We start from the raw sequence: 56,846 nt of genomic DNA, 5'->3' as shown, positions 1-56,846 counted from the left end.
CCGTCGAAGTTGACCGTGCAGATATGCGCGCCCTGCTGGCCCATCTTGCGCTCGGGCGGCCCGACGCCCAACCCCGGCAATTCACTGGGTACAAGGAAAGCGGTGACGCCTGCCCCGCGCTTTTCATCCGGGTTGGTCCGCGCCATCACCGTGAACAGACCGGCCTTGTCGGCATTGGTGATATAGATCTTGGATCCGTCGAGAACATATTCGTTACCCTCGCGCCGCGCGCGTGTCCTGACCGAGCCAGAATCGCTGCCGGCCTCAGGCTCGGTCAGCGCGAAGCTGGTGATGATCTCTCCGCTCGCGATTCCCGGAAGCCAGCGGTGCTTCTGCTCATCATTGCCGAACATCACGAGGCCCTGGCTGCCGATGCCAACATTGGTGCCGAAGGCCGAGCGGAATGCCGGGCTGGTACGACCGATCTCAAGCGCGACGAGACTTTCATCTTCCATGGACAGCCCCAGCCCGCCGAATTCCTCCGGGATCGACAGGCCGAACAAGCCGAGCTGGCGCATTTCATCAATCACCTCGTTCGGGATCTCATCCGCCTCGGCGACCTTTGCCTCGATCGGCCGCAGCCGTTCGCTAACAAAACGGCGAATGGTGCCGATCAACTGATCTCGTGTCTCCAGATCGAGTGCCATGGCGGCATTTCCTTTCATCTTTTGATATTCACGACCGTATCGTTGCAGAGGCAGAAATAATGGTACGGCCGTCGTGTCCGATTGCGGCAAGACTGATTTCACCGCCGTCCCGCCGCCCCACAAGATGCATTTCAGGCCCCGCGAAAGCGGGCGTGCGGGCACGAAAGGCGAAGCTGGTGAGTACGTCCGAGCCGAGTTCACGCACGCACAAATCGAGCAGCAGGCTTGCCGTCAGCGGCCCTTGTACCACTAGGCCGGGATAGCCCTCAACCGCCGTCGCATAGGGAAGGTCATAGTGGATGCGGTGGCTATTAAAGGTTAACGCCGAATAGCGGAACAACAGCACCTCGTTCGGGACCATGTGCCGGTGCCAGGTCCAGTTTGATAGATCGGGCCGTGCTCCCCCCGTATAGGCCGTCGCCTGGACGGATCCCACCGCTTCACGATAGACGATCGTCTGTCGCTCGCGGATCGCGACGGTTCCACCCGCGCTGGTGACGTGATCGACCTCAACGAACGCAAGGCTGCCCGCGCTCCCGTCCTTTTCAGCGACCGACATTACCGTCGAAACACGTTCGATCTGCGCGCCGATCTGAAGCGGGGTATGGAAACTGACATCACTCGCCACCCACATCCGTCGCGGGAGCGCGATCGGCGGGAGGAACGCGCCCCGCACGGGATGCCCGTCACTGTCGATATCGGCCATGTTCGCATCCGGCAAGCACAGGCACCAATGGAAGCCGTGGGGCGCATCCGCGCCAATGGGTTGCGGCACGTCGAGCAGCGCGGCGAAGCGGTTCACCGCCGGTTGCGAAACCATGTCGTGCGTACGCAAAGGCTTCCCGAGCCAATCGTTCCAGCGTTGGCTCATCGTGCGACCCTCGCCATCAATAGGCCCTTGGCAGGCCAAGGACATGCTCGGCGAGATAGGATAGGATGAGATTCGTCGAGATCGGCGCGACCTGATAAAGGCGGTTCTCGCGGAACTTGCGCTCGATATCATATTCGGCGGCGAAGCCGAAGCCACCATGCGTTTGGACACAGGCCTCGGCCGCGGCCCAGCTTGCCTCGGCCGCGAGCATTTTCGCCATATTGGCTTCAGCTGCGGGGTTCTCGCCCGCCTCGTAGCGGCGCAGCGCGTCGTGAACCATCAACTCCGCGGCGCGCATCTGCGCATAGGCGCGGGCGATCGGGAACTGAATGCCTTGATTCTGTCCGATCGGCCGCCCGAAAACGCACCTTTCCCTGGCATAGGCGGCGGACTTGTCTATGAACCATTTGGCATCGCCAACGCATTCGGCAGCGATCAGTATCCGCTCGGCATTCATCCCGGACAAGATGTATCGGAAGCCCTTGCCCTCCTCGCCGATCAGATTGGCGCCAGGGATGGCCACATCGTCGAAGAAGATTTCGGTCGTCGAATGGTTCATCATGGTGTCGATAGGACGAATCGACATGCCCTTCCCGTGTGCTTCACGCATATCGACGAGGAAGGCCGAAAGGCCATCGGTGCGTTTTTCGACCTGGTCGCGGGGGGTCGTACGAGCGAGCAGCAGCATCAAGTCCGAATGCTCGGCGCGGGACGTCCATATTTTCTGCCCGTTCACAATGTAGCGATTGCCGTCGCGCTGCGCGAAAGTCGTGATAGACAAGGTGTCGGTGCCGCTTGACGGTTCGGTCACGGCGAATGCCTGGAGCCGCAGCGCGCCGCTGGCAATTCCGGGCAGATACTCGGCCTTCTGCGCCTGCGATCCATGGCGGAGCACCGTGCCCATGATGTACATTTGCGCATGGCAGGCGCCCCCATTACTACCCGAGCGGTGGATTTCCTCCAAGATCGCTGCGGCCGCCGAAAGCGGCAGCCCGGCACCGCCATATTCCTCCGGGATCAGCGCGGCGAGATAACCCGCGCTGTTCAACGCCTCGACAAACTCGCCCGGATAAGCGCGGTCCTTGTCCTTCGCGCGCCAATATTCGCCCGGGAAGTCGGCGCACAACTTGGCAACCTCTTCCCGGATCGCCTCATACGCCTCGGTCATCGTTCTGCGGTCCCGCGCTCGAGGAGACCACGTGCGATAATGTGCGCCTGTATCTCGGCCGCGCCTTCGAACACAGAGAGGATGCGCGCGTCGCACAGGATGCGGCTGATCTCGGTTTCCAGCGCATATCCGTTGCCCCCGTGGATCTGCAGGCTCGCGTCGGCGTTGGTCCAGGCAACCCGCGCGGCAAGCAGCTTCGCCATCCCTGCCTCTACGTCGCTGCGTCCGCCGGCGTCTTTGGTGCGCGCCGCAGCATAGGCCAGTTCGCGGGCAGCCACCGTCTCGAAAAGCATCGCAACGAGCTTGTCGGCAACCCGCGGGAAGTCGACCAGCGGGCGTCCGAACTGGTTGCGCGCAAGGGCGTAATCGATCCCGAGCTCGTACGCACGCCAGGCAACGCCGACCGCGCGCGCAGCAGTTTGGATGCGTGCGCCTTCAAAGGTGCGCATGAGTTGGCGAAAGCCTTCGCCCTCAACGTTCCCGAGCAGGCTCTCAGCGGATGCCTCGAAGCCATCGAAACTCAGCTCATATTCGCGCATACCACGATAGCCCAGGACCGCGATCTCGCTTCCGGCGAGACCAGGACCAGGGAACGGGTCGGTCTCGCTACCGCGCGGCTTGGCGAGCAGGAACATGCTGAGCCCACGATGGCCCTCGCCGCCGGTGCGTGCGAGCATGGTCATCAGATCGGTACGTGCGGCATGGGTGATCCAGGTCTTGGCGCCTGAGATGCGCCAGCTCCCGTCGGGCGCCGCCACCGCGCGCGTGGTCAGGCTGGCAAGGTCGGACCCGGCACCGGGCTCTGTGAACACCGCGGTTGGCAGAATCTCGCCGCTTGCCAGGCCCGACAGCCAGCGGGCCTTCTGAGCCTTGCTGCCGCCGAGCCCGATCAACTCGGCGGCGATTTCGCTACGCGTGCCAAGCGAACCAGCCCCGATCCAGCCGCGGCTCAGTTCCTCAGTCACGACGCACATTTCCAGCTTGCCAAGCCCAAGCCCGCCATATTCGGGATCGACGCATATGCCGAACGTCCCGAGTGCGCCGAGCTCTGCGATCAGCGCGTCCGGTATCAGCGCGTTGTCGAGATGCCAGCGATGTGCAAACGGCGTGATCCGCTCGGCGGTGAACCGTCGAAACTGAGCGCGGATTTCGTCGAGCGCTGCGTCGCCGGACGCCTCGTTCACGCTGGCCCCGGCACGCACCAGCGCGATCAGGCTGGCGCGGCTTCGCGCGTCCGCGCACGCGATCAGCGCGCAGACTGCAGGATCATCCACCATCCGGCGTGCCGACGCCTCGAGCCCCATTCGCCCGGGCCGAAAATATTCGTTGGGGCCGATGGCGAGTCCCCCTGCAAGCTGGCTGAGATAGTCGGCGAAGGCGAGGCGCAGGATCAGCGCATCGATTTCGCCGAAATCGCCACGCTCCTGCGCCGCCACCGCCCAGCCCATCAGCGCTTTGAGCGCGGCGATCGTCGTTTCAATCCAGGCATAGCCATGGGCATCATGCTGATGGTGGTCGAGCAGCGCGGGATTGACTGCGGCGCCCTCACCGACATTGCCCAGGAGCCGGCTACGAACGTCGGCGGCGAAGCTGCGCGCTGCGTCAAGCGCCGCTGCCGTCTGGTCGACCAGAGCCTCGAGCGACGGATAAGCCGAACAGCCCATCTCAACCCGCGGCCACGATGCCGCTGTCGTGCAGCTTGCCGACCTCGCCGGAGCTTAGGCCAAGCACGTTGGCGAGAATCTCATCGGTATGCTCGCCGAGCCGCGGCGCCCGGGCCGGTGGCAGCCGTTCGGCTTTTGGGATTGTGGCCGGCGCGCCGGGTATCGGGTAACGTGCACCGCTTGGCTGCTCGACCTCGGTAAAGATCGGATTGGCACGGACCAGATCGGGATCATCGGCAGCTTCCCGCATACTCTGGTAGGGACTCCAGCAAACCCCGAGCGGTTCGAACGCGCAGGCAAGATCGGCGAGTGTGCGCTTGGCGACCGCCTCCTCGACCAACGGCACCAGCTTATCGCGATGCTCGAAGCGGATACCTTCATCGCGTGCGAACGAAACGCCCTGCCCGGCCTCGATCTGTGCAACCCCTTGGGCAATGCCGAGCGCCTCAACGAGACCTTGCCACTGGCGCACAGTAAGCGCCATCAGCATCAGCCGGTGGCCGTCGGTGGTTGTAAAATCGCGCCCGAACGCACCAAATATCTGGTTGCCGAGCCGTGGCCGGTTCGCATCGCTGTCGAGCACTTCGGCAAGCATACCAAGGTTGGCGACACTGGCGATCGCCATATCCGCCAAGGGGACGCGCACTTCCTGGCCAGCGCCGGTATCGCGTCGATGGCGTTCGGCAGCAAGGAAAGCAAAAGCGGAATAGGCACCGGTCAGCAAATCCCAGGCGGGCAGCACATGATTGACCACCGCATCGCCAAGGCCGGACGGTCCGGTGATCTGGGGAAAGCCAACCGCGCAATTGACGGTGTGGTCTAGCGCGGGACCGCCATCGGCGCGGCCCATGATCCGCAGCGTGACGAGGTCCGGCCGCAATGCAGAAAGGCGTTCATGCGACAGGAACCCTTCGACAGGATAGTTCGTGACGAACAGTCCGCCCGTTGGCCCTGGCGCGGTAATCAAGGTGGTCGCAAGTGCGCGGCCTTCAGCACTTGCGAGATTGATCGCAATCGACTTCTTGCCCTTGTTGAGCGATTCCCAATAGAGACTGGCTCCGTTCTTCGCGCGCGGCCAGCGCCTGAAATCGGGCCCACCGCCAATCTGATCAAAGCGGATCACCTCGGCCCCCATTTGCGCCAGATACATGCCGCAAGTGGGAGAGGCGACGAACGATGACGCCTCGACCACGCGCATCCTGTCAAGCAGCCGGTACATCGCCGATCAGCCCGGCGTAGCGCGCGGGCGTGCCGCAGTTCCGGCCTGGTAACTACGCATCCGGAAGGCCCACGATGGCGACCGCACTGACATTCTGGTTGGGCATACCGCCAAGGTTGTGCGACAGGGCGAGCCTTGGCGGTGTGCTGCGCTGGCGTTCGCCCGCGCGCCCGAGCAATTGCAGATAATTCTCGTAGATCATCCGCAGTCCCGACGCGCCGATCGGATGGCCAAAGCATTTGAGCCCGCCGTCAATTTGGCAAGGCACCTTGCCGTCGGCATCGAAGAAGCCGTTGAGCACGTCCTTCCAACCCTCGCCTTCGGGACTAATGTAAAGGTCTTCCATCGTTACTAATTCGGTGATCGAGAAGCAGTCGTGAACCTCGATTAGGCTGATTTCGTCTCTTGGGTTGGTGACACCGGCCTCGTCATAAGCCTTGACGGCGGCGGTACGCGTGGTGTGGAAATAGCTTCCGTTCCAGCCCGTGCCCTGGCTCTCCCACCCGTTGGAGGTGACGATTTGTAGCGCCTTGACTGTTACCAGGTCCCGCTTGCCCAGCGTATGGGCGATCTCGGGTGTCGTGACGATCGCGCAGGCCGCGCCGTCGGAAACACCGCAACAATCGAAAAGCCCCAGCGGATCGGCAATCATCGGCGCGTTCATGACTGTGTCAATGTCGATCAACTTGCGCAAGTGTGCTTTAGGGTTTTTCGCACCATTGGCGTGGCTCTTTACCGAAACATGTGCCATCGCCAGCTTGAGGTCGTCCTTCGACACCCCATGCGCGTTGCGATAGGCCGCAGCGAGCTGGGCGAAATTGCCGGGTGCAGAGCCAGTGACGCCGATCATGTCGAAGGTCGACCCGCGCGTGCGCACCGGCAGCCCGCCATAGCCGGTATCCTTGAGCTTCTCGACCCCGACCGCGAGCGCAATGTCGGCGGCACCCGATGCGACGGCATAGACGGCGCCGCGAAACGCCTCGGTGCCGCTGGCGCAATAATTCTCCACCTTGGTGACGCCGATATTGGGCAGGCGCAGCGCGGTGGCGAGCGGGATGCCGGACGGGCCGATATTGACCGCGTCGAACGCCACGCTCAGCCATGCAGCGTCGATCTGCGAGGTGTCGATGCCCGCGTCGGCGATGGCTTCCTGAAAGGCCTCGACGGCGAGCTGCTCGGCGTCCTTGTCCCAGCGTTCGCCAAACTTCGCGCACCCCATGCCGAGGATTGCGACCTTGTCCTTGATGCCTTTAGCCATCGGATTACTCCCCCGCTGCCGGTTGCTGCACCGGCACGGCTTTCCAGAAATACTTGATGAAATCGCGTTTCTCGTCGACCGCCTTGATGCGGAACATCATCTTCATCGCCAAGCCGACCTCGATGCTCTCGGCATCGACATCGGCGAATTCGGTAAACATCCGCCCGCCGCCCTCGAAATCGATCATGCCATAATATTGCGGCGGGGCAGGCGAATAGGTCAAGCTGTCAGCGGTGTAGGTGACGATCCGCGCCTGCTTTTCGGCGAGCGGATAATCTTCCTGCGTGCCAATGGCACGGTCGGTCGGATTGACGCTGATTTCCGAGCGCGGGAACTGGACGGTCCCGGTCTTGGTGCAGCGCCCGCCGACCAGACCAAGCACTGTCTTGCGGTTGCGGAACAAGGTTGTGCCGGGCTGCTTTTGGTCGGCCTCGGCACGCATGCCACGGTCGAGATCGAGCAGGCCGCGGTGGAACAGGAAGCGCAGGTAATTCTCATCCGCCTTGCCGCGCGCAAGCGCGCCGGAAAAGCCGTCACGCCTCGGCAGGTTAGCGATGGCTTCGGTCGTCTCGAACAGCAGCACGTCGCAACCCTGTCCGAAGCCGACCAGCATGATCGTCTCGCCGGGCCTTGCCTGTTCCAGCGCCGCCGCCAGCATCAGCAGCGGATGGGCAACTCCACTGTCGCCGACGTTCGGCGCAAGGGTATCGGCAACGGCGGCGGCGGGCACGCCAAGCTTTTTTGCAAGGCCTTCGGGCACGCCACGCACGGTGATGGGGATCAGGAGGCGGTCGATCTTCGCCGGATCAACGACAAGAGTTTCGATCGCAGCGGCGAGCGCATCGCCGAGGAGCATGGAGTAGCCCTCGTCCCGGATCCAGCGGCTTTCCCACGTATAATCGAAGTCGGCACCCGATGCTCGGAAATGGTCGACGAAGTCGAGCGTCACACTGTGTGACCCGATAAAGCGCGCAATCGGATCGCCAGCGCCAACGAGTATCGCGGCGGCAGCGTCGCCCTGGACCAGTTCCCCTTCTGATGCGGGACGCGCCTTGCGCAACTCGGACGCGACGCAAAGCTGCGTTCCCCCGTTTACTCCGGCGTTCAGCGCCTGAATAAGCGACGATGTGCCAGCACGCTGGCTTCCCGCGACGTCCAGCGCTGAGATGCTGTCCGACAAAGTCAGCGCTTCTTTGACTATGCCGCTGTTTAGCCGATCGGCAAAGGGGTGGGTGGTCGAGGCGAGCGACAGCGCTGTGACTGTGCCGCGGTCAAACCCGGTGAGGCAATCGCGCGCCGCCTCGACTGCCATCGTGACGCTGTCCTCATCCCAGTTGGCAATCGCACGCTCGCCCATCGCGAGGCCTTTGAGGCCGGCCGCAAACCAAGCGTTGGCCGCGAATATCGCCGAACGTTGCAGCCGCAAGCGAGGTATGTAGGCGCCATAGGAAAGGATTCCGGAATTGGCGTTCATGATGGTGCCATCTCCGCATAACCGTTGTTGAGAACGACGACACTGCGCTCCTCAGCAGTCGCTCGGAAGGCGGCGCGGTCGCCATCCTCACGCCAAATTTCTACCCTGATCGTCTCCCCCGGAAAGACTGGGCTCGAGAAGCGTACATCCATCCGCTTAAGCAGCGTTGGATCGTTACCGCATAGAGCCGACAGAACAGCGCGGCCCGCAATGCCGTATGTACACAGGCCATGTAGGATTGGACGCGGGAACCCTGCTGCGCGCGCCACGTCCAAATCGGCGTGCAGCGGATTATAATCGCCTGACAGCCTGTAGATCAGCGCCTGTTTCTCATCGGTGGGCAGCTTCACGACATGGTCAGGTGCGCGATCGTCCGGGAGCGGACGGGGGCGAGGAGCGCCATCGGCCTGGCCGCCAAAACCGCCGTCGCCGCGCAGGAGCAGAGTATTGCGCACCGTCGCGAGGTGTATACCGGTAGAATTCTCGATACGACGCGAGGTAAGTATGATCGCGCCCTTGTCCACGCCCTTATCGAAAATGGCATCAATGCATGTACGGCCCAAAAGATCGCCTTCTGTGGGAAGTGTCGCAAACAGTTCAACCGAGGTCTCACCATGAAGGATCTTCTGCCATGAAATGCCGTAAGCAGGATCCTGCCAGAAGAAGCCGGGATAGGCGAGTACCACTGCCATTGACGGCAGGGCCTGCAACCCCTTCTCGTACACGAAGCGCAAATCATCAGCACCCACACCCAAAGCGTATAAGATCGTGTCACGTTTGGTGAAGCTGTGCCGGGTTTCCTGAGGCGGTAGCTGTAGCAGTCGATCCGGGTCGAGCGCCACCTCAGATAGGATCCCAGCTGAAAATATCTGTCGATCTCTGCAGCGGGTGGAAGCTGGGCTTAAGCGCAGGCAGCAATTCGCTCGCGATCGTCTCGACGGTCCAGCCGTCGGAGCGGTGTACAGAGCGGAGCGGACGCGGCACGCTGAAAAGGAAAATCTCGTTCTTTCTAACCGCAAATATCTGGCCGCTCACATCTTTCGATGCGTCGCTGGCGAGGAATGCGGCAAACGGCGCGATCTTTGCCGCCGACATCGACTTCATTCGCTCGACGCGACGCTTGTCGTCCTCGGTCTCGGCCTGGATCGTGCCGATCATTCGGCTCCAGGCAAAGGGCGCGATGCAGTTTGAGCGTATGCCAAAGCGCTGCATGTCGAGCGCAATCGAGTTTGACAAGCCCACAATGCCCAGCTTCGCGGCGGAGTAATTCGCTTGACCAAAATTGCCGATCAATCCTGACGTTGACGTGAAATGGATGAATGCCCCGGAGCCCTGCTCCTTGAAGTGCGGCGCGGCAGCTTGCGACACGAGGAAGCTACCATGCAGATGAACGTCTATCACGGCGCGCCATTCGGCCTCATTCATTCGGTGAAAAATGCGGTCGCGAAGGATACCGGCGTTGTTCACCACGGCGTCGATGCGTCCAAAGGTGTTGACCGCATCCTCGATAATCGAAGCCGCGCCAGACGAATCAGTGACACTGGCGAGATTAGCGCACGCCTTGCCGCCCGCCGCCTCGATCTCGGCAACCACTTGTGATGCGGGACCCGCATCCTTGCCTTCGCCCGAAGAGGAAGTGCCAAAATCATTGACTACAACGCAGGCGCCTTCGCGAGCGCAAAGCAACGCGATCTCACGACCAATCCCTCCTCCCGCACCAGTCACAGCAACGACCTTATTCTCAAGCATTCCCACCCTTCGCATCTCCCTGTATTGCCGTGGCTCTCCCTCAAGCTCGGTAGCCAAACGCGGTTCAAAGCCAGCGCCATGACCACTCCGTCACCGAGCCACGGATGCCGACCGCCATCATTCCGCCGGTTGGATTGTCGAGTCTCTAGATTGACGATAGGCTAGATGAGATGCGATGTTTTCTGGCTTGAGCCCGAATGCTGTCTGCCTGCTGATGTCCTGACGGTTGATCTCGTCATATTTAACGAAATAGGCCCTGTGCATCCGGTAAAAAGGAATTTCCGGATAGAGATGATGGATCAAGTGGTAATTCTGATAGACCAGCAATGGCGTCAGCAGCCATTCCCATCCATAGCGCATCGTTGTCGCCATGTAGGGCTGCTCGTCCTGCGCGACCATAGCCGGATAGTGCGGCAGAATCACGAAAACCACAGCAATCAGGAATAACGTTATGCGCGAGGGCAGGAACCATAGCATGAACAGTTCAAAACCAAATCCAAAATAGAGCGCACCTACGAACAAGGAGAGCAAACCGCTATAGAACAGGACGAGTTCTTTCCCGTGTCTCTTGCGAACGCTCTGGCCTCGTTTCAGGAAGTAGTGGATGTACGCACCATCAAAAAACGTCCAACGGAAGGGCACCTGCCACCAAGGCGATTCATGCTCGAAGCGATCGGGGTCGAGTGGACCATTGGCGTAACTGTGATGCTTGTTGTGTACCCAGCGTAATAGCACCATCGGCGCATAGGGGAACAAGAAGAAGAGCCCGATCGCCCCAATCGACTCATTCAGCCATTTTACTCTCGAGAGAGAATAATGCGCTGCGTCGTGTATTACGCTGAAAAGTAGGTAAGTGATCAAGCCGTTGGCAATGGTGCCAAGCCAAATGGGCATCTTCCCCGTCAAGGAGAGATACCAGACGCAGCCGATACCGCCCATCGAGGCGACAAACAACAAGGCGGTTGGCAGCGCCAGCACTGGAGGTTGGCGAAGTTGCTCAAAATATTCTTGCTGGCTTTTTGGAAAAGCACTCGCAACCATGCCACGTCTCCCGAATTCTTACTTGTTGATGAGGGCGGCCAATCAAGTTTAGCGCCCAGTCTGCCAATTGGCCAATTACGGTCCGCGCGTCCCAATTTTGGCTGTCGTTCAACAGCTTTAGCTATAGCAGGTGTTGCATAATATGCAACACCTATCACCGGATCGTCATATCGGATAGACCAAATATCGTGGAAGCACAGAGGTATCGAGCTCAGCCCGCCGCGACAATAGCTTCAGCCCGCCATTCTTTTGTTGCCGCACGCTGTCAAGATATTGGCCTGCGGCAAGCACCTGGGTGATGCCACTGTCTTTAGGCGTCATGAACACGGAAAAGTTGGACCGCATTTCCAAAGTGGCTGTATCGGCTCGATGATAGCTGGTCAATTGCACGAAATGACGTGTACGATAGTCCTGAAATGTGCCGACCCAAATGTCATTTACGAAAGTGACGCGATCCTCGAGCCTCGCCCGGCAGTCGTCGTACATAAAGCCAAGGGCAAGTCCGTGCTCTGAATTTTCCGCCGAACGGCAGAAATACGACGCATTCTCCTCGTCCGCGTAATTATCAAGCCATCTCTGCATATCTTTGCTATCAAGCGCGTCAGCATCCGCTAGCAGAACGGCATTGAGCGCCGCTTCAAGCGACATATCTGTCTCTATCATGCCGTCGCCCTCTCGAAACCCATGACCGACCGATAATATTCCCAGCGCGGCAGATTGCCGCTCTCGTCGTTTTGAAGGAACTCCGATTCCAGCTTCAAAGGGTCATGCACTCCCTTTTGGAAGATGGCAGAGCCGGGCGTATGATTTCCGATATGGATGCGATGGAAAATCGAGGCATCTTCCATGCTGATCAGGCCGCATGGCCCCAGCAGGTTTGAACTTTGCCGCAGTCTGTGCCGAACCATGTCCTCGTCGTCATCCTGATGTGCGAAATAGGCGTAGTGGACCTCGACCGTCTCAGCATCGATTGGTGTCGCAAAACGCAAATTGATGACATCAAGATGCTTCGTCGAAACAAAAGTGGGAAAGAGAGAAACGATCCGTGAGCCGACCGCCGGATCCTGCCCTTTGAATTCGATCAGCGATTTGTCTTTCAGCACGGTGGGCCCGGTTGCCACAGAAAGCGCAGATTCGAAACAAATGTGGCCGCGTTTTGTTGCTGTAAACTGGCGACCGTTGCCGCCTTGCCAGTTAAGCATCTTGAACGCCTGATGAAGCAATGGGGCATGATAGCCATCATTGTCGGTGTACGACTTCCAGTTCGTATCATAGCGCACTTTCTGGTAGCCGAGCAGTTTGAGACGCCCATCGCCTGCTAGCAGTTCGCGCAACGTATTCTGCGAATCTCCAAGATATGCCAATAGCGGCTCGGTTTCTGATGAGAGCGTGACGAAAACAAGGCCGAAAAAAATGTCAAACCGCGGCTGGGCAAGCGGATAGTCTGCTTTGTTGAAGCCGGGAAGAAATTCCCGAGGGTTCGGACAGCCGACCAGATCGCCTTTCGAATCGAACAGCCAACGGTGATAGGGGCATTCAAATTCGGTCTTGTTGCCCATGACCGCCGTTTCGAGTTGATTGCCGCGGTGCGAGCACGCGTTATAAAACACCCGCACCACGCCCTCGACGTCGCGCCCGATAAGCAGTGGCACACCCGACAATCGGTATGTCTTGAAATCACCTGCGTTAGGCAATTCACTTTCATGAGCGACCGGATGCCATTCAGTACCGTGGAAGATACGCTTGACCTCTTCCGCGTATATGTCCTCTCGGACAAAAGCCTCTTTTGGAACTTCATTGTAGTTTTTTGGCCAGGACAACTTCATTTCGGTCATCGCTCTCTCCCAGTTATCACGCTTATCTTATTTCTCGGCTTCGAGCGCTCTGCCGAGATCCGCCCACATAATGCCCGATTTACGGGCACCTTCCAGGAACGGTTCGGGACATAGATGATAGGGCGGGCGCACCGGACCAGCTTTCATCCACCCACCTGCATTCATCCGAGCCTTTTCAAGCGCGATGTTGTACGTTGAGAAGTCTTTGAAACTCCCATTAGGAAACAGCGGCGCTGCGGTAGGACCGAGCAGCGCCTGAAAGGCACGTGCCTCCTTCCAGTTACCGGTCGAGCGCGCGTTCAACACTACATCGCGCAAGGTAGTGGTTACCAACGGGCAACATACAGCACCACTCGACCAGAATGCGTCGATCGAATCGTCCATGCGGGCCGCAGCATAGTAGTCGAAGTCGATCGGCAATAGCTTTATGCGGCCCCGGATCGTTGCAAGGTCTGCCAGTAGATTGCCGACACCGATATATTTCGCTGTTACGACCTGAGGAATATCAGCCACCTGACCCCAGAAGGAGCGCGAAAATTCGAATTTGAAGGCTTCGGGATTGGCATAGATCGCTATGTTCATCTCTGGTACGGCTTCAGCGACATCCTTGTAGAACTGGACTGCAACCTCAAGACTTGGCGCGCACCACATAGGAACTCCAAGCATTGTACCATCCGCACCGAGCTCTAGTGCTTGCCGGGTCAATGTTACGGTATCGCGGGTATTGAGACAGGTTGTGCCGACAAATATTGGCACTCGACCGGCTGCGGCATCAACCAGCGCCTTTATGAAATCGAGCTTTTCCCCGTGAGTCATAGTCGCCGCTTCGCCAAGCGTCCCCATGCTGAGTATCCCGTTTATACCCGCCTCTACCAGGCCATTTACAACGCGAGCAGTTTCATCGAGATCTACGGTATTCGTCGCTCTCCAATCCGACGCATTATCCTTCGCCGGAGTGGGAATAATCGCCCACGCACCTGTCACCTCACTAGGGGTCATAAGTCTATGGGTCATCTTCGTGGCTCTCCTAACATTTGGTCCGATGATGCAGCCGAGCTGCTGGACGTTATTCATTGTGTAATGCTTTGCCTTGCATGACACAAGGCGAGAGGATAAACAAGGGCAGCGCGATACGGCTTTTCGGTTCGTTGCGTGAGCTCGCTAAGGATGGACGCCCTAATTATGACTTCGACAAGACGGTTCGATAAACAAGTCGCAGTCGTGACGGGTGGAGCGCAGGGGATCGGGCTAGCCACCGCCACACGCATGGCGGAAGAGGGTGCGATCGTAATCATCGCCGACCGCGCCGTTGAGGCTACGCGGGCTGCGGTCGAACGGCTGCAGACCAGTGGCGCGAATGTCCACGCCGCCAACTTCGACCTAGAGACTTGCGAGGGGGCCGTCGAACTGTACCGGCTGGTTGCCGATCGCTTCGGAAGAATCGATGTGGCGGTTCACAACGTTGGCGGTACTATTTGGGCCAAACCCTACTGGGACTATACATCAGACGAGATCATAGCTGAAATAAACCGGTCATTGTGGCCGACTCTTTGGTCCTGCCACGCCGTTTTACCCTTTATGTTGGCAGCCGGGCGCGGTTCCATTGTCAACATCGGTTCTGTCGCCACGCGCGGCGTAAACCGGGTGCCTTATGCTGCGGCCAAGGGTGGGGTCGCTGCATTGACTGCCGCTTTATCGCTTGAACTGGAAACGAGCGGAGTTCGCATCAACTGCGTTGCGCCGGGCGGTGTCAATGTGACGCGTGTAACGCCACGCGATCCTGTTCCGATGACCGATGCTGTGAAATCAGGCTTTGTAAAGGTCATGGAGCAGACCGTGCGCGACACCCCAATGGCCCGGTTCGGCGAACCCGAGGAACTCGCCGCAGCAATTTGCTTTTTCGCCTCTGAGGAAGCGTCCTATATCACCGGGCAGACTCTATTCGTTGCAGGCGGAGGGATCGGATAAGAACCCTCAGCTTAGCCAAAAAATGGCTAAGCTGCCTGCTGGAGCAATTCGCGTAAAGACACGCCTGTATCGCCTAGCCGATCCGCGCCGGCGCTCAACCGACGTTCGACAAGTCGCTTGCCTATCCCCATATCAGCGGCCCTGTTGACGGTGAGGACGCCGTCAATGATTTTGTCTGACAGGAAGAAAGCAACGAAAGCGTTGCTTTCGATATCCCCGCGAACGACGATTTCTGCCTGCACCGGAATTTGTCCCGAAAACTGAATGTTCAAATCGAACTGATCGCTCCAATACCACATCGGCTTACAGTAAGCGACCTCATGGCCCAGCATAGCCAAGGCCGCAGCCTGAGCTTGGTCGACCGCGTTCTGATATGTTTCCTGCCGGAAGCGTCCGCCAAAAAAACCATCCTGCTCGGCCACATCACCTGCGGCAAATACCGCCGGATTACTGGTCTGGCATCGACGATCGACAACGATCCCGTTGTTCACTGTCAAACCTGCGTCAATCGCAAGAGACGTTGCGGGAATGATCCCCACTCCGACAACGACAGCATCGCAGGGGATGAGAGTGCCGTCGTCTATCTCGACAGCGGAGACACGCTCGTTCGCGAATTTGAATCCCGTTACGCCTCGGTTGAAATGAGTTTTGACGCCTCGCTTGCGGTGCTCATTGCCGAGCCACTGCCCGAACCGCTTGCCAAGCGCCCGCTCCATCGGCGCCGCCAACGGCTCAACTACGGTCACATCACAGCCCAGCTTGATCGCACTAGCGGCCACTTCAGCGCCAATCACGCCCATCCCCACGATGACGACCCGCGCCCCCGGCCGAAGATCGACGGCCATTCTGGCGGCGTCTTCACAAGTGCGCAGATAATGCACGTTGGAGCATTCAGCGCCTGCTAAGTTGAGCTTGCGGGCGTGTCCACCGGTCGCTAGCAGTACCTTGTCAGCGATGACCATCTGCCCACCCGCCAGGCGCACTCCGCCCCCGGTCAAATCCAGTGATTCGACCCGTGTATTAAGCAGCAGATCGATCCTGTTCTGGGCGTACCATTCTTCATCCTGCAGGAAAAAATTGGCTGGAGCTTGGGAAGTATTCCAAAGGAACTCCTTTGATAAAGGCGGCCGTTCGTAGGGCCTCAAAGGCTCCTCACCGATCAGCGATATCCGACCGTCGAATCCAGCCTGCCGCAGCGCCTCTGCCGCTCGCCCACCAGCGAGATTGGCACCTACTATCGCTACCGATCGCAATTATTACCTCCCAGTTCGATGGACACATCCATACCCTAAAATCTATTCTAATATGTATCTACCATTGCACATTATACAATTGGTTAAGAAGCGTCAACAGCAGCATCAGTCGGGTCGGTGCATTTTCTCGAGCTTGAAGGCAAGTTGCCGACGTGTCAGCCCCAAATCTCTGGCCGCTTGAGCAACGTTGCCACCAGTGGCTTCAACTGCAGCCTGTACGATGACACGTTCTATCGACGCAAGCGTTTCACCCTTTTGACGCATCAAGCCAGCAAGCTGCTCGATCGATGGTGTCTCTTCCTGCTGCGCATCCGCTCCGACGAGGTGGCCCTTCTCGTTCAAAGCAAGTCCGCTTTTGACGTGCAGCCGATCAGACCCGATGAAAATATGCCCCAAGTCAATAGCACCAGCTTCGTCGGCAAGGAGAACGGCGCGCTCTACCATTCTCTCCAATTCCCTCACATTTCCCGGATAATCATGCATCAGCAGCGCGTTAATCGAGCGCGCTGTGAAACCTTGAACCGCACGCCTGTGGCGCCTGGCATATTTGGCCCGGAAATGTTCCATCAGACGCGGAATATCTTCCCTGCGCTCCCGCAAGGGCGGAACACGTATCGGAAGCGTAGAAAGGCGGAAATACAGATCGGGCCGGAAGGCACCCGCAGCCATAGCAGCCTCTAGATCAATATTCGACGCGGCGATAAGGCGGACATTCACATGGATTGTCTTGGTGTCTCCTACCCGTTCGAATTCGCCCTCCTGAACTGCCCGCAAAACTTTGCTTTGGGCCAATGGCGAGAGCATCGAAATCTCGTCAAGAAACAGCGTGCCGCCGTTGGCGAGTTCGAAGCGCCCCAGCCGGTTGGCCACGGCTCCTGTAAAAGCCCCCTTGGCCACGCCAAATAGTTCCGCTTCGATCAAACCTTCAGGAATCGCAGCACAATTCAGAGCGACAAAAGGCGCATCTCGACGAAGGCTAAGTTGGTGGGCCATCTTGGCAAACACCTCCTTGCCGACGCCGGTTTCCCCCAGGAACAGCAGACTGGCGTCGGTTCCCGCCGCCCGCTCGATTAGATTACGTACTGCGTGAAAGCCCGCAGATACGCCGGCGACAAAGTCAGTTTCTGGGCATTGACCTCCAGCCGACACGAGCGGAACCGCGGCCCTTTCCGTATCCTCCAGGCCGGACCATTCGGATTCTGGTTTAGCATGGAGCACGCAGACCGGATCACCCATCCCCTGACACTCGATTTCGCGCATGATTATCGACTGTCCAGCAAATGTACTGGCAAACCCGCTGGCGAAACCGGTCTGCAACCAGCACACCGGATCGGCGTTGATCCCTTCGGTAGCAAGGTGGATTCCCGCCTCGATCGAATCGTGGACCAGGAAACGCCCTTCGAAATGGCCGCTTGCAAGGTCGCTGTCCAAAGTTTCGATTTCGGTCCAGCCGAACCCGGTCAACGCATGAGCCTGCGGACCCACTGAAAAGGCTTCGAGAAAATCACGGTTGGGCCGAAGATTTTTTGCCTCCACGGCACACCGCGCGCCTTCCGCGAAACCTAACTCCCAAAATAGCTGCCGCGCGCTGGCGAGACCCAACTGGACGACCATCGCGTTCCGCAACATGGTCAGCGCCGAGTTACTGAGCAAAACGCAACGTTCGCTGTCACGCCAGATGCGGCCCTGTTCGGGCGAGAACCGCAGTCGGCTTGTCAAATCGGCATATGTGGGGAGATGCTTCATGGCTCGTCATAACATATATGGCCACTGGCTGCCATAGAAGTCCCAGCATTCGACAAATATGTCGATATTTCGGGTGGCTGCGATACCCCATCTGCGCAATCTTCCTGGAAATACGCTGTTCCATGATTTGGCACGGTTCATGCTAACAACACTTGGAACAGGCGTCGGAGCGCGCTGACCGCGAGAATCTGACGGCGGCCATTGGGAGAGGGAAGACAGAATGGATGTTTCCGGACTGGTCGATACGGCAACGGGCCGTCAATCGCGGGCGATATATTCGAGCGAGGAACTTTACCGGCAGGAGCTCGAACGCATCTTCGGGCGGTGCTGGCTGTTCCTCGTGCATACTAGCCAGATTCCTGAGGCTGGCGACTATTTCCGTACCTTTATGGGCGAGGACGATGTCATCGTCATTCGCCAGAAGGACGGAACGATCAAGGCCTTCCTGAACAGCTGCACGCATCGCGGCAACAGGATCTGCCGCTCCGACCGAGGAAACGCGAAGGCGTTTACCTGCAATTATCATGGCTGGTCGTTCGCACCGGACGGCTCGCTCAGCGCTGTACCGCTGGAGAAAGAAGCTTATTTCGGTGAGTTGGACCGCAGCAGGCTGGGCCTTGTTCCCGTGGCCCACGTTGCTGAGTATAAAGGCCTCGTCTTTGGCTGTTTCGATGCGGATCCGCCTTCACTCGAAGACTATCTTGGCGATGCAAAATTCTTCCTCGACGTCTGGCTCGATGCAATGCCGGGTGGAACGTCACTCGTCGGTGAAACCCAGAAGATGGTGCTCGCCAGTAATTGGAAGCTGCCAGTAGAGAATGTCTGTGGCGACGGCTATCATCTCGGCTGGGCGCACGCCGGGGCGATGAGGGCGGTGCAGTCTCTGGATCTTGCCGGTCTTAGCGTCGGCAATTCGAGCACGGATCTCGACGGCGGGCTTTCCGTTGCCGGGTTGAACGGCCACATGGCCCTGACCTCCCTCGACGGGGTTTCGGGCTATGCCTTCTACCCCAAACCAAAGCCAATGCTGGACTATCTTGAATTCAATCGTCCACAGGTGATCGAACGGCTGGGCAAGGTGCGCGGCGAGCAGCTCTGGGGTTCGCAGATCAATATCACGATCTTTCCCAACCTGCAGTTCCTGCCGGGCCTCAACTGGTTCCGGGTCTATCATCCCAAGGGTCCGGGCCAAATCGAGCAGTGGACCTGGGCTATGGTCGAAAACGACATGCCCGCCGAGATACAGGCGGCGATCCTGGACAATCAGTGCCTGACCTTCGGCCTGGCCGGCCTCTTCGACAACGACGATGGCGATAATCTTGCTGCCTGCACCGAACAGTCCCGTGGATGGCGCACAGCGCAAATGGACGTGTTCACCAACATGGCGCTAAACCGTTCAGGGCCGCGCGAAGGTTTCCCCGGCGACATCGCCGCCGGATTGGTGAGCGAGCACAACCAGCGTTATTTCTACCGCCGTTGGCAGGAACATATGCAGGCTGACAACTGGGCCGGTGTTCCCACCTACAACATCAATTCAGTGGTCGCCGAGGAGACAATCGATGCTTGAGTCGGGCGTCGCTCCGATGTCCACGGAGAGTGTCACCGGCCTGACTCAGCGCCTGTACCACGAAGCGCGTCTGCTCGACGCGGAGCGCTTCGAGGATTGGTTGGAATGCATGTGCAACGATGTGACTTATCGCATGGAGCTCAAGAGACGGCGGTTCCGGGCGGATCGTTCGCCGCCCGCGGCGGTTGGCGTCGGCGTCGTTTTCAACGAGAATCTTGCGCGGCTCAAGCTGAGGATCGATCGCCTGCGCTCCGGATTTGTATGGGCTGAGGATCCGCCAAATTTTGTGCGCCGCGTCGTTTCAAATGTTGAGGTCGAGCGCGCGGATGCCGAAAACGAGGCTATCGTGCACTCGGTGATCGTCATCCATCGCAACCGCATCGACGGCCTGACAAGGGTTCTTACTGCCGGGCGCTCCGATCGTTGGCGTATGCATGCCGATGGCTGGAAATTGGCGGCGCGCGAAATAGCACTTGATCACGCGGTACTGCCCGACAGCAACATCAACGTATTTTTCTAACATGTAATCATTGAGAGGAGAATGACATGCGCATTGAGCGGATCGGTCGTGAGCCGGAGTTTTCGCGTTACATGAATCTCAAGGAAGGCTGGCTCGACCGCAGGATCTTCAGTGATGCGGATATCTATGAAGAAGAGCTCTATCGTATCTTCGCACGGTCCTGGCTGTTCGTTGCCCATGAGAGTCAGTTGCCTAAGGCTGGCGATTTCCTGACAACCCACATGGGTGAGGATGGCGTAATCGTCGCGCGACAGCCCGACGGTTCGATCAGGGTGTTCTTGAATTCCTGTCCCCATCGCGGCAACAAAGTTTGCTTCGCCGATGCAGGTAACACCCGCCGCTTTGTGTGCAATTATCACGGCTGGGCGTTCGATACTGCTGGCGATCTGAAAGGCATGCATGAGGAATATTGTTACGACGACAACGATATTGATCGCCGTAAGAACGGGCTGAAGCAGGTTGCCAGGGTTGGCAGCTATAAGGGGTTGGTGTTTGCGACGTTCGCCGAGGACGGTCCTAGCCTAGATGCTTGGCTGGGCGACTTCCGCTGGTATCTGGACATGCTGCTCGACAACGAGGACGGCGGCACCGAACTGATCGGCGGCTGCATCAAGTCAGTGATGAACGCCAACTGGAAGTTTGGCGTCGAAAATTTCATCGGCGACGCCTACCATGCTGGATGGACGCATGATTCAGGCTGCCGCTCGATGAACAATGGCGAGCCCTTTCCGCCGATCGATATGGAAAATTCCTACCATGCCAGCGTCAATGGCCATGGGTGGGAGTTTGGCACCGAAGGTGTGGGCGACCTGTTCCTGCTGGGCCGACCGAAAGTTCTCGAATATTATGAGAGAATTCGCCCGAAGATGGCCCAACGGCTTGGTGAAATGCGCTCAAAGATCTTCGGATCGGTCGCTTCTGCCTCGATCTTCCCCAACGTATCGTTCCTGCCAGGTATTTCGACCTTCCGGCAGTGGCAGCCCAAAGGCCCTATGGAATTCGAGCTTAAGACTTGGGTGATCGTCAACAAGACGATGCCTGATGACATCAAGGATGAAATCACAAAGGGGGTCATGCAAACCTTTGGCCCGGGAGGCACGTTCGAGATGGATGATGGTGAGAACTGGAGCAACTGCACCACCGTAAACCGTGGTGTAATCACGCGTCACGAACGCCTGCACTACCGTTGCGGTATTTCACGCCAGATCGACCATGATACGCTTCCGGGTATCGTTTACCGCGGGCAATATAACGATGCCAACCAGCGGGGCTTTTACCAGCGGTGGCTCGATATGATGGAGGCCGACAAGCTGGACACGATGCCCCAACGGCCGGAACCTCGCCTTTCCGGCGTTGGCGAGACACGCAATCTCCCCGGCCTGTTCGCGCTCTGAAAAGGATCACTGCAATGATACAGAATGCTACATTGGAACGTCCAACCACTGGACAGAGCGCCTCCGTTGAACAGACGCATAGTTTGACACAGACGCTATACCGCGAAGCGCGGATGCTCGACGAAGAAAATTACGTCGATTGGGTCAAGCTGCTGGCCGACGATTTGCTTTACCATATGCCTGGCATCGAGACTCGCTATCGCCGTGACAAAACAGACCAGGTCAAGGACTTGACCAGGATGGCCTATTATAATGATAATCTTACCGAAATTAAGAAACGTCTCTCTCGATTGGAGACAGGTACTGCCTGGTCCGAGGATCCCGCCACGCGTTATACTCACATCATTACAAACGTTGAGGTAGAACTGACCGCAATACCCGGCGAGTACCAGGTTTTCTCCAACTTCTATGCATATCGCAATCGTAATGAACGCGAGGAAGACTCGCTGATCGGCAACCGTATCGATATCTGGCGTGAAGTAGAAAATAGTTTTCAGCTAGTGATGCGTCGTATCATTCTAAAGCATAATGTTCTCCTCAGTAAAAATCTTAACATCTTTCTCTAATCAGCCTATATCTTACGGTATTAAGCAAGCTGTGCTGGTCTCCGTTAACAAAATTGATGATGACGGGATGATTTCTGACCGCCCGATTCATTCCTTTGGTCTGAATTGTTTGCTGTCTTTCGGATGGAGAGATGAAATGGACGCACTGCGATATTATCTGGTGCCTATGGTTACACTCGCGGCCATCGCCGGATTTGTCCTTGGCGGGCCATTTGTGTGGCTCGGCATTGGTACATTCCCTGTGCTCATGCTGCTGGACATCGCCTTGCCTAGTGATCGCAAGATGCGCGTGCGCGGCATATCGGCCGCTGCGGACTTCGCTATCTACTTGCATTTTCCGCTGATGATTGCGCTCTATCTCGCTTTTGCCTACTCTGTTGAATCAGGCTCCAACCTAATTTGGGGGGCACCGAGTTCATCCTGGCAATTGGCTGGGTCGATCGCCAGCCTTGCCTGGCTATCCTCGGTTCCCACCTTGCCCGTGGCGCACGAACTCATGCACCGTCGGCACTGGTTCCCGCGCGCTCTCGCCAAGGGGCTTAGCGCCTTTTACGGCGACCCCAATCGCGATATCGCGCATATCGTCACCCATCACGTCCACCTAGACACGCAGAAGGATAGCGACACGCCGCCCCGAGGGCAGACGATCTACAGCTTCGTCCTTTCGGCGACGTGGGGTTCTTATCGTGATACTTGGGAAAAACAGGGCGAAATGCTATCACGCATGGGCTATTCGACGTGGAGCTGGCGCAACGCGATGTGGCTACTCCCAATCCTGCTTGGCACAATTGTTGGCGGGGCAACCTTACTCGCGGGGCCTGTTGCTGGTATCGCCACTGCCGTCGCCATTTTTCTCGCCAAAATGTTGATCGAAGGCTTCAATTACTTCCAGCACTACGGGCTGATCCGGATTGAAGGCGAACCCATCGCCAAGCATCATGCCTGGAACCATCTGGGCATGATCTCCCGTCCGATCGGGGTGGAGATTACAAACCACATCAACCACCACCTCGATGGCCACACACCGTTCTACGAACTCCAACCCGAGTGCGACGCGCCGCAGATGCCGTCATTGTTCCTGTGTTTCCTCTGCGGACTTGTCCCTCCGATCTGGCACCGGTTCATAGCCCAGCCGCGTCTGAAAGACTGGGATACAAGGTTCGCATCGCCCGGCGAGCGCAAGTTGGCAGATGCCGCGAATGCGCAGGCCGGCTGGCCGCAGTGGCTCGCCACTGCATGAAACAGTCCACCCCGCATGGAGACGTACGCGTTTGATTGTCTCTATGTGAACTGAGCGTCATCCTTATGGGATGACGCTCCCTTGTCTTCACCGCACCGCCCTCACTCAACATAGTAGATCCGCTTTATGTTTTCCTTCTTGAAGAAGCCCCAACGCAACAAGGTAATCTTTGCCTCGGAAGCCCGGACACTGCTGGTCGCTCGAGACAAGACGTTGCTCGAAGCCATGCTTACAGAGGGCTTGGCGATGCCTCATGATTGTAAAGTCGGGTCCTGCGGCACGTGCAAGTTCAAGCTTCTTGACGGCAAAATAAGGGAGCTCAGTCCTTCGGCGCTGGCTCTGGAACGTGATGAGTTGCTCGCTGGATACAGGCTAGCCTGTCAAGCGATACCCCGGTCAGACTTGACGATTGCACTCGACGCGCCACTGACGGTCCAGCAAACCGTGGACGACTATCGCGCAACAATCGTGTCAGTTCCTCGGCTTTGCCCTGACATTATCAATCTTACGGTCGAGCTGGACCGGCCGCTTTCCTTCGTCCCTGGTCAGTATGCAGATATTGGTGCGCCGGGTGTGGATGGTCTACGAAGCTATTCGTTCGCTTTCGCTCCCATAGCAGGCTCGACCCGGAACTTGCAATTCCACGTCCGCCATGTCCCGGGCGGCGCGTTCACGGACTGGCTGTTCGCAGATGATCGGGTCGGGGCTTCTTTGACGTTGAGAGCACCCTATGGCGCGTTCCACCTGAAGCAAAGCGCAGCGCCCATTCTGTGCATTGCAGGCGGCAGCGGCCTTGCGCCTATCATCTCCATATTACAGGAAGCACTTGCGCTGGGGGCGACGCGGCCGGTAACGCTTCTTTATGGCGCAAGAACCCGGACCAACCTTTATTGTCTTGATGAAATCGGGAGACTCAAGGCCACCTGGAGGGGGCCATTCGATTTCATCCCGGTGCTTTCTGACGAGGCGGCCGATAGCCCTTGGCAGGGCGCCAGAGGTCCGGTGACCCAGCAGATTGCTGAACTGCCAATTGAGATGCGGTATGAGGCCTATCTTTGCGGACCGCCCGCCATGGTTGACCTCGCGGAAGCAGAATTACTCGAGGCCGGGTTAGCTCCCGATGCGATCTCCGCAGACCGTTTCGTGGACCGCAGCGACGTACGTTAGCCGACATGGTAGGGACCGCTCTCAAGCCCCCTGTCGATCGCGGCTATGGCAGAGGGTGACATCGAAACAAATCAGTTATCGACCCGGATCATCTTTCCAGCCAATTCCTGGACATCCACTTTTTGAGCGTTATCGAACAGTACGGCAACACGGTTCATAGTAGCAATAACGGACGTATATTGACCGTGGGCATAAAAAGCGTCGATTGGATAAACCACCGTCTTATCGACCGGTGCCCGATGGTAGCTCAGCTGGCCAATCCCATAAATCGCAAGCCCTCCAGCTTCGGCATGCGCCATCATTCGTTCCGCACGATCTCTCGTCAGATTGCCGCCGAATTCCACGAGTTGAGGGGGAGATACCGTTGGGCCTAGATGGGTCGGCTTCCACCTAGCAGCGCCCATGACTCCCGAAATGATGAGAAGATCAGAAAATTGAAATCTCTCAGCCATGGCCGTTTCCCTCCGATGTGCTTGCTATTGACGGCCTTAGGCCAGTTGTATGCTGTTCAACCTTGAGGGCGCTTACCGATGCCGATGCCGCCATCGCTAAGCAGCACCGTTCCGGTCACGTATGAAGAGTCCCGCCGCGAGGCCAAGAGGGCGTACAGACCTGCGTGATCGGCAGGCTCCGCGATCCGCCCAAGCGGGGTCATTTCGGATATCAGGACGTCAAGCCCCGGCATCTGTTCCATTTTCGTGTCTGAAAAACCTCCGGTCATCGCACCGCTGAGCGGGGTGCGTGTCCCGCCCGGCGCAACACCGTTGACCCTGATGTCGGGCGTTAGTTCCCAAGCCAGTTGCTTGACCAGGCCAAGAACGGCGTGTTTCGACGCAACGTACAACGTGCCTCCCCCACCGGTATAGTAGCTCGAAGTCGAGGCGGTGAAAATGATGCTGCCCTTAACCTTCCTGAGTTCAGGAATGGCCGCCCGGGCACCTAGAAAATAGCCTTTCAGATTTACATCAAAGATTTCATCAAAGACCTTAGCAAGCTGTTCGGGCTCCTGCTGCTCTAGCGGCACCATAAAATCCCAGATCCCAACATTTCCGACAAAGACATCAAGCTTTCCGAATGCCCTGACAGTTTCCGCCACGGCGCGGGCATTGTCCGCATAGGACCGCACGTCTCCCACCACCACCACAACCTTGTCGCCGTGGCGCGAACGCACGAGTTTGGCCTGGTCTTCACCCCTGACGAGGACACCTACCCTGGCGCCCTCCTCTATATATCGGGCGACGACCGCTGCCCCGATCCCAGTTGCGCCACCGGTCAGCAACGCCACCTGTCCATCAAGCCTTGCAGACAATGCCTTCTCCTCCACCATTTACGTGTCGATCGGTCAGAAATTACTGATCGAACATACCAGTGCGACCTTCCTGCAGGTTAACCACGACCGATTTGGTCTGGGTGTAATGATTGAGTACTTCATGACTGAATTCACGACCGAAACCACTCTGTTTGTAGCCGCCCAGCGGCATATTTGCCTTAAGATTGTAATAGCGGTTGATCCACACTGTGCCGGTTTCGAGCTTACGCGCCAGGCGGTGCGCACGCATAATGTCGCGGGTCCAGATGCCCCCAGCGAGGCCATAGTTCGTATCGTTGGCCGCCTTCATCATCTCCTCCTCGTCTTTCCAACTGATGACACTGGTGACGGGCCCGAAAATCTCCTCGCGCGCGATGCGCATCGAGTTGTTGACGTTGGTAAAGACCGTCGGCATGATGAAATGCCCATCTGCAAGGCTGGCATTACGGGTGCCGCCAGTCAAAATGGTAGCACCTTCTTCGGTCGCCATATTGAGATAGCTCTCGACCTTGTCCATCTGCATCTTCGACGCCTGCGCGCCGAGTTGCGTCGCGAAATCAAGCGGATCGCCCTGACGAATGCCTTCTAGTGCCACCTTGAACTTGGCCAGGAACTCTTCCTGGATCGTTTCGTGCAGGAAGAGACGCGAACCCGCCAGGCAAACCTCGCCCTTGTTCAGCACGGTGGACATCGTCGCGCTTTCGACCGCAGCATTGATATCGGCATCGGCACAGACGATGTGAGCGGATTTGCCGCCCAATTCCAGCGTCTGCGGGATAATATTGATCGAAGCATACTGCATGATCCGGCGGGCCGTTCCCACCGAACCGGTGAACGCCACCTTACGGACGTCCTCGTGAGTGACAAGCGCCTCGCCAACGTCAGCGCCGTAACCGGTGACCACGTTGATAACGCCCGGCGGCAGAAGATCGGCCATTTCCACGAAGAATTCGATCACTGACAGGCATACCGTCTCTGCAGGTTTGAGCACTACCGTGTTACCCGAAGCAAGGGCGGGGGCAATCTTGCACGCCATCATAAGCATCGGCACGTTCCAGGGGATGATCTGAGCACAGACCCCCAGCGGCTCGCGATGAACGATGCCCACGGCGTCAGGATAATCCATGGTCTGTCCATGAAGGCCATAGGCCGCTCCGGCGAACAGTTCAAATTGGCCGATAGCCTGCGGCATGTCAAAATACATCGATTCGCGGATAGGCTTGCCGTTGTTCAGCGTTTCGAGCGTTGCGTAATGCTGATGCCGTGCCTTAAGCCGCCGGGCGACCTCTATCAGAATATCCTGACGCTCAGCGGGCGAGCTTTCCGACCACTTAGGGAAAGCGCCTTTAGCGGCAGCAACTGCGCGTTCGACATCCTTTGCATTGCCGGCCTGGATCTTGGTAAGGATCTGTCCGGTTGCAGGGTTGACTAGGTCAATTGTCTTACCGCTGTCACCGGCGATCCACTCTCCCCCGATAAAGTGGCCATATTCACTCTTGATTCCGTAGTCGTTTGTGTCGCTCTTCAACTGGGTAGCCATCGCAACTCTCCTTAGAATTTATCCAACTTCGATCAAAAGGTCACTCGCCGGAAACAATCGGCAAGCAAGAGCAAAGCCCGCTTCCCGTTCTGCCTCGGAGACTCTCGCCGTACTCATCTTACCGGTTCGGTAATCGCCATCGACGACCCTGATGCGGCAAATACCACAGCCGCCACCCCGGCAACCTACTCCTATGTCATTCTCTCCGCATCGCTCCATCGCGATTAGAACCCGTTCGTCCGCCGCACAACGGAAGTGCGCTCCGCCCACTATACGAATCTCATAGGGTTCAGGCATCACGCAATGCCGCTTCCGCGGCCTTCGCTGCAAATGATAGCCCACCCACCGCAAAATGTTCCGCTTGCATCTCCCGCAAGATAATCCGCACAGATTCACGGGGCGCAGCAATGGAACTTATCGCTGCCTCGGTAAGTGCGTGAATCAGTCGCTCCTTGTCCTCAGCCGATCGCCCTTCGAGCAGATTTACTTCGATGATCGGCATTTACGCCTCCACCCGGAACATAACAGAACCAAGCCCTTGAATTGTCGTGCGTACAGTCTGGCCCGGCGCGAGCGTTGGCGCGGCGGTAATCCCGCCTGCCATGACAATATCACCTGCCGAAATCCCTTCCCCGCCTTCGGCGACGAGCCGCGCTGCTGCGACGAGCGATCGAAGGGGGTGACCCAGGATGGCGGCGGTCGAACCGACCTCTATCACCTGTCCGTTTATCTCGACTATCACACCCAGATTCGAGAAATCCTTGGTCGGATCATTCCACGGCCCGATTACGAGGCCGGAGGACGAGGTGTTGTCGGCAATCACGTCGGAAAGCGCGAACTTGAAGTTTTCGTAGCGGCTGTCGATGATCTCCATTGCAGGTGCGATGGCTTCGACCGCTGCGAGCGCTTGAGCGGCAGTGACCCGGCCGCAGAGCGGTGCCTTCATCAGGAAGGCCACTTCCGGTTCAACCCGAGGATGAACGAAGCGTGCGCGCGACATCGCCGCACCTTCCTCAATCAGCATCGCATCGGTCAAACGGCCCCAGGCTACTTCATTGACACCGACCTGCAGCATCTTGGCCCTGCTGGTGAGCCCCATCTTGACGCCGATCCGGCGTTCGCCGCGCGCCAAGCGACGATCAACCGAGAGCTTCTGGACCTGATACGCATCAGCCACACTCAGATTCGGATCGCTGGACGTTAACTGTGGTGTAGCGTGGGCACCCAACGCCGCACCATCCAAAGTTTCCGCATATCGTGCAAGTTTATCCATGGCCATCTACCTATGCCGCTCGCGCGGAAACGAGATCGAGCGCGACATCGACGATCATGTCTTCCTGCCCGCCGACCATGCGCCGCTTGCCCAGTTCGATCAGGATCTCGCGGGTATCGAGACCATATTGCCCGGCCGCTTTTTCGGCGTGGCGTAGGAAGCTTGAATAGACGCCGGCGTAACCGAGGCTGAGCGTTTCGCGATCGACCCGGACCGGGCGATCCTGCAACGGGCGGATAATGTCTTCGGCCGCGTCCATCAGCGCCATGACATCGCATCCATGATTCCAGCCCTTGCGGTCAGCGGCGGCAATGAACACCTCAAGCGGCGCGTTGCCCGCCCCCGCTCCCATACCGGCGAGACTAGCGTCAATCCGTACAGCTCCTTCCTGGGCGGCAACGATTGAATTTGCGACACCTAATGAAAGATTGTGATGGGCATGCATACCACGCTGGGTCGTCGGCTTGAGCACGCGATCGTACGCGCGCAACCGATCGCGCACGCCGTCCATGTCGAGCGCACCACCACTGTCCGTCACATAGACGCAGTGCGCGCCATAACTTTCCATCAGCAGTGCTTGCTGGGCCAAAGCTTCGGCGTCTATCATATGGCTCATCATGAGAAAGCCCGAGACGTCCATGCCGAGATCTCGAGCAATGCCGATATGCTGCTTGGCAACGTCCGCTTCGGTGCAATGGGTAGCAACCCGCACAGAGCGAACGCCCAATGTATAAGCGCGACGGAGTTCTTCGACCGTGCCTATGCCCGGCACAAGCAGCGTGGTCAGCACAGCCCGTTTGATCACGTCGGCTGCCGCCTCGATCCATTCCCAATCAGTGTGGGCACCAAACCCATAGTTGAACGAGGTGCCATTGAGGCCATCGCCGTGCGATACTTCGATAGCATCGACACCAGCATCGTCAAGGACCTTGGCGATCGTGCGGACGCTATCGGTGCCGTACATATGAAGTATGGCGTGCATGCCGTCACGAAGGGTGACGTCCTGTATGTAAAGCTTGTCGGTTTCGGGATCGAAAGTCATGATGCCGCCTTCTCAAGGTGTTTCTGGGCAAGCCTTTCACCGGCTGCTTTGGCAGCGGCGGTCATGATGTCGAGGTTACCCGAATATTTGGGCAGGTAATCGCCCGCACCCTCGACTTCGAGAAAAACGCTGGTCTTCAGACCAGCGAACTCGCCATAGCCGGGAATTTTCAGCGGCTGATTAGAGCCGAACCGCTCGAACTGCACTTCCTGCTTGAGACGATAGCCGGGAACATAGGACTGAACGGTCGCCACCATGTCCTGCACAGACTGGCGGATCTTGTCCTCATCGACTTGATCAGTCAGCGTGAAGATCGTGTCGCGCATGATCATCGGCGGTTCGGCGGGATTGAGAATGATAATCGCACGCCCGCGGCTCGCACCGCCGACGACTTCGATCGCCTTCGCCGTTGTCCGGGTAAATTCGTCGATATTGGCTCGCGTACCCGGTCCCGCCGAGCGCGACGAAACCGATGCGACAATCTCAGCATAATGAACTGGGCTCACGCGCGACACCGCCGCGACGATCGGGATAGTCGCCTGGCCTCCGCAGGTAACCATGTTCACGTTGCGAACATGGTCATCCAGCGCGCTATCGACCGGTGGCACGAAAAACGGCCCCAGCGCAGCAGGTGTCAGGTCGACGACCAGCTTGCCGTCCTTTTGCAGGGCGGCGTCGTGCTCCTTGTGAGCGTAAGCCGAGGTAGCATCAAAGACGATGCCAATTTCTGGATAGACTGGAAGCTTGCGTAGCCCCTCGATGCCATCGTGCGTAGTCGTCACTCCTCGCTCGCGGGCCATAGCGAGACCCTCTGAAGCCGGGTCGATGCCAACCACTACGGCGAGTTCGAGCCTCTCCGAACCTTTCAGCAACTTGATCATCAGATCAGTACCAATATTTCCCGAGCCGATGATCGCACACTTCATCTTTGCCATATGCTTGTTTCTCTTCCAATCTTCAGACGGCGTCGGCGGCGAAGGCCGCCCGTACCGTTCCGACTCCGTTAATTCTTGCTTCCACAACATCGCCGCGGCTCACCCCCGCCATGGGCCCGAGTGCGCCCGACAGGATCACGTCGCCTTCGAGCAACGGACGCCCGACGCGCGCCATGACCCGCGCCAGCCACAACGATGCGGTGATCGGGCTGCCCAGGCAGGCGATGCCTGCCCCGACTGAAACAGGCTCACTCTTGATCTCCATGACCATTCCGCACTCGCGCAAGTCGAGCGCCTCGAGTTTGCGCGGGACGGCTCCCAGCACAAACAGGCCGCTGGAGGCATTATCGGCCACAGTATCCCAGATGCGAATGTCCCAGTTGGCTACACGGCTATCGACGATCTCGATCGCCGGCACGACATATTCCACCGCTCGGATCATTTCGGCAGTCGTAAGGTCCGGATAGAGAAGGTCGCGGCCGATGACGATGGCGATCTCCGCCTCAACCTTGGGTTGAATGACCTGATTAAGTGAGATCGGTATGCCCTCGGGAACGTCCATATCGGCAAACAGCATACCGTAATCGGGCTGATCGACACCAAGCTGCCTTTGGACCGCAAGCGAAGTAAGGCCGATCTTGCGGCCAACCAGCCTTCGACCGCTGTCGAGATAGTGTCGCGTATTGACCTCCTGCACGGCATAGGCCGCATCAACGCCACCGGCCGATATGAGATCGCGTACCGGCGTTACGGGCGTTCCGCTTATCGCTGCGCCGCGCAACAATTCGGCGGCTTGTTGAATGACCTGAGGGTCTATCGTGCTTTCCATGTTCATGATCTCAAAGCTTCAGGCAGATATTTGCGGTTTCAGTGTAGAATTCGAGGCTATGGACGCCCCCCTCCCGGCCGATCCCGGATTGACCCGATCCGCCAAATGCCGTGCGCAAATCGCGCAGGAACCAGCAGTTGACCCAGCACACGCCCACGCGCATGGTCGCAGCCACCCGGTGCGCGCGCGAGACATTCTCGGTCCATACCGTCGCGCACAGACCATAAGCGGTGTCGTTGGCCAGTGCGGTGACCTCATCCTCCGTGTCGAACGGAATAACCCCGCAGCATGGTCCGAAGATTTCTTCGCGCATCACGGTGCTGTCGTGCGCAAGGCCGGTCCATAATGTTGGCTCGATATAGAAGCCGTCCGCGTGCTCTCCATCGATCTTGGGGATCCCGCCGCCGACCACGACCGTTGCCCCTTCTTCTATCGCTTTCGCGTAATAGTTGAGGACCTTGTCTCGGTGCTCCGCGCTGATCAGCGGGCCAAGATAGGCCGGATCGCCGATGGCGCCGGGTCTAAACGCCTCTGCGGCCCGCGCCATCCGCCGGACAAATTCGTCGTATAGCGGACGTTCGACATAGACCCTCTCCGTGCCGAGGCAGACCTGGCCGGTGTTGAGGAAGACCGAGCGCGAAAGTCCCTCGATTGCCTTGTCGAGATCGGCGTCGGCAAAGACGATCGCCGCATTCTTTCCGCCGAGCTCGAAAGAAACGTCCCGGACCCCGACAGCGGCCTTCTGCATGATCGCCTGGCCAGTTCCGGTCTCGCCGGTGAAGGTAATTGCGTCGACATCCTTGTGTGAAGTCAGATATTCCCCAGCCGAACCCGCGCCGAAACCATGGACGACATTGAACACACCCTCGGGCATCCCGACTGCATTCATCACCTCGCCCAAGAGGGTCGCGGTCCTGGGCGTCTCTTCCGACGGCTTGACCACCACCGTATTACCGCAGGCCAGAGCGGGTCCGACCTTCCAAGTCATAAGCAGCAATGGAAAATTCCACGGGCATATCACCGCGATCACGCCCTTGGGCTTGCGCACGGCATAGTTGATCGCCTGCCCGCCATCAGGCGTCGGCGTGTTGAACGATTCAGTCGGCATGGTCGCAACGACATCGGCGAACATGCGAAAATTCGCGGCGCCGCGAGGAATGTCGATGTGCGAGGCAATGTGACGCGGTTTGCCCGTGTCGGCTACCTCGGCCTCGAGAAAGTCGTCCGAACGACGCTCGATCTCCGTGGCTACGGCACTAATCAGTTTAAGCCGTTCGGCCGTCGTCATACTGCCCCACGGACCATTGAGCGCTGCCTTTGCCGCCGCGACAGCGTCGGCCACGTCAGCTTCGCTCGCTTCATGAACCGTGCCAATCTCCCGGCCGGTCGCCGGGTTAACGTTGACAAACGTCTTGCCATCCCCGCCCTCGCGATATGAACCCGCGATGAAATTAAGAATGGTGTCGGTCACGGATCTAGACATATTGCTGTTCATCTGCTTACTTCGTTCCAATCTTATCTGCATGTGCAGACTTCTTAGTACTGTCGCCCGCCGATCGCTGACAAGCCGGCGTTCGCACATGCAATATCGAGTTCTTCAGACCCACCCGAGACGCCGATTGCGCCGACGAATTCGCCGTCGATTACGATCGGCAGTCCTCCGCCGAACATTACAATTCCCGGTTGAATCGCCAGACCGGTGCTCAGAGCTGGATTGCCCGCTACCATCTGGTACACTTCAAGGGTCGAAACCCTGAAGCTGGCAGCGGTATAAGCCTTGTCCTGAGCGATCTGCGACGAGGGGAATGGTGCGCCGCTCGCGCGCAGCATTGCCACCAAATCGCCCCCTCCCCCGATGACTGCGGCAACGACCGCGCAGCCGGCTTCCTGTCCCTTGGCAACCGAAGCCGAAACCGCTTGAGCGGCAAGGGCGTGTCCGATTGTCCGGATGGTCACCAGGCCGTCCATGGTCAGGTATTGACCGTCATGAAGCGGTCGTTCAGTGCCTTTTCATAATAGAAGATCGCCTTGCCGGCATTCTCGGCCTGCCACATGCGGCGTGGGTTGTCCGGATAGTAGAAATAACCGCCGCTGAACGTCTCGTTGCGATTGCCGGACGGGTCGAAGAAATAGATCGTCTGGCCGCGGGTGATACCATGGCGCGTCGGCCCGATATCGAGCGAGATATCGTAACGGCTGATAATGTCAGCTGCGTGCCCGACGTCATGCCAGGATTCAAGGCAGAAAGAGGTGTGGTGAATACGGCCGTCTTCCGGATATCCCAGAAAAGCGACGTCGTGGGCCTTGTTGCTGCACGACAGGAATATTCCGAGGCGTTGACCGGAGGCTTCGTCGACCAATTCCTCGGTTACTGAGAAGTCCAGAGCTTCGACGAAAATCTTGGCGCTTGCTGAAATGTCCACGCCGTTGAGTGCGCAATGATCAAAACGCGTCGCGCGCATTCCTCGCGGTTCGGCAATCCAGACATCGGGATTTCGGACTGCAGGTCCGGTTTCGGACAGCTCCATTTCCGCAAAAAGGTCGAACATATGTCCGGTTGGCGTATTGAAACGGATCTTCCGCCCAACCCCGGGTTCCTCACCGGCCGGAATGACATCGACATGCACGCCCGCATCGAGCAGGCGCTCGGCAAAATGATCCAAGTCCGAATCCTTCGCGACCTTGAACCCCATTCTGTCCAGACCGGCCGAATCCGCCTCGCGCAGGATGATGCTGTGGCGGTCAAACTCATCGAAAGCCTGGAAAAAGGCGCGACCGCCTTCAACGCTGACGAGATTGAGACCGATCCGGTCGCGATAATGAAGGATGGACTCTTCAAGGTCCAGAACCCGCAACTGCACATATCCAGGGCGGAGTACACCGGTCAAAGCCATTCTAGTTCTCCTAGTCCAATCAGGCCTTCAGGCCGTTCGTGAAAAATTCAGACACAATTCGATTGAAACTGGCCATCCGTTCGATCTGGACCCAATGGCCGCACTCGCCGAACACCTGCAAGTCGGCGCGGGGCAGCAGATTTGCCATGCGCACACTCGAGTCCAACGGAATGACCTGATCGAAACGACCGTGCAGGATCAGTGTCTCATGCTTCAACGCGGCAATATCTTCTTCGCGGCTTGCCAACATCGCTACATTGCGCTGACGGTCTTCGCCGCCAAAGGTCGCGTGATAGGGCTCATGCGCGTCCGGTCGCGCGCTCGCTTCGTACCGGGACTGGATCAGGTCTTCCGTCAGCCTGCTCTGATCCCAAGCCAGAAACTTTAGAGAAGAGCGCATGGCCTCTACCGATGGTTCATAGCCCCAGACTTGATCCAGTGCCGGTGTGATCGGAAAATTAATGCCCGCCGGCCCCATTAGCACAGCCCGTTCCACGCGATCTGGATGGGCGATCATGAAAGCGAGGGTAATACCGCCGCCGAACGAGTTGCCGACCATTGACACCTTGTCGATACCCATTTCGTCAAGCAAGGTGACTAACTGGCTGACCCAGACCTGCTTGTCTTCGATCCTGCCCTTGGAATCGGAATAGCCGAACCCAAACATATCCGGTGCGATAACGCGGAAACGCTTGGCAAGTTCAGGCATGTTTAGCCGCCAATTAGCCCAAGCGGTTACTCCGGGACCGGATCCGTGGATCAGCAGAACCGGAGCGCCCTCTCCCACATCATGATAGTTGGTTACACTGCCATCGACAACCAGCGACGTGCCGATCTCGGGGCGCGCGACATCTTTCGTTACGGCCACCTTAGCTCTCCCAATCTATCATTTTCTACACTCCTGCGCCGCTATTTTCTGTCGCTAAAATGGGAAATGCATTGCTTAGAACGCTTCGAACGACTTACTCATTATTGCACTAAAGAGAACGCATTTGCAAATGGGGAATGCATGTCGCGGATTATGTGCCTGCGAGACGCATTTTGCGAAGGCTCAGTCCAATCCCTCAGCTTTGAACGCGGCCCCCACTGCGGGACGCTGACCGATCTTGCCGGAATAAGCGCCAAGTGCGGGATAGCCGGACATATCGATCCCCACATATCGCGTCCATCCCAGCATCACGAACAGGTAAATATCCGCAACGCTGAACGCATTGCCGGCGTAATAATCTCGACCGGTTAGCTCCTTTTCGAGCAGAGAAAGGTGATTCTGGACCGATACTGCTGCTGCCGCCTTGAGATCGTCAGACGTTCCGGGAGCAAATAGGGGCACAAAGGCCTTGTGGAATTCAGAGCTTAGGAAGTTGAGACGGCTCAAAAACTGATAGCGCTCAAGGCTCCCCTCGCTTGGTGCCAGCCCAGATAACGGACTCTGATCAGCGACATAAAGCAAAATAGCCGGATTTTCCGTCAAAATTTGGCCACTGTCCAAGACAAGGGCCGGGACTTTCCCGGAGGAATTGACCATCAAAAAATTGTCGCCTGCGTCGGTCTTGCGGGTGGCGAGATCGACCTTTACCGCTTCAAAATCCGCACCAATTTCGAGAAGGGCAATATGTGGAGCGAGCGAGCAGGCACCGGGGCTGATGAACAACTGCATTGTGGTTCTCCTCTTGCATCTTTCAGTAAAAACGACCGCAGAAAAATCTCTACTGTCAGATCGGCGTCGCCAGCAGGGTGGCAATGCGGTGGGTATCGTAGACGCACGTTCGGCTCATGAGCATTGCAGCGCCGTCCTCAACAAGAAACCGATCAACATACTTCCCCGCGTTGTAAATGCGCGTCTCACCGTCGTTACGGGTTTGCAGCACGGCATAGCTCGCCTCAGCAGTAACCACGTGAGCATCGACCGCCGTTAGGACCGCTCGCGAGATCAAGTGGCGACTGAAGTGTTCAGGAAAGACGTTGGCTCGACGCAACGCGACCACGCGGTCGGCGAGCATGCCTTTGCTGTCGCAATACATGACCGCAGCCGGAAAGCCGTTGTCCACGTTCTCGCGGGCTATCACTTGATATAAACAGTCATCCACGAAGAACTCCGGCCACTCCTCGAGCCGTCCGTCATCCAAGCAAAGACCGTAAGCAGCGTTCAAAGAATCGACAAGACCCTGTAGAACGGGATCAACCAGGCTCACGCGAGCACCTCCGCGGTCGAAGGGGCTAAAGCATCGTCCATCAGCTCCAGATATCCTTTCCAGAACCCGCGTACGGCGTTCTCATCCATGCCCATCGGCGCGTAGTATCCGCGCACGTCATCCCCGCCCATTTCGATGAAGTTGTATTTGCCTTCCGCTCCAACGGTACCTTGCTGGCACAGTTCAACCGCCTCGCCGTCCTCCATCGATATCAGCCCGGAAGGTCCCACCAAATTCAGGTTGCGCAGCCGGTGTCGGGTCGTTTCCTCATCGTCATCGGCGTAACCAAAATAGGTCCAGACCAGTTCGGTCTTGTCAACGCTATGTGTCACGATCTGTCGCGTCGCCAGCGTGTTTTGGATCTGCTGCAGCACAACGGATGGAAACAGCGACTGAATATGCAGCCCGATATCATCTGCAATCTCCGGCCGGAACTGGAGTAGACTTTCATCCTGCAATTTCGTGGCCCCCTGCATCTCCCGATTGGCCTCGTCACCAAATGACGTATAATCGATGTCACCCTTAGGCTTTGAGACGGTAAAGACGTTATGGAAGCCTTGCTCGGCAAGCTCCCCGGCGCTGTCCTGGCTTTGGCGATAGATGCCGAAGGTTGGATAGAACAGGTGCAGCAAGGCACCATGATAGCTATCCCGACTGTTTTCGGAATAGAGCTTCCAGTTGCCGGACATGTACTGACGTGCATAGCCCAGCACTTTGACTGGACGATGGAAAACCCTATCAATATATTTGCGCATCACAGGACCCAGGAAATCCTCAAGCGGCTCCATCTCCAACGAAAACGTTCCGAACACCATCCCCTTGTAGCTTTCAACCCGTAGCGTTTCGAGCGAGTGATTGGCCGGGTCGAAATCCTTGTCATACCCCCCGACGCCCTTCATGCCACGCCGGAACGGCACGCCAACCAGCTTACCTTCGGCATCGTATGCCCACTGGTGATATACACAGACGAACGCGCCATCTGCCTGGTTGCCGCGTAGCGACCGGCACACCGTTGCTCCTTTGTGCGCGCATCGGTTAACCCAGGCATGAATCTGGCCCTCTCGTCCACGCACCAAAACCACGGGTGTTTCGCCGACATGCGTCGCTCGAAAATCGCCAGCATTGGGGACTTCCGCATCGAGCCCCAGGTAGCACCAGGTTCGACCTTTGAAGACGTTTCGCTGCTCAGCGGCGAAGACGTCCGGCTCGTGGTAGACCCTGTAGTCGATCGCCGTCGGAGTGGATCGTTCGGCCTCTACCCATCCGATGGAATTCATTTCGTTTCTCCTCCAAAGCCCTGTCCCGATGCGAGTTGTCCGCAGATGCGCATCGCGCTGAGCATCATTGAAGAGTCCGCCTTGCCAGTGCCGACGATGTCATAGGCAGTGCCATGGGCAACCGACATGTGGAGATAGGGCGGCCCCATCATGATCACGCAGTTGCCGGAAAATCCCCACGTCTTGACGGCAATATGCCCCTGGTCGTGGAACATGGCCAAAACCATGTCGTAGCGACCCTCAATACACTGGCGGAAGACCGAGTCCGGTGCGACGGGTCCTTCAACGGCGATCCCCATGGCCTTCGCCTGCTCGACACCCGGCGCAATGGAGAGCCGCTCTTCGTCGCCCATGGCATGGGGATTGAGCCCGGCAACCACAATCCTCGGGTGGGTAATGCCCCAGGACCGCATGGCGTCGTTGACCTGCCCGATAGCCCTAGCCACCAAGTCAGCCGTTATGACGTCGATCACTTGGCGTAGGGGCATATGATCAGTCAAATGCGCGACTCGTAAAGGTCCGGTCAAAAGAACAAGATAGCTCTCACCAGGTGTGGGGCTGATGACTTTGTCCAGCTTCCCTGCCATCTTGAGAGAGCCGGTACTGATCGGACCCATGATCGTCGCCGCGAAGGACCCGTCTCGCGCTAGCGCGTCCAGTTGATCGAGCCATTCCGCGGTGGCGTGACCCGCGGCCTCGGTATCTTCGCCCAGCGGTAGAAACCCAGCGGGCAAGGCCCCGGTATCAATCACGTCGATAACGCCCCGATCGTCGCTTGGCATCTCGAACGATCTCATGATACGAACGCGCGCTTTCACGCCTGTGAAGTCGACAGCCCGCTCTACGGCAGCGGCCGATCCGACCAGAACAGGGACCGATTCGTCGTGAACGAGACCGCTTGCAAGGGCCTTGACTACAACCTCCGGACCGATACCCGCTGGGTCACCTATCAGCGTACCAACAACCGGCCTAGGGCCTGACGAGACCATCAGTCGGTTAGATGCTGTAGACATCGAGCATGGTCTTCGCGACGTCGTTGATAACAATCGTCTTCTTGCGCCTGATTACGAAGGAATTGCCTGCCGGAGAGAGATCATAGTGCGCGGTTCCGCTGTAGACGGTAACATCCCCTTCAAGCACCGATGTCACGGACCATGACGTGCGCGCATGCAACGCATCGTCCGTGTCCTCCAGAGATAGCAGGCTAAATATATGCTGTGTACGAGGAGGAGGCGTACTAGCCGAAGACCGACCAGTCCGGATGCGAAAGATCCTATCTTCCAGCCCGCCCCGATTATGGTAATAAATCAGGGAAATTTCACGTTGCGGATCGACCGTCAGGCGTTCGCGGTCATCCCAGGCAGGCACCCAATATTCAGCGTCCTCGGCATAGAGTGCGAGCCAGGAATCCCAGTCTTTTTCATCGAGCGCTTGAGCCTCCCGGCCCAAAAAACGGCAAACCGTTACCCATCTTGCATCTACGTCCGTCAAGAAATCAATTCCTTGTCCCCAAAAGCCATTAGTTCAGCGCTTTCACGATCAATCGCCAAGTGCATCCGGTTCACCCACTCATCGTGAATCGCCACGTAAAGGCCTTCGTCAGCCACGGCGGGACTGCTAAGAACTGCGTCTACGCCCAACCCCACACCGAATTGGCCGGCTCCCCGTTCCCACCTTGGGGCACCGCGCGACATGTCGTTCATCCGGCCTTCTCCGGCAGCAAAAGCTATCTGGCAATTATTAAACTCAGTTAGATCGTCAGGCGTGGCCATGCCGCTAGCGTTGAAGAAGTCTTCATACTGGCGAATCCGCAAAGCACGGGCTTTGGCACTTTCGCCAACGGGCGCAATGCAATATGTCGTAACTTCGGTTTCATCGACGGACACAGGTTGAATGATCCTGATTTGACTACTGGTCTGGTCCATCAGAAACACATTAGGAAACAGTTGCAGATTGCGGATGCGCTTGTTCATCCATAATGCTTTCTCATCGCCATGACTGGCAGTGAGCCACTCAAGCGCCTCAAAGTTAGGCCGGTCGCTGAAATTCGCGTAGTCAGCCCATAATACAGTATGGCCATTCTTGAAAGAAAACGAGCCGCCATCCTGCCGATTGAAATTCGCAAAGTCGATAGCTTTTGTATCGTTCTTCGATTCACCTAGGACACGCCTTTGAACGGTCATGAAGTAGTTCGCGTGTACCGTGCTGACGTGGTACCCATCCAGCCCATTCTCAACCTGCATTTTCCAGTTACCCCGATAACGGTAACGCGTTGCGCCAGGAATTACCTCCAGTTCGCCGTTCTTTGATTGGTCGACCAGCAGATCAATGAAGGCTTTAGAACCGGATAAATAATCCTCAAGCGGTAAGACGTCTTCGGTAAGGCTGGCGAAGATGAAGCCGCGATAGCTTTCGACGCGCGCAATTTGCGGTAAGCCGAAATCGGCTTTGTTGAAGGCGGGAGCATAGCCGCCAGCCGCTTCTTCCGTTACATCCAGAAGGTCCCCTGCAGACGAATATGTCCATCCGTGGAACGGGCACATGAAAACCTTCTTGCTGCCAGCCTTCTCCCGACATACCCGTGCCCCCCTATGCGCGCAGGCATTAATCATGCCGCGGATAACACCCGCCCTGTCGCGCGAGATGATGATGGGCACCCGCCCGATTTTCGTCGTGACGAAATCGTGCGGCTTGGCGACCTGACTCTCGTGCGCAACGAATACCCAATTGCGTTCGAAGACATACTTAAGCTCAAGCTCGAAAATATCGGGGTCAGTAAAAGCTGCGCGATCAACCTGATATATACCACGCGCCGGATCCTTGGACAGCCAGGATTGCAGACGCCCCCGAAGGACTTGCAGATCTTGTATACGGCCCGCCAGATCTTCCATAGCATTCATGTTTGATCTCTCCCGCACTTATTGATCCTCAGTCAGCCGCCGATAATGACGATCCCAAACTGCCAAGCCACGATTTCCCAAAATCCACCGGAAAAACAGGGAACGCGCACCTCGTGCTAAGGAACGACTCGAAACCCAGACTTGCATTGAGCCTAGTACACGGATAATTTTTGTCGTGCAATGTATTGCACACTATGAAATATGGGGCTAGACGCTTTCATGCGACCGTGCTCCATTGCGCGACTGCCTGCGCCTCTTTCTCGAAAAAGAGCGTCCGGAACAAAGATTAAGGGGAGAAGCTGCCAATGCCATCGGTCACAGAGCTTGGATATCTCGGCCTTTCGGTGACAAATCTTGCTGCGTGGCGGACCTACGCAGCCGAGGTTGCCGGGATGGAAGTCGTCGATGACGGAGAGGGCGATCGCATCTACCTCCGGATGGACGCGTGGCACCATCGCATTGTGCTACACGCGGGCGAGGTCGACGACCTCGCCTACCTCGGATGGCGGGTTGGCGATCCAATCGAGTTTGAGGCTATGGTTGGCAAGTTATCGGCTGCGGGTATCGCAGTTACCGTTGCGAGCGATGCCGAAGCGCGTGAGCGCCGCGTCCTGGCGCTGGCAAAACTCGTGGATCCAGGCGGTAACCCAACCGAAATCTTTTACGGTCCTCAAGTGGATGCTCATAAACCTTTCCACCCCGGTCGGGCAATGTTCGGGCGCTTCTTGACCGGTTCGGAGGGCCTCGGCCATTGTATATTGCGCCAAGATGATGTCGCCGCAGCAGCCAGCTTTTATGGTTTGCTGGGCCTGCGCGGTTCGGTCGAATACCATCTGCATCTGCCCAACGGCATGGTTGCGTCGCCCTACTTCATGCATTGTAATGATCGCCAGCATTCGATCGCCTTCGGCCTCGGCCCGATGGAAAAGCGCATCAATCACCTGATGTTTGAATATACCCATCTCGACGACGTAGGTCTTGCACACGATATCGTGCGGGAGCGGCAAATCGATGTTGCGCTACAGCTCGGTAAGCATGCTAACGACCAAGCTCTTACGTTCTATTGCGCCAATCCTTCAGGGTGGTTGTGGGAGTTCGGATGGGGTGCCCGCAAAGCCCCCAAACAGCAGGAATTCTACACCCGCGATATTTTCGGTCACGGAAATGAAGCCCAGGGATATGGTATGGATGTTCCTCTCATGTAAGAGGGCTTGAGATCGGCTGTCAAACTAGAATGCAAGAGGATTACATAGCACGATGTCAAATAAGGTACGCCTTTGCCCAGTTGCCGATGTGAAGGAGGGCGAGCCCGTAGGCGTCTTCCTCGAGCACTTCCCAGCACTGGCTGTCTACTACGTCAGCGGGGATATATATGTCACCGATAATATGTGTACCCATGGAAACGCAATGCTGACCGACGGATACCAGGATGGAGGTATCATTGAATGTCCGTTTCATGGCGGCTCGTTCGATATTGTCACCGGTGCAGCCAAGGCATTTCCCTGCCAAGTACCGATCAAGACCTACACCGTGGCAATCGACGAGGGCTGGGTTTGGATCGACAAGCCGGGGGAGCCAAGCTAAAAATGACCAGCGCGACATTTGATCGACTTCGGCTGCAGCAATTTGCGAGCGACTTAAACGCAACCCATGCTGAATTTATTGATGAAGATCGGCTGGAGGAATGGGCCGAACTCTTTGTATCCAATTGCACCTACAGGGTCATAGCGCGTGAAAACTTTGACCGCAATTTGACGTTAGCCGCGATATTCTGCGACAGCAGGGGCATGCTGCTTGACCGCATCGTGTCACTGCGCAAGGCGAATATCTTTCCCGTTCACAACTACCGCCATATTCTTGGTCCAACACGCATCGTTTCGGAACGGGGATTAACGGTTACCGCACAAACCAATTACGTCGTTCTTATGACGCGAACCGACGGGCACACGACAATATACAATTCTGGAAAGTATATTGACGAGATAGAATGCGACGAAGACCAATCGCGTTTTATTTCAAAGATCGCTGTATTCGATACCAATGTCATGGACACGATGATGGTTCGTCCAATCTGACGCTTTTTTTGGGAGTTTAGCCATGGTAGAAACAGCGCTTAAAGACAAAGTGGCTTCGGAAACGACGGGCACAGCTGGCTACCGTGTTCCTTATCGGGTATTCACTGATCCGGCCTATTACCGGCGCGAACAAGAGCAAATCTTCCAGGGTGAGACCTGGTCGTTCGTCGCTCTGGAAGCAGAGGTGCCTGAGGCGGGTGACTTTAAGTCCACGTTCATCGGTGAAACGCCGGTGATAGTAACCCGCGCAAGCGACGGCCGAGTTCATGTTATGGTGAACCGCTGCGCCCACCGCGGTGCAATGGTCTGCCGCGAGGTTCGCGGCAACCGGCCCAACCTTGAATGCGTGTATCATCAGTGGGCTTACGATTTGGAAGGTAATCTCGTCGGGGTTCCGTTCCGCCGCGGGCTCAAGGGTCAAGGCGGCATGCCAAGCGACTTCGACATGAAGCAGCATGGTCTTAAGAAGTTGCGCGCTGGCTCGGTAGATGGCCTTGTGTTTGCAACTTTTTCAGAGACTGTTGAACCTCTAACGGACTTCTTAGGTCCGATTGTGGTCGAGCAAATCGCGCGCATCATGTGCAAGCCAATCAAGGTTCTTGGAGATCAACGGCAGAAGGTTCACGGCAACTGGAAGCTTTATGCGGAAAACACCCGCGACCCCTATCATGCGAGCTTGCTCCATCTGTTTCATAATACTTTTGGGCTCTACCGCTCTACCCAGACTGGCAAGAGTGTCATGGACGCGAGCAAGCGCCATTCGCTGCTTTACTCGATTGCTGCGAGTAACGACGATGCGTCAGACAAAAAGGCCTATGGCGACTCACGAACTTTCGATACTGAGTTCAAGCTTCAGGATATGTCGCTCCTGAAGGGTCGGCAGGAATTCGATGACGGAGTTTCCCTCGTCATCCTCGCCGTGTTCCCAAACCTGGTTCTCCAACAGATTCAGAACACGCTGGCGGTCCGGCAAATTGTGACGCAGGGCACCAATGCGTTTGAACTTGTCTGGACCCATTTCGGGTACGCGGACGATGACGCCGAGATGCAATCGATCCGGCAAAAACAGGCGAATCTGATCGGGCCTGCCGGGCTGATCTCGATGGAAGATGGCGAAGCGGTCGAGATCGTGCAGCGATCCATTATTGGCGAGAATGACGCGACATCCTACATCGCCATGGGTGGCGGTAGCCCGGATGACGCCGATCATCTGGTCACCGAGGGCGCAATTATCGGATTTTGGCACAACTATGAGAAGCTGGTTGGATACGAGTTCAATTCATGAACAAAACGATCGATTTCTATTTCGATTTTATTAGTCCCTTTAGCTATCTTGCGCAGCTAAAGCTTCCAGACTTGGCACGCAAGACAGGTTGTACGCTCGAATATTGGCCGATTGACATTCCAGAGGCGAAAATTGCTGCCGGCAATTATGGGCCCTCCAACCGGGAAGTGGTGCCGAAGATCAAGGTCATGATGGCCGATCTGCAGCGGTGGGCTATTAAATATGCAGCGCCATTGAAGTTCCCCGCCAGTTTCGCCTGTGCGGACTGGAATTGCGCGGTGCTCTACGCTCGCAGCCAAGGTAAGGCCGAGGCATTTGTAACGGCAGCGTACCATCAGATCTGGGGGCTTGGCATCGATCCAGGCAATGCCAGTGAGCTGCGTCGGTGCGCCCACGACGTAGGGCTTGATGCTGATGCATTGTTACAGTTTGTTAATTCGTCCATTGGCCGGAACGAATTTCGTAAAGTGCGGAGTCAAGCTTACCAGAGGGGTGTGTTTGGCGCACCGCTAATGTTTGTCGATGAACAGATATTTTGGGGCAACGATCGGCTCGATTTTCTTGAATCGTACTTGATCAATAGCCGATAGTCTATTTTGATTTGGAATCGTGTTTATGTTGATCGAAGAACAAACAGAGCCGTCCGTTGACTCTATGGCCGCTAAGCTGATCTTTGGAGAGTTTTCTGCATGGGCGCACAATATTGCAGCGAGAAATGGCGATTGCCATGCTGATTTCGCAAGGCTCGACAAATGTGACGCTATTGTTCCCGATCAGGAACTGGCATCAAGGGATTCATCTATCGGTGGCGCTGTTCAAGTCTTTGAGCAACGCTCATTAACCCAGATCTTCAAGCAGTTTTTCGCAAGGCTAATAACCTCGTTCAAAGATCGGCCTTATAAATAAAATCGTTCATGGACATGACATTTAGTCAATTTTCCAGACGGAAGAATTTTTACTAGTTGTATCTAGGTTGTTTCACTTGATAAACGATTACTTTAAGTACTTATAATAATAATATAAAGGATAAATGTGGTGGAAATTTCACTTTATTCTATCAGGGAGAGAAAAATGAACACTATTTTGCGCATTGCTAGGAAGCGGGCATTCTTTTTGGCGGGCAGCAGCTTAGCGATTGGATATATAGTCGCATCGTCGACCTCGGCCTGGGCCCAGGATGCGGCAGCTCCCCAAGCCGCTAGTGAGCAGAGCAGGGGAGGTCTCGACGATATTGTCGTAACCGCACGCAAACGCGAGGAGAATGCGCAGGACACGCCAATTGCCATCACGGCAATGAGCGGCAGTATGATTGAAGACCGGCAGATCGCTAACGTGGCGCAGGTCGCATCCTACGCACCAAACGTCAATATTCAGCCGGTAGGCAATATCTCTGGGTCTAGCGCGTCGCTCACAGCCTTCATCCGCGGTGTCGGTCAAACCGACTTCAATATCACAGTAGATCCTGGTGTCGGAATCTATGTTGATGGCGTCTATGTTGCGCGTTCGGTCGGCGGTCTGCTCGACATGGCCGATATCGGCAGTGTGCAGATTCTGCGCGGGCCGCAGGGCACACTGTTTGGCAAGAATACGATCGGCGGCGCAATCATTGTCAACAGCAAACAGCCGACGGACAAATTCGAGTTGCAGCTTGAGGCGACAACCGGACGGTTCAACCGAGCCGACGTTAAGGGCATTGTGAATATACCCATCAGCGATACACTCGCCATGCGCGCAGTTGCCTCCTACGAAACGCGAGACGGGTACCAACGTCGCTTGTTCGACGGCGGCCGGCAAGGCGACAAGGACAGCTTTTCAGGACGTGTAACGTTTAAGTGGGAACCTAGCGATGCTTTCACCGCGACCCTCGCGGGCGACGTGAACATCCGCCGAGAAGCATCAGCAGCCTACACGCTCGTTGAGAATCGGGACTCGCCCGACCTATTGCAGATCGTGAACATTAACGGTCGGACGGTGGCATTTCCCAGCTCCAACTTCGGATATAACAAACTTGGCGGCGGTGCTGGGCAGTGCGGCGCACCTGGAGAGCTTGCTCCAGTTAGTAATCCCAATTGCGTCTCCTCTCGTTGGCTAACCGACGACATCGACGAGACCTGGGCCGGTGGCCCCAACCGATCCGATTTCGACCTCTGGGGAACGAACTTGACGCTGGAATACGACATGGGAGATGTGACGCTTAAGTCGATCAGCGCCTATCGCGACCAGAAGTCGACTATTGAATTTGATTTTGACGTGACCCCGCTTGAGGTGCTGGGTCTTACCAACAATATCGATCTCTGGCAGGCGTCACAGGAGCTTCAACTGATAGGAAGCGTGCTAGATGACCGGCTTAAATTCACCCTGGGTGCCTTTTACCTTAAGGAGAAAGGTGAGGACATCGAACCATTACGATTCGGCTTTGCTAATTTCTTCAGCGGGGGCAAAATTAACAATGACAGCTACGCCGCTTATCTTCAGGCAACGTTCGACGTTACAGATCGCCTGTCAATAACTCCCGGTATTCGCTACACAGATGAGACCAAACGCTTCGATCCTTCGGCACAGGTCATTACGCGTGATTATACGCAAGGCGTACTTCCGCCATATCCTGATGGCGTATTTATACAGTATAGTCGCTGCATTGTCGGACAGGCGGTACCGCAGCTTCTGCCAAATGGGTTCCCTGACCCGGCGTGTGTGCCTGCGGCGGTCAATCCCGGCGGCAACCATCCCATTCCTGCCGTCGAGGTTAATGCAAAGGCGAAGGAATGGACACCGTCGGTCGCGGCGAACTACCAGTTCACGGATGACATCATGGGGTATGCCTCCTACTCGAAGGGCTTTAAAAATGGTGGCTTCAGCCAACGCATCTTCCCGGCCGAACAAGTCACGCCCTCGTTTACACCGGAATTCGTGACATCTTATGAAATCGGCCTTAAAACCGAACTGTTCGATCGGCGCCTCCGCTTGAACCTGGCGTTGTTTCAATCGGATTACTCCGACATCCAGATCGTCGTGAACGAGGGGATCGCGCCGAAGGTACGCAACGCCGGCAAGGGACGGATCAAAGGCTTCGAAGTCGAAGGACAGGCAGCTCCAACCGATTGGCTGCGGATCGATTATGGCCTAGGTTATCTCGACGCCAAATATCGCACAGTTGATCCGTCAGCGTTTCCCGTCATGCTCGGTTCGAAATTCGCTTTCGTGCCCGAGTGGACGACGACCGTGGCAGCCAACATTACCGCATTCGACAACGACAACGGTAAGCTGACAATCCGAGGAGATTGGTACTATCAAAGCGGCACCTTCAAGGATGCCGTCAACAGCCCGCAACTGTATCAATCAGGCTACAGCGTCTTTGGTGCGAACGCATCTTACGCGCTGCCAGGCGAACATTTCACCGTAACTGCTGGCGTAACCAATTTGGCCGACAAGCGCTACATCCAAGGCGGATATGTCGATTTGGACGTTGGCGGTGCGGCAGGCGCCACTTATTCCCGACCACGCGAATGGTTTCTCAAAGTAGGCTACAAGTATTGATCATTGGGGCCAGGGGCGGTGACACACGCCGTCCCTGGTACTTGGCAACATGAAGGCGGCAGAACAATGACGATCGCAGTTCTCTTCACTGAATCTCTAAAACAATCGGTTTTGGCTGCCACCCACCCATGAAACGTATTGTGGTCGCCATAACCGGAGCGACAGGTGCGATATATGGGCAGCGTCTATTATCAATGCTGAGAGATCATGGAGGCTGGGAAACCCATCTCATCATGTCGCAAGCCGCCTTGCTTAACATCCGCGAGGAACTTGTTGACGGTCGTCAGCAGATCGAGGCCGCCGCCGATGTGCTTCACAGCATTCGCAATGTTGGCGCAAGCATCGCGAGCGGTTCTTTCCTGTGCGAGGGTATGGTGATCGCTCCATGTTCGATGAGGACGCTCGCCGCGGTTGCCAACGGGCTATCCGACAATTTGATCACACGCGCAGCTGACGTCATGCTCAAGGAAAGGCGCAAATTGGTGATGATGACGCGTGAAACACCGCTAAACCTCGCACACCTGCGCAACATGATCGCATGCACTGAAATGGGAGCGGTGATTTTTCCTCCGGTTCCTGCATTTTATAGCCGCCCCATCGACCTGTGCGACATCGTCGATCATAGCTGTATGCGGGTGCTCGATCAGTTTGGCGTACATGGTAACATACAGGATCGCTGGCAGGGCCTTACCGGCGAACGCGCCGAAACTTCGACCCCACTCCAACCCGAAAGGCAGTGATGATGGATTGGATGATCAGACGTAGGGATGTGTTAGGGGCCTGCGCGGCCGGAGCTGCAGCAACAGGCTTGGGAAGCTTTCTTCTTAGAATGCCAAGAGCGCACTATGGCGTCACGTTGGTTGAGGAAAGCGCCGTCCCCGAAAGCCGCCAGTTCGCCTCCGCGTTGGCTGTTGGCGGATCAGTAGATAAAGTAATCCGTATCGACCGCTCGCTCAACGGGTTGCTCGAAGAGCTCGAAGCGCCAGTAGGCATGATTGTTGGGCTAACCTCTGACCCCGCCGCGATGATCGCCGGCATGGTGTTGAGCCATCGTGGCGCTTATTCGCGTCTTCTTTGGCAACATCATTATACAGACAGTAGGTGGGTTCATCGGACCGTGGGCGAAGCTCGCCTCCTCGAGGCCGCAGCGCACGACTGGCCAGTGGCGGTCGCGCAAAAGTTGCGTGACGCCGTTGATGGCAGATCTGAGCCATCGGCGAACATCTGCACATCAGCCGAGTGCTCGCTGCCCGACAGCAGCCCGGGTATGCTGACTTCGTGGGTTTATGAATTGGAAGGACACCGGTCATGAGCCCTATTCTTCCCCAGGGAATTGCACCTGCCGACTTCGAAAAGGCGCTTGACGAGCTCGTCGGGGTGGTAGGCAAAGCGTGGGTGTTCATTGATGAACAACCTCTTTCGAGTTATCGCGACGCTTATTCGCCACTAGCCGATGATGCCATGCTGCCGTCCGCAGCGGTTGCACCTGACGGGGTCGAACAGATTCAGAAGATCCTGGCGATCGCCAACGCATACAAAATCCCGCTCTGGACGATCGGCACCGGTCGAAATCTTGCCTATGGCGGCCCTGCCCCCCGCAAGTCCGGCTACGTCATCCTCGACCTGCGACGCATGAACAGAATTCTCGAAGTCAACGAAAAATACGGTTACGCTCTTGTCGAACCGGGTGTATCATACATGCAGTTATACCGGCACCTGCGCGCAATTGGCAGTAAGTTGTGGGTTGATCCAGCTGCACCGGCATGGGGCGGCGTGATGGGCAACGCGCTGGAGCATGGGGCAGGCTATACACCTTATGGCGACCATTTCATCATGCAGTGCGGCATGGAAGTGGTGCTCGCTGACGGCGACGTGATACGGACCGGCCAGGGGGCTCTTGCAGGCTCGAAACATTGGCAGGCGACCAAGCACGCCTCTGGGCCTCAGTTCGACGGCATGTTCACCCAATCAAACTTCGGCGTAGTTACCAAAATGGGCATCTGGCTGATGCCTGAACCCCCCGGCTACAAACCTTTCATGATAACTTACCAGCGGGAAGAGGACCTCGAGGCTATCTTCGAGATCACGCGCCCGCTCAAGGTTAATCAGATAATCCCCAACGCCGCTGTCGCAGTTGATCTTTTGTGGGAAGCGTCTGCCAAGACGACGCGTCGTCATTACTTCGACGGCAAGGGCCCCCTGCCACCTTCAATCCGCACTCGGATCGCCTCGGACCTGCATTTGGGGATGTGGAATTACTATGGGGCGCTGTATGGACCACTTCCTGTGATCGCGAACAACTGGAAGATCGTCGAGGACGCGCTGATGAGCATCCCGGGGGCCAAATTGTATCTCAACCGTGAGAACGACCCGGCCTGGGACTACCGCGTGCGACTGATGCGCGGCGAGCCAAATATGACTGAATTTAGCATCATGAACTGGGTTGGTGGCGGCGGGCATATTAACTTCTCACCGATATCCGCGCCAAGTGGCTCGGAAGCTCTTGCGCAATATAATCTCATCAAGCGGCGCTGCCATGACCATGGGTTCGATTATATCGGCGAGTTTCTCGTCGGTTGGCGCGACATGCATCACATCCTGATGATCATGTACGACCGGGCTGATGAGGCTATGCGCAAAGGTGCCTACGATCTGTTTGGTTTGCTGGTCAATGAGGCGGCGGAAGGCGGCTTTGGAGAGTACCGCACCCACCTCGCTTTCATGGATCAGATCGCCAAGACCTATAAGCATAATGACGGCGCGCTGTGGGACGTTCACCATCGCATCAAGGATGTAATGGACCCAAATGGCATCCTCTCACCGGGCAAGCAGGGCATCTGGCCCAAAGCGATGCGCGCGCTGTCATGATCGAAGCCGCGGGTTCCGCGCCCAAATCAAGGATCGAAGAGCAATGAAGAATTTGGACCACTGGATCGGCGGAGCCCCGGTAGCGCCGGGTGGCAACGCCTACTTCAACGATCTCAACCCGATCGACGACAGTGTATATGCAAGAGTAGCGGCTGGCACTGTCGACGATGTCGATCGCGCGGTACAGGCAGGAACTGTTGCATTTCGCCTCCACCGTGATCTGCCGGCCGCAGTTCGCGAAGGCTGGATGGTCAAGGCAGCAGAGATACTGGAAAGGGATATCGCCAAGTTCCAGGACGTACTGATCGACGAGGTCGGCTCGCCTGTCGCCAAGGCAGGGTTTGAGACCCGATTTGGTATCGGTTTTTTGCGCGCAGCCGCAGGCGTTCCTCGCCGCGTCCGAGGCGAAACAATCCCGTCCGACACCCCAGGTCGTTTCAGCATGAGCTTGCGCCTGCCCGTGGGCGTCGTGGCAGGCATAACCCCGTTCAACGTGCCTCTCATCAAGGGTATAAAGCAGTCGGCCATGGCGCTGGCGACCGGCAACGCTTTTGTACTGCTTCCTTCGGAAGCTGCGCCGCGCCTTGCCGATCTACTCGCCGGGCTGTGGCGTGAGGCGGGCGTACCCGATGGCTTGTTCAACATCGTCTACGGAAATGGCGCGGAGATCGGAGATGCTCTTACCGGCCACGCCAATGTTGCCGCGATAACATTCACCGGTTCGTCCCGCGTGGGCAAGCACATTGCCGAAATCGCAGCGAGGAACCTTAAGAAATATACGCTTGAACTGGGTGGCAAGAGCCCCCTGATCGTCTGTGCCGACGCCGATCTGGACAAAGCCGTTAGCGCAGCGCTGTTCAGTATTTTTATGTATCAAGGTCAGGTATGTATGGGCGCTTCTCGTATTTACGTTGAACGCCCCGTATTCGAAGCTTTTGCCAAAGCCTTCGCCGCCGCAGCCACTGGCGCCAGAACGGGCGACCTTCGCGATCCAACCACCATGTTAGGGCCGATCATTTCCAGCCGCCAGCGTGATCGTGTGCGCAGCCATGTCGATGATGCCCGCGCCAAGGGCGCTGAAGTGCTCGCCGGCGGTGAATGGAATGGCAACTGCTGCGCTGCCACGGTGCTCAGCGGCGTTACTGCTGATATGACCGTGTTTGCAGAAGAAACCTTTGGGCCTGTAACGTCGCTCTATCCGTTCGATACGCTCGAAGAAGCGATCAAACTGGCCAACGAGACCGACTATGGCCTCTCTGCCGCGATATTCACGCGCGACCTCGACAAAGCCTTGCGCTTTGCCAGGGAAGCCGAGAGCGGAATGGTGCACATCAACGCCCCAACCCTGTACGATGAACCGCATGTTCCATTCGGGGGAACCAAAGCTTCCGGGTTCGGACGGGAAGGAACCGAAGCAGATCTTGAGATCATGACCGAATGGAAATGGGTAACAATCCAATCTGCAACGGCTATTGCCAGCAGCCACTGAACGGCAGCGGAAGGAACGGGACATGAACGATTTGGCCGATAGGGCGCGCGGCATTTCCTCTTTGCGCGATTTTCTGGAACTGCTTAAAGATGCAGGCCAAGCGATCACCTGGAGTGATCGGGTGATGCCGGAACCAGACCTGCGAAACATCGCTGTTGCAGCTTCGCGCGATGCCAGCGGCGCGCCTGCCATCATATTCGACAACATTGCGGGCTATCCTGGCAAGCGGACCGTGGTCGGCGTACACGGTTCGTGGGACAATATCGCGCTACTGTTAGGGCGTCCGAAAGGCACGACGATACGCGAACTCTTTTTTGAGATAGCCGGTCGGTGGGGCGACGCCGAGGCGCAGATCAGCTTTGTTCCGGAGGAGCAAGCTCCGGTCCACGAGTGTCGGGTAGAAAGCGGAATTAATCTCTATGATATTCTGCCAGTATACCGTATCAATGAATATGATGGCGGCTTTTACCTCGGAAAGGCATCAGTCGCATCGCGCGATCCGGAAGATCCCGACAATTTTGGCAAACAGAATGTCGGCATCTACCGGCTGCAGCTGCAAGGCCCGGATTGCTTCAGCCTAATGACCATTCCGTCGCACGACATGGGTCGGCAGATCATGGCCGCTGAACGTACCGGTCTGCCGCTCAAAATTGCGGTAATGCTCGGTAATCACCCGGGGCTTGCCGTCTTCGCAGCCACTCCCATAGGTTATGAGGAATCCGAATACTCCTACGCATCCGCGATGATGGGTGCGCCGATCAGACTGACCAAGTCGGGAAACGGTGTCGATATTCTCGCGGACAGCGAAATCGTTATAGAAGCTGAAATGCAATTGGGCGAACGAGTCTTGGAGGGACCATTCGGCGAATTCCCTGGCTCCTATAGCGGCGTCCGGAAGGCGCCACTCTTCAAAGTCACCGCTGTCTCACATCGTCGAGACCCGATCTTCGAAAATATCTACATCGGTCGTGGATGGACCGAACATGATACGCTCATCGGGCTGCACACGTCGGCGCCGATTTACGCACAGTTGCGCAAGGACTTTCCAGAAGTAACCGCAGTCAATGCGCTCTACCAACATGGGTTGACAGGAATTATTTCTGTCAAGAACCGGATGGCTGGTTTTGCCAAGACCGTTGCCCTACGCGCGCTGAGCACCCCTCACGGTGTGATGTACCTCAAGAATCTGATCATGGTCGATGCCGATGTAGATCCCTTTGACCTAAATCAGGTCATGTGGGCGCTTTCAACCCGCACCCGCGCCGACGATATCATCGTGCTGCCGAACATGCCGGCCGTGCCGATCGATCCGTCGGCGGTCGTTCCGGGCAAGGGCCATCGCCTGATCATCGACGCGACAAGCTATCTGCGTCCCGACCCCATTGGCGAAGCGCATCTTGTCAACCCGCCAACCGGCCTGGAAATCGATGCCCTGAGCAAAGCCATCCGGGTACTTCAGCAAGGAGTTGCACAATGAGCGATATGCTGTGTCCACGCTGTTCGAGAGCTAACGCGATAGTAGACTATCAAGGGTGGCAGGACGACACCGTCGTTTGGACGATCTTTCGCTGTATTACATGCTGTTTCTCATGGCGCGACAGCGAGCCCGCTAGCACCATTGGGGTTGGTGCGCGTTCGGCGGACTTCGCTGTCGATGCGGCAAATCTAGATCGCTATCCCAAGATTCTTCAGCAAGTTGGCAAGTGAGGAAGACACGATGACAGATCAAGCCCGCCAGAAGGCTGCGCTTGCAGCGCTCGAAGCCGTCTTGGGTACCGCAGCGGTAGAACGATCTGCAAAAATACTGTCTCGTTACGCTACAGCGCTTGCGACTCCAATCGGTGTCGTGATGCCTAGCGATGTGGGACAGCTGACGGCGGCACTTGCCACAGCAAAAAAGGCCGGTGCTGTGCTGCAGCCCATCTGTAATGGTGCGCACGGACTTGAAAAAGTTGGCCTGGATCAGGTCATAGTGCTTGATTTGCAGCGCATGAACCGAGTCCTCGAGGTGAATGAGTCACTGGCGTATTGCCTGGTCGAACCCGGCGTCACCTTTCGCGAGCTTGACGCCTATATCAAAGGCAAGGGAATTAAGCTGTGGATCGATTTTACCGGCAATCCCGACGCGAGCGTGGCTGCCAGCTTCGTTAGCCGTAGCGCAGGGTACACGCCCTATTCTGATCATTTCCTGATGCAGTGCGGACTCGAGGTCATGCTTGCCGATGGCAAGATGGTTCGCACCGGCATGGGTGCCATGCCCAAGAGCACCTGCTGGCAGCTGTTCAAGTTCGGCTACGGCCCTTGGATTGACGGGCTGTTCACGCAATCTGATTTTGCCGTGCCGACCAAGGTTGGGACCTGGTTGATGCCAGTACCGCCAGCTTCCAAGACATTCATGGTCACTGTCTCCGACGAGGAAGGGCTTGCGCCGATGTTTGACGTGCTCGGACCGCTCAAGCTCAACATGGTCGTCGCCAATGGCGTAGCCGTAGGTAATGCCTTGCATGAAGCCGCTTTGCTCGGCAGAAAGCGTCGCGACTTTGCCGGTCAAGGTCCCATGGCGGCAAGCGCCGTCAAGGCGGCCGGCCAGTTGATGGGGCTAGGATACTGGAACCTCTATGGCGCGCTTTACGGTTTGCCGGACAACGTTTCGCTTCTGTGGGATAGCGTAAAGAGTGCCTTTGGTTCAGTTCCTGGAGCGAAAGTCATTGCAAACGGAGAGGGTGTCGATCCCAGGCTTTGGTCATGGAGGATGGGCACGATGACCGGTGCTGTGGCAAGCCCACCGACGCAGGTCGCGGGATGGAGCGGCGGCCAAGCGCTCACAGTGAATCCGGTGAGCCCGGTCGATGGGGAAGAAGTGATGCGGCTCTACGCGCTTTCACGTGACGCCTGCGCGCAACACGGTTTCGACCTCCTCAGCGAAACTGTTGCCATCTGGCGGTCCGCCAATCACCGCCAGTTTCTACCTTCCGCTGGCGGGGACAAAAATAGTGTTGAGCGCAGTCGCCAATGTGCCGAAGCTTTAATTGCGATGCAGGCGACCGCCGGGTTTGGTCAAGTGTTCACCGAACCGGGTCTGCGTGCAACCGTCGACAAGACGTTCGCTGAGGGTGGACTATCGATACTGCACGATAAGGTTAAGAAGGCTCTCGACCCCACGGGGCTATTTGCATCCGCCTGATTTGGAGGGCGATCAATCGAGTTGGAGGCATAATGAAAATAGTCTTTGCCATGTCGCTTCTAGTTACGCTGAGCGGCTGCATCGCCGAAGCGAAAGATCAGAAGGCTGACGGCGCGGAAAACTATGCGTTGATGTGCGCCGGATGCCACGATCCTGGCCCAGGACACCCGGCAACCATGTTACTTCAGCAAGCAGGGCGACCAGTGCCAGCACTGATCGGTCGGAAAGATCTTGAGCTTGAATATTTGCGCGCGGTTGTGCGGCAGGGATTAATCGAGATGCCGCCATTTCGTCCAACGGAATTAAGCGAAGCGGAAATTGATGAAATTTATGCTCACATCATGCGCGGAAAGCCCTCAAAACCAGCCACTGCGATTCAGACAACGAAAGATCCGTAAGAGAGAGAGATTCTATGCAGGACCATAGTTTTCCCAAAGTCGGTAGCTCTAACGGGTGCAGAGCTGTCGATCCTCATCTGGTGCGGCAGATGCAAGCGATGGTAACCCATCTCACCGATGAGGCGCTCAACGCGCAGTTCGGCATAAGTTACAATACGTGGCGTAAGCTGATAGCTGGAAAGCCGGTGCGTGCATCGCTCCTCGCTCGGTTGGAGGCGCGCCTAGCGTCGCTCGGAGCAAAAATTGTGCGAGAGAGCACGTGATATGGAACATAAAAGTTAAGTCTCGGGATTTATCGGATTTATCGAACCAAGCATTACAGTTAGCACTAGTAGGTGAACTGCGCATTGCCTCACCTGATTTGCTCCTCATGACCATGCCGTTGCCTCATCTCAACAGGAATCCCAGATTACCCTTCTGCGACCGGGCTAGCCCTGCCAGCCGAGCGCCCTGCTTGCGCCTTGCGCTGCCTCGATAATTTTTGCCATCTTGGCCTCGCTGAAAACCGCTTTATGTTGAGAGCGGGCTAGGACACTTACCGTCGCAACCAAGCGATTTTGCGAGTCTAGGATCGGCGCTGACACGGCTGATAGTCCCGGCACGAAAGTTCCGAAAGTACCCGCGAAACCAAGTTGCCTCGCCTCGTCAATCAGGGCCTCAAGCCTGAGGTCATCAACAATAATGCCTTCCGCCCGTTCCAGTTTGACCCGTTCCCAAGTCTGTGCTCGGGGACAATGCGCCAAGAAGAGGATGCCGGTCGATGACGTCTGCAACGGAAGGACTGACCCCGTGTGCAGCGATGTAGACAGCGGCATTCCTCCATCGACCCACCGAATGACCGTCGGACCGTAGTCGCCCCAAACGCAGAGCAAGCCCGTGGCCTTCAATTCTGCCAGCAGATTTTCCAAATGCATGTTAGCTATCCGTACGGTGTCCAGTCGGGCCATCGCCGCCAAGCCCAGACGTACTGCGAAGCTCCCTAGCGAATATCGTCCGCTCTTTTGGTCCTGCTCGACCACTTCGGTATTGACAAAAGACAGCAAATAACGATGAGCTTGGCTACGAGATAGGCCGGAATTCTCAGCGACTTCTCGGAGATACGCCCCCTCCCCCTTCTTCATCAAAGCCAGGAGGACTCTTACTCCAATTTCAACCGATTGAATCGACTTTCTCGGACTATCATTGTCTTCGAATTTATCTTCAGTCGAATCTATTACTTTTTTTTGGTGGTCCATGATAATCCGATTTGAGTTATGTAGCGATCTGAACATCATCTGACATTGCTCCAGCATACCCAAGCTGGAATTACGGCAGGGCCGTATTATTGCGCATGATCGCGGTTGAGGCAATGATCTGCCCCCCGCTGAGTGGCCCAGAGACTGTGATAGTCTGGACCACGAAAGGGATGACGAATGCCGAGCAAGAAACACAAGCCGGAAGAGATTATCGGCAAGCTGCGTGAAGTTGAGATC

General features: G+C 57.0%; 57 protein-coding genes (1 of these 57 running past the window's edge). 22 read left to right on the top strand and 35 right to left on the bottom strand.

Annotated features, from left to right (window positions below):
* The 13 genes from D0Z70_RS17675 to D0Z70_RS17615 all read right to left on the bottom strand — a co-directional run.
* Positions 1–647, bottom strand: the 5' portion of a protein-coding gene (locus D0Z70_RS17675; RefSeq protein WP_096063729.1) for an acyl-CoA dehydrogenase family protein. The gene continues 502 nt to the left of window position 1, outside the view; 647 of the gene's 1,149 nt are visible here — the first part of the coding sequence; its start codon is at positions 645–647; its stop codon lies off the left edge, out of view.
* Positions 648–675: 28 nt separating this feature from the next.
* The gene (locus D0Z70_RS17670; RefSeq protein WP_119748707.1) at positions 676–1,518 is read right to left on the bottom strand and encodes an HTD2 family dehydratase; all 843 of its coding nucleotides are present in this window, start codon (positions 1,516–1,518) and stop codon (positions 676–678) included.
* 16 nt (positions 1,519–1,534) lie between these two features.
* Complete coding sequence (locus D0Z70_RS17665; RefSeq protein ID WP_096063720.1) at positions 1,535–2,686, bottom strand: acyl-CoA dehydrogenase family protein; 1,152 nt, start codon at positions 2,684–2,686, stop codon at positions 1,535–1,537.
* Positions 2,683–4,350, bottom strand: a complete 1,668-nt coding sequence (locus D0Z70_RS17660; protein WP_088189908.1) for an acyl-CoA dehydrogenase family protein — start codon at positions 4,348–4,350, stop codon at positions 2,683–2,685. The genes D0Z70_RS17665 and D0Z70_RS17660 overlap by 4 nt, the downstream gene beginning before the upstream one ends.
* A 1-nt stretch (position 4,351) precedes the next feature.
* Complete coding sequence (locus D0Z70_RS17655) at positions 4,352–5,569, bottom strand: CoA transferase (RefSeq protein WP_088189909.1); 1,218 nt, start codon at positions 5,567–5,569, stop codon at positions 4,352–4,354.
* Between the two features lie 52 nt (positions 5,570–5,621).
* Complete coding sequence (locus tag D0Z70_RS17650; RefSeq protein ID WP_119748705.1) at positions 5,622–6,827, bottom strand: acetyl-CoA acetyltransferase; 1,206 nt, start codon at positions 6,825–6,827, stop codon at positions 5,622–5,624.
* A 4-nt stretch (positions 6,828–6,831) separates the two neighbouring features.
* Entirely contained in the window at positions 6,832–8,253 is a 1,422-nt protein-coding gene (locus tag D0Z70_RS17645) for an OB-fold domain-containing protein (RefSeq protein ID WP_239018999.1), read from the bottom strand.
* 44 nt (positions 8,254–8,297) lie between these two features.
* On the bottom strand, positions 8,298–9,143 hold the full coding sequence (locus tag D0Z70_RS17640) for a MaoC family dehydratase (protein WP_088189912.1): 846 nt from the start codon (positions 9,141–9,143) through the stop codon (positions 8,298–8,300).
* Position 9,144: 1 nt separating this feature from the next.
* The gene (locus D0Z70_RS17635) at positions 9,145–10,050 is read right to left on the bottom strand and encodes an SDR family NAD(P)-dependent oxidoreductase (protein ID WP_119748703.1); all 906 of its coding nucleotides are present in this window, start codon (positions 10,048–10,050) and stop codon (positions 9,145–9,147) included.
* Positions 10,051–10,167: 117 nt separating this feature from the next.
* Entirely contained in the window at positions 10,168–11,091 is a 924-nt protein-coding gene (locus D0Z70_RS17630) for a fatty acid desaturase (RefSeq protein WP_096063725.1), read from the bottom strand.
* 165 nt (positions 11,092–11,256) lie between these two features.
* Positions 11,257–11,754 carry an aromatic-ring-hydroxylating dioxygenase subunit beta gene (locus D0Z70_RS17625; protein WP_088189915.1) on the bottom strand — a complete coding sequence of 166 codons (498 nt, stop codon included), beginning with the start codon at positions 11,752–11,754 and terminating at the stop codon, positions 11,257–11,259.
* Positions 11,751–12,926, bottom strand: coding sequence for an aromatic ring-hydroxylating oxygenase subunit alpha (locus tag D0Z70_RS17620; protein WP_096063727.1), 1,176 nt, complete (start codon positions 12,924–12,926; stop codon positions 11,751–11,753). Before D0Z70_RS17620 ends, D0Z70_RS17625 begins: the two co-directional genes overlap by 4 nt.
* Positions 12,927–12,953: 27 nt before the next feature.
* Entirely contained in the window at positions 12,954–13,940 is a 987-nt protein-coding gene (locus D0Z70_RS17615; protein WP_119748729.1) for a dihydrodipicolinate synthase family protein, read from the bottom strand.
* Between the two features lie 153 nt (positions 13,941–14,093).
* On the opposite strand from D0Z70_RS17615, the gene D0Z70_RS17610 reads away from it, so the two are divergent.
* A complete protein-coding gene (locus D0Z70_RS17610; protein WP_235955284.1) occupies positions 14,094–14,894 on the top strand; it encodes a 1,6-dihydroxycyclohexa-2,4-diene-1-carboxylate dehydrogenase in 801 nt (266 codons plus the stop codon).
* Positions 14,895–14,920: 26 nt separating this feature from the next.
* Here D0Z70_RS17610 and D0Z70_RS17605 read toward each other — a convergent pair whose 3' ends face one another.
* Positions 14,921–16,147: an NAD(P)/FAD-dependent oxidoreductase gene (locus tag D0Z70_RS17605; RefSeq protein WP_088189917.1), complete on the bottom strand. Its 1,227-nt coding sequence runs from the start codon at positions 16,145–16,147 to the stop codon at positions 14,921–14,923.
* A gap of 105 nt (positions 16,148–16,252) precedes the next feature.
* Complete coding sequence (locus D0Z70_RS17600; protein ID WP_088189918.1) at positions 16,253–17,893, bottom strand: sigma-54-dependent Fis family transcriptional regulator; 1,641 nt, start codon at positions 17,891–17,893, stop codon at positions 16,253–16,255.
* Positions 17,894–18,113: 220 nt separating this feature from the next.
* Between D0Z70_RS17600 and D0Z70_RS17595 the strand changes: the two genes are divergently transcribed.
* The 6 genes from D0Z70_RS17595 to D0Z70_RS17570 all read left to right on the top strand — a co-directional run bounded on the left by D0Z70_RS17595 (position 18,114) and on the right by D0Z70_RS17570 (position 24,347).
* Complete coding sequence (locus tag D0Z70_RS17595) at positions 18,114–19,460, top strand: aromatic ring-hydroxylating oxygenase subunit alpha (protein ID WP_119748701.1); 1,347 nt, start codon at positions 18,114–18,116, stop codon at positions 19,458–19,460.
* Positions 19,453–19,980: an aromatic-ring-hydroxylating dioxygenase subunit beta gene (locus tag D0Z70_RS17590; protein WP_119748699.1), complete on the top strand. Its 528-nt coding sequence runs from the start codon at positions 19,453–19,455 to the stop codon at positions 19,978–19,980. Before D0Z70_RS17595 ends, D0Z70_RS17590 begins: the two co-directional genes overlap by 8 nt.
* A 26-nt stretch (positions 19,981–20,006) precedes the next feature.
* Positions 20,007–21,374: an aromatic ring-hydroxylating dioxygenase subunit alpha gene (locus D0Z70_RS17585; protein WP_096063842.1), complete on the top strand. Its 1,368-nt coding sequence runs from the start codon at positions 20,007–20,009 to the stop codon at positions 21,372–21,374.
* A 14-nt stretch (positions 21,375–21,388) separates the two neighbouring features.
* Complete coding sequence (locus tag D0Z70_RS17580) at positions 21,389–21,940, top strand: 3-phenylpropionate/cinnamic acid dioxygenase subunit beta (protein WP_088189922.1); 552 nt, start codon at positions 21,389–21,391, stop codon at positions 21,938–21,940.
* Between the two features lie 67 nt (positions 21,941–22,007).
* Positions 22,008–23,180, top strand: coding sequence for an alkane 1-monooxygenase (locus D0Z70_RS17575; protein ID WP_275402224.1), 1,173 nt, complete (start codon positions 22,008–22,010; stop codon positions 23,178–23,180).
* 138 nt (positions 23,181–23,318) lie between these two features.
* A complete protein-coding gene (locus D0Z70_RS17570) occupies positions 23,319–24,347 on the top strand; it encodes a 2Fe-2S iron-sulfur cluster-binding protein (protein WP_239018998.1) in 1,029 nt (342 codons plus the stop codon).
* A 71-nt stretch (positions 24,348–24,418) separates the two neighbouring features.
* On the opposite strand, the gene D0Z70_RS17565 is transcribed toward D0Z70_RS17570, so the two are convergent.
* From D0Z70_RS17565 to D0Z70_RS17475, 19 genes are all read right to left on the bottom strand, one after another.
* Positions 24,419–24,799, bottom strand: coding sequence for a hypothetical protein (locus D0Z70_RS17565; RefSeq protein WP_119748695.1), 381 nt, complete (start codon positions 24,797–24,799; stop codon positions 24,419–24,421).
* Positions 24,800–24,855: 56 nt separating this feature from the next.
* A complete protein-coding gene (gene hcaB / locus D0Z70_RS17560; protein WP_239018997.1) occupies positions 24,856–25,674 on the bottom strand; it encodes a 3-(cis-5,6-dihydroxycyclohexa-1,3-dien-1-yl)propanoate dehydrogenase in 819 nt (272 codons plus the stop codon).
* Positions 25,675–25,696: 22 nt separating this feature from the next.
* Positions 25,697–27,196 carry an aldehyde dehydrogenase family protein gene (locus D0Z70_RS17555; protein ID WP_119748693.1) on the bottom strand — a complete coding sequence of 500 codons (1,500 nt, stop codon included), beginning with the start codon at positions 27,194–27,196 and terminating at the stop codon, positions 25,697–25,699.
* Positions 27,197–27,214: 18 nt separating this feature from the next.
* A complete protein-coding gene (locus tag D0Z70_RS17550) occupies positions 27,215–27,493 on the bottom strand; it encodes a 2Fe-2S iron-sulfur cluster-binding protein (RefSeq protein ID WP_088189927.1) in 279 nt (92 codons plus the stop codon).
* Complete coding sequence (locus D0Z70_RS17545) at positions 27,486–27,698, bottom strand: 2-hydroxymuconate tautomerase (RefSeq protein ID WP_088189928.1); 213 nt, start codon at positions 27,696–27,698, stop codon at positions 27,486–27,488. The genes D0Z70_RS17550 and D0Z70_RS17545 overlap by 8 nt, the downstream gene beginning before the upstream one ends.
* Complete coding sequence (locus D0Z70_RS17540) at positions 27,699–28,469, bottom strand: 2-keto-4-pentenoate hydratase (protein WP_088189972.1); 771 nt, start codon at positions 28,467–28,469, stop codon at positions 27,699–27,701.
* A 10-nt stretch (positions 28,470–28,479) separates the two neighbouring features.
* Positions 28,480–29,511: a 4-hydroxy-2-oxovalerate aldolase gene (gene dmpG, locus D0Z70_RS17535; protein WP_088189929.1), complete on the bottom strand. Its 1,032-nt coding sequence runs from the start codon at positions 29,509–29,511 to the stop codon at positions 28,480–28,482.
* Positions 29,508–30,446, bottom strand: coding sequence for an acetaldehyde dehydrogenase (acetylating) (locus D0Z70_RS17530; RefSeq protein ID WP_119748691.1), 939 nt, complete (start codon positions 30,444–30,446; stop codon positions 29,508–29,510). Before D0Z70_RS17530 ends, dmpG begins: the two co-directional genes overlap by 4 nt.
* Before the next feature lie 22 nt (positions 30,447–30,468).
* On the bottom strand, positions 30,469–31,281 hold the full coding sequence (locus D0Z70_RS17525; RefSeq protein WP_088189931.1) for a 2-keto-4-pentenoate hydratase: 813 nt from the start codon (positions 31,279–31,281) through the stop codon (positions 30,469–30,471).
* A gap of 4 nt (positions 31,282–31,285) precedes the next feature.
* Positions 31,286–32,770: a 2-hydroxymuconic semialdehyde dehydrogenase gene (locus D0Z70_RS17520; protein ID WP_088189932.1), complete on the bottom strand. Its 1,485-nt coding sequence runs from the start codon at positions 32,768–32,770 to the stop codon at positions 31,286–31,288.
* Positions 32,771–32,811: 41 nt separating this feature from the next.
* Positions 32,812–33,243 (bottom strand): GlcG/HbpS family heme-binding protein, encoded by a 432-nt coding sequence (locus D0Z70_RS17515; RefSeq protein ID WP_119748689.1) that lies wholly within the window; start codon positions 33,241–33,243, stop codon positions 32,812–32,814.
* Positions 33,244–33,245: 2 nt separating this feature from the next.
* Complete coding sequence (locus D0Z70_RS17510; protein ID WP_088189934.1) at positions 33,246–34,169, bottom strand: catechol 2,3-dioxygenase; 924 nt, start codon at positions 34,167–34,169, stop codon at positions 33,246–33,248.
* A 19-nt stretch (positions 34,170–34,188) separates the two neighbouring features.
* Entirely contained in the window at positions 34,189–35,037 is an 849-nt protein-coding gene (locus D0Z70_RS17505; RefSeq protein ID WP_119748687.1) for an alpha/beta fold hydrolase, read from the bottom strand.
* Positions 35,038–35,220: 183 nt separating this feature from the next.
* Positions 35,221–35,826 carry a glutathione transferase GstA gene (gstA, locus tag D0Z70_RS17500; protein WP_088189936.1) on the bottom strand — a complete coding sequence of 202 codons (606 nt, stop codon included), beginning with the start codon at positions 35,824–35,826 and terminating at the stop codon, positions 35,221–35,223.
* A gap of 55 nt (positions 35,827–35,881) precedes the next feature.
* A complete protein-coding gene (locus D0Z70_RS17495) occupies positions 35,882–36,361 on the bottom strand; it encodes an aromatic-ring-hydroxylating dioxygenase subunit beta (protein WP_088189937.1) in 480 nt (159 codons plus the stop codon).
* The gene (locus D0Z70_RS17490; protein ID WP_119748686.1) at positions 36,358–37,638 is read right to left on the bottom strand and encodes an aromatic ring-hydroxylating dioxygenase subunit alpha; all 1,281 of its coding nucleotides are present in this window, start codon (positions 37,636–37,638) and stop codon (positions 36,358–36,360) included. Before D0Z70_RS17490 ends, D0Z70_RS17495 begins: the two co-directional genes overlap by 4 nt.
* Positions 37,635–38,627 carry a PdxA family dehydrogenase gene (locus D0Z70_RS17485; RefSeq protein ID WP_239018996.1) on the bottom strand — a complete coding sequence of 331 codons (993 nt, stop codon included), beginning with the start codon at positions 38,625–38,627 and terminating at the stop codon, positions 37,635–37,637. The genes D0Z70_RS17490 and D0Z70_RS17485 overlap by 4 nt, the downstream gene beginning before the upstream one ends.
* Before the next feature lie 7 nt (positions 38,628–38,634).
* Positions 38,635–39,129, bottom strand: coding sequence for an aromatic-ring-hydroxylating dioxygenase subunit beta (locus tag D0Z70_RS17480; protein WP_088189940.1), 495 nt, complete (start codon positions 39,127–39,129; stop codon positions 38,635–38,637).
* Positions 39,126–40,538: an SRPBCC family protein gene (locus tag D0Z70_RS17475; RefSeq protein ID WP_119748682.1), complete on the bottom strand. Its 1,413-nt coding sequence runs from the start codon at positions 40,536–40,538 to the stop codon at positions 39,126–39,128. Before D0Z70_RS17475 ends, D0Z70_RS17480 begins: the two co-directional genes overlap by 4 nt.
* 305 nt (positions 40,539–40,843) lie before the next feature.
* On the opposite strand from D0Z70_RS17475, the gene bphC reads away from it, so the two are divergent.
* From bphC to D0Z70_RS17405, 15 genes are all read left to right on the top strand, one after another.
* On the top strand, positions 40,844–41,743 hold the full coding sequence (bphC, locus tag D0Z70_RS17470; RefSeq protein WP_119748680.1) for a biphenyl-2,3-diol 1,2-dioxygenase: 900 nt from the start codon (positions 40,844–40,846) through the stop codon (positions 41,741–41,743).
* A gap of 52 nt (positions 41,744–41,795) precedes the next feature.
* Positions 41,796–42,122 carry a non-heme iron oxygenase ferredoxin subunit gene (locus D0Z70_RS17465; protein WP_119748678.1) on the top strand — a complete coding sequence of 109 codons (327 nt, stop codon included), beginning with the start codon at positions 41,796–41,798 and terminating at the stop codon, positions 42,120–42,122.
* 2 nt (positions 42,123–42,124) lie between these two features.
* Positions 42,125–42,613, top strand: a complete 489-nt coding sequence (locus D0Z70_RS17460; protein ID WP_088189944.1) for an aromatic-ring-hydroxylating dioxygenase subunit beta — start codon at positions 42,125–42,127, stop codon at positions 42,611–42,613.
* A gap of 22 nt (positions 42,614–42,635) precedes the next feature.
* Positions 42,636–43,898, top strand: coding sequence for an aromatic ring-hydroxylating dioxygenase subunit alpha (locus D0Z70_RS17455; protein ID WP_088189945.1), 1,263 nt, complete (start codon positions 42,636–42,638; stop codon positions 43,896–43,898).
* Entirely contained in the window at positions 43,895–44,488 is a 594-nt protein-coding gene (locus D0Z70_RS17450; RefSeq protein WP_119748676.1) for a 2-hydroxychromene-2-carboxylate isomerase, read from the top strand. Before D0Z70_RS17455 ends, D0Z70_RS17450 begins: the two co-directional genes overlap by 4 nt.
* A 25-nt stretch (positions 44,489–44,513) precedes the next feature.
* Positions 44,514–44,804: a hypothetical protein gene (locus tag D0Z70_RS24660; RefSeq protein ID WP_147418786.1), complete on the top strand. Its 291-nt coding sequence runs from the start codon at positions 44,514–44,516 to the stop codon at positions 44,802–44,804.
* 165 nt (positions 44,805–44,969) lie between these two features.
* Entirely contained in the window at positions 44,970–47,435 is a 2,466-nt protein-coding gene (locus tag D0Z70_RS17445) for a TonB-dependent receptor (RefSeq protein ID WP_119748667.1), read from the top strand.
* Between the two features lie 128 nt (positions 47,436–47,563).
* Complete coding sequence (locus D0Z70_RS17440) at positions 47,564–48,175, top strand: UbiX family flavin prenyltransferase (protein ID WP_119748665.1); 612 nt, start codon at positions 47,564–47,566, stop codon at positions 48,173–48,175.
* Positions 48,175–48,747: a twin-arginine translocation signal domain-containing protein gene (locus tag D0Z70_RS17435; RefSeq protein ID WP_239018994.1), complete on the top strand. Its 573-nt coding sequence runs from the start codon at positions 48,175–48,177 to the stop codon at positions 48,745–48,747. The genes D0Z70_RS17440 and D0Z70_RS17435 overlap by 1 nt, the downstream gene beginning before the upstream one ends.
* Positions 48,744–50,303, top strand: a complete 1,560-nt coding sequence (locus D0Z70_RS17430) for an FAD-binding oxidoreductase (RefSeq protein WP_088189950.1) — start codon at positions 48,744–48,746, stop codon at positions 50,301–50,303. Before D0Z70_RS17435 ends, D0Z70_RS17430 begins: the two co-directional genes overlap by 4 nt.
* 43 nt (positions 50,304–50,346) lie before the next feature.
* Positions 50,347–51,792 (top strand): aldehyde dehydrogenase family protein, encoded by a 1,446-nt coding sequence (locus D0Z70_RS17425; RefSeq protein WP_088189951.1) that lies wholly within the window; start codon positions 50,347–50,349, stop codon positions 51,790–51,792.
* 22 nt (positions 51,793–51,814) lie between these two features.
* Positions 51,815–53,269, top strand: coding sequence for a non-oxidative hydroxyarylic acid decarboxylases subunit C (locus D0Z70_RS17420; RefSeq protein ID WP_088189952.1), 1,455 nt, complete (start codon positions 51,815–51,817; stop codon positions 53,267–53,269).
* Entirely contained in the window at positions 53,266–53,499 is a 234-nt protein-coding gene (locus tag D0Z70_RS25710) for a non-oxidative hydroxyarylic acid decarboxylases subunit D (protein WP_096064129.1), read from the top strand. Before D0Z70_RS17420 ends, D0Z70_RS25710 begins: the two co-directional genes overlap by 4 nt.
* Before the next feature lie 10 nt (positions 53,500–53,509).
* Positions 53,510–54,976, top strand: a complete 1,467-nt coding sequence (locus D0Z70_RS17410; RefSeq protein WP_119748663.1) for an FAD-binding oxidoreductase — start codon at positions 53,510–53,512, stop codon at positions 54,974–54,976.
* A gap of 32 nt (positions 54,977–55,008) precedes the next feature.
* Positions 55,009–55,374, top strand: coding sequence for a c-type cytochrome (locus D0Z70_RS17405; protein ID WP_119748661.1), 366 nt, complete (start codon positions 55,009–55,011; stop codon positions 55,372–55,374).
* Between the two features lie 428 nt (positions 55,375–55,802).
* On the opposite strand, the gene D0Z70_RS17395 is transcribed toward D0Z70_RS17405, so the two are convergent.
* Positions 55,803–56,666, bottom strand: a complete 864-nt coding sequence (locus D0Z70_RS17395) for an IclR family transcriptional regulator (protein ID WP_239019003.1) — start codon at positions 56,664–56,666, stop codon at positions 55,803–55,805.
* Positions 56,667–56,846: the final 180 nt, after the last annotated feature.

It is taken from the genome of Sphingobium terrigena, from assembly GCF_003591655.1.
Lineage (GTDB): Bacteria > Pseudomonadota > Alphaproteobacteria > Sphingomonadales > Sphingomonadaceae > Sphingobium > Sphingobium terrigena.
This window is presented reverse-complemented; position numbering and strand designations above follow the sequence as displayed.

Excerpts from the sequence above, each read along its gene's own strand:
- D0Z70_RS17410 (WP_119748663.1), top strand. The coding sequence starts at position 53,510 with ATGACAGATCAAGCCCGCCAGAAGGCTGCGCTTGCAGCGCTCGAAGCC.
- D0Z70_RS25710 (WP_096064129.1), top strand. The coding sequence starts at position 53,266 with ATGAGCGATATGCTGTGTCCACGCTGTTCGAGAGCTAACGCGATAGTA.
- D0Z70_RS17475 (WP_119748682.1), bottom strand. The coding sequence starts at position 40,538 with ATGAATGCTATGGAAGATCTGGCGGGCCGTATACAAGATCTGCAAGTC.
- D0Z70_RS17635 (WP_119748703.1), bottom strand. The coding sequence starts at position 10,050 with ATGCTTGAGAATAAGGTCGTTGCTGTGACTGGTGCGGGAGGAGGGATT.
- D0Z70_RS17595 (WP_119748701.1), top strand. The coding sequence starts at position 18,114 with ATGGATGTTTCCGGACTGGTCGATACGGCAACGGGCCGTCAATCGCGG.
- D0Z70_RS17575 (WP_275402224.1), top strand. The coding sequence starts at position 22,008 with ATGATTTCTGACCGCCCGATTCATTCCTTTGGTCTGAATTGTTTGCTG.
- D0Z70_RS24660 (WP_147418786.1), top strand. The coding sequence starts at position 44,514 with ATGTTGATCGAAGAACAAACAGAGCCGTCCGTTGACTCTATGGCCGCT.
- bphC (WP_119748680.1), top strand. The coding sequence starts at position 40,844 with ATGCCATCGGTCACAGAGCTTGGATATCTCGGCCTTTCGGTGACAAAT.
- D0Z70_RS17405 (WP_119748661.1), top strand. The coding sequence starts at position 55,009 with ATGAAAATAGTCTTTGCCATGTCGCTTCTAGTTACGCTGAGCGGCTGC.
- D0Z70_RS17465 (WP_119748678.1), top strand. The coding sequence starts at position 41,796 with ATGTCAAATAAGGTACGCCTTTGCCCAGTTGCCGATGTGAAGGAGGGC.
- D0Z70_RS17555 (WP_119748693.1), bottom strand. The coding sequence starts at position 27,196 with ATGGCTACCCAGTTGAAGAGCGACACAAACGACTACGGAATCAAGAGT.
- D0Z70_RS17550 (WP_088189927.1), bottom strand. The coding sequence starts at position 27,493 with ATGCCTGAACCCTATGAGATTCGTATAGTGGGCGGAGCGCACTTCCGT.
- D0Z70_RS17425 (WP_088189951.1), top strand. The coding sequence starts at position 50,347 with ATGAAGAATTTGGACCACTGGATCGGCGGAGCCCCGGTAGCGCCGGGT.
- D0Z70_RS17590 (WP_119748699.1), top strand. The coding sequence starts at position 19,453 with ATGCTTGAGTCGGGCGTCGCTCCGATGTCCACGGAGAGTGTCACCGGC.
- D0Z70_RS17510 (WP_088189934.1), bottom strand. The coding sequence starts at position 34,169 with ATGGCTTTGACCGGTGTACTCCGCCCTGGATATGTGCAGTTGCGGGTT.
- D0Z70_RS17460 (WP_088189944.1), top strand. The coding sequence starts at position 42,125 with ATGACCAGCGCGACATTTGATCGACTTCGGCTGCAGCAATTTGCGAGC.
- D0Z70_RS17490 (WP_119748686.1), bottom strand. The coding sequence starts at position 37,638 with ATGAATTCCATCGGATGGGTAGAGGCCGAACGATCCACTCCGACGGCG.
- D0Z70_RS17520 (WP_088189932.1), bottom strand. The coding sequence starts at position 32,770 with ATGAACAGCAATATGTCTAGATCCGTGACCGACACCATTCTTAATTTC.
- D0Z70_RS17665 (WP_096063720.1), bottom strand. The coding sequence starts at position 2,686 with ATGACCGAGGCGTATGAGGCGATCCGGGAAGAGGTTGCCAAGTTGTGC.
- D0Z70_RS17565 (WP_119748695.1), bottom strand. The coding sequence starts at position 24,799 with ATGGCTGAGAGATTTCAATTTTCTGATCTTCTCATCATTTCGGGAGTC.
- D0Z70_RS17670 (WP_119748707.1), bottom strand. The coding sequence starts at position 1,518 with ATGAGCCAACGCTGGAACGATTGGCTCGGGAAGCCTTTGCGTACGCAC.
- D0Z70_RS17515 (WP_119748689.1), bottom strand. The coding sequence starts at position 33,243 with ATGGACGGCCTGGTGACCATCCGGACAATCGGACACGCCCTTGCCGCT.
- dmpG (WP_088189929.1), bottom strand. The coding sequence starts at position 29,511 with ATGACTTTCGATCCCGAAACCGACAAGCTTTACATACAGGACGTCACC.
- D0Z70_RS17630 (WP_096063725.1), bottom strand. The coding sequence starts at position 11,091 with ATGGTTGCGAGTGCTTTTCCAAAAAGCCAGCAAGAATATTTTGAGCAA.
- D0Z70_RS17545 (WP_088189928.1), bottom strand. The coding sequence starts at position 27,698 with ATGCCGATCATCGAAGTAAATCTGCTCGAAGGGCGATCGGCTGAGGAC.
- D0Z70_RS17615 (WP_119748729.1), bottom strand. The coding sequence starts at position 13,940 with ATGACCCATAGACTTATGACCCCTAGTGAGGTGACAGGTGCGTGGGCG.
- D0Z70_RS17420 (WP_088189952.1), top strand. The coding sequence starts at position 51,815 with ATGAACGATTTGGCCGATAGGGCGCGCGGCATTTCCTCTTTGCGCGAT.
- D0Z70_RS17455 (WP_088189945.1), top strand. The coding sequence starts at position 42,636 with ATGGTAGAAACAGCGCTTAAAGACAAAGTGGCTTCGGAAACGACGGGC.
- D0Z70_RS17600 (WP_088189918.1), bottom strand. The coding sequence starts at position 17,893 with ATGAAGCATCTCCCCACATATGCCGATTTGACAAGCCGACTGCGGTTC.
- gstA (WP_088189936.1), bottom strand. The coding sequence starts at position 35,826 with ATGCAGTTGTTCATCAGCCCCGGTGCCTGCTCGCTCGCTCCACATATT.
- D0Z70_RS17660 (WP_088189908.1), bottom strand. The coding sequence starts at position 4,350 with ATGGGCTGTTCGGCTTATCCGTCGCTCGAGGCTCTGGTCGACCAGACG.
- D0Z70_RS17485 (WP_239018996.1), bottom strand. The coding sequence starts at position 38,627 with ATGGTCTCGTCAGGCCCTAGGCCGGTTGTTGGTACGCTGATAGGTGAC.
- D0Z70_RS17585 (WP_096063842.1), top strand. The coding sequence starts at position 20,007 with ATGCGCATTGAGCGGATCGGTCGTGAGCCGGAGTTTTCGCGTTACATG.
- D0Z70_RS17450 (WP_119748676.1), top strand. The coding sequence starts at position 43,895 with ATGAACAAAACGATCGATTTCTATTTCGATTTTATTAGTCCCTTTAGC.
- D0Z70_RS17440 (WP_119748665.1), top strand. The coding sequence starts at position 47,564 with ATGAAACGTATTGTGGTCGCCATAACCGGAGCGACAGGTGCGATATAT.
- D0Z70_RS17540 (WP_088189972.1), bottom strand. The coding sequence starts at position 28,469 with ATGGATAAACTTGCACGATATGCGGAAACTTTGGATGGTGCGGCGTTG.
- D0Z70_RS17655 (WP_088189909.1), bottom strand. The coding sequence starts at position 5,569 with ATGTACCGGCTGCTTGACAGGATGCGCGTGGTCGAGGCGTCATCGTTC.
- hcaB (WP_239018997.1), bottom strand. The coding sequence starts at position 25,674 with ATGGTGGAGGAGAAGGCATTGTCTGCAAGGCTTGATGGACAGGTGGCG.
- D0Z70_RS17435 (WP_239018994.1), top strand. The coding sequence starts at position 48,175 with ATGATGGATTGGATGATCAGACGTAGGGATGTGTTAGGGGCCTGCGCG.
- D0Z70_RS17610 (WP_235955284.1), top strand. The coding sequence starts at position 14,094 with ATGGACGCCCTAATTATGACTTCGACAAGACGGTTCGATAAACAAGTC.
- D0Z70_RS17620 (WP_096063727.1), bottom strand. The coding sequence starts at position 12,926 with ATGACCGAAATGAAGTTGTCCTGGCCAAAAAACTACAATGAAGTTCCA.
- D0Z70_RS17395 (WP_239019003.1), bottom strand. The coding sequence starts at position 56,666 with ATGCTGGAGCAATGTCAGATGATGTTCAGATCGCTACATAACTCAAAT.
- D0Z70_RS17530 (WP_119748691.1), bottom strand. The coding sequence starts at position 30,446 with ATGGCAAAGATGAAGTGTGCGATCATCGGCTCGGGAAATATTGGTACT.
- D0Z70_RS17625 (WP_088189915.1), bottom strand. The coding sequence starts at position 11,754 with ATGATAGAGACAGATATGTCGCTTGAAGCGGCGCTCAATGCCGTTCTG.
- D0Z70_RS17445 (WP_119748667.1), top strand. The coding sequence starts at position 44,970 with ATGAACACTATTTTGCGCATTGCTAGGAAGCGGGCATTCTTTTTGGCG.
- D0Z70_RS17580 (WP_088189922.1), top strand. The coding sequence starts at position 21,389 with ATGATACAGAATGCTACATTGGAACGTCCAACCACTGGACAGAGCGCC.
- D0Z70_RS17650 (WP_119748705.1), bottom strand. The coding sequence starts at position 6,827 with ATGGCTAAAGGCATCAAGGACAAGGTCGCAATCCTCGGCATGGGGTGC.
- D0Z70_RS17525 (WP_088189931.1), bottom strand. The coding sequence starts at position 31,281 with ATGAACATGGAAAGCACGATAGACCCTCAGGTCATTCAACAAGCCGCC.
- D0Z70_RS17430 (WP_088189950.1), top strand. The coding sequence starts at position 48,744 with ATGAGCCCTATTCTTCCCCAGGGAATTGCACCTGCCGACTTCGAAAAG.